Source organism: Streptomyces sp. NPDC004561 (assembly GCF_053602155.1).
Map to the genome: position 1 here is coordinate 1 of NZ_JBSGDB010000001.1, position 56,718 is coordinate 56,718.

52 protein-coding genes (1 of these 52 only partly in view) are annotated in these 56,718 nt (G+C 71.1%); 33 read left to right on the top strand and 19 right to left on the bottom strand.

Annotated elements, in window-relative coordinates; translation table 11 throughout:
• Nucleotides 1–272 precede the first annotated feature (272 nt).
• Nucleotides 273–2,435 (top strand): SpoIIE family protein phosphatase, encoded by a 2,163-nt coding sequence (locus ACWEN3_RS00005; RefSeq protein ID WP_452963645.1) that lies wholly within the window; start codon nt 273–275, stop codon nt 2,433–2,435.
• Between the two features lie 150 nt (nt 2,436–2,585).
• Here ACWEN3_RS00005 and ACWEN3_RS00010 read toward each other — a convergent pair whose 3' ends face one another.
• Complete coding sequence (locus ACWEN3_RS00010) at nt 2,586–3,770, bottom strand: type III polyketide synthase (RefSeq protein ID WP_452963647.1); 1,185 nt, start codon at nt 3,768–3,770, stop codon at nt 2,586–2,588.
• Nucleotides 3,771–4,603: 833 nt separating this feature from the next.
• On the opposite strand from ACWEN3_RS00010, the gene ACWEN3_RS00015 reads away from it, so the two are divergent.
• From ACWEN3_RS00015 to ACWEN3_RS00025, 3 genes are all read left to right on the top strand, one after another.
• Nucleotides 4,604–7,633, top strand: coding sequence for a SpoIIE family protein phosphatase (locus ACWEN3_RS00015; protein ID WP_452963649.1), 3,030 nt, complete (start codon nt 4,604–4,606; stop codon nt 7,631–7,633).
• Nucleotides 7,634–8,561: 928 nt separating this feature from the next.
• On the top strand, nt 8,562–9,992 hold the full coding sequence (locus ACWEN3_RS00020; RefSeq protein ID WP_452963651.1) for a selenium-binding protein SBP56-related protein: 1,431 nt from the start codon (nt 8,562–8,564) through the stop codon (nt 9,990–9,992).
• Between the two features lie 58 nt (nt 9,993–10,050).
• Nucleotides 10,051–10,818 carry a hypothetical protein gene (locus tag ACWEN3_RS00025; protein ID WP_452963653.1) on the top strand — a complete coding sequence of 256 codons (768 nt, stop codon included), beginning with the start codon at nt 10,051–10,053 and terminating at the stop codon, nt 10,816–10,818.
• 144 nt (nt 10,819–10,962) lie between these two features.
• Here ACWEN3_RS00025 and ACWEN3_RS00030 read toward each other — a convergent pair whose 3' ends face one another.
• Nucleotides 10,963–11,736, bottom strand: coding sequence for a class I SAM-dependent methyltransferase (locus ACWEN3_RS00030; RefSeq protein ID WP_452963654.1), 774 nt, complete (start codon nt 11,734–11,736; stop codon nt 10,963–10,965).
• 240 nt (nt 11,737–11,976) lie between these two features.
• Between ACWEN3_RS00030 and ACWEN3_RS00035 the strand changes: the two genes are divergently transcribed.
• Complete coding sequence (locus ACWEN3_RS00035; RefSeq protein ID WP_452963656.1) at nt 11,977–13,671, top strand: GAF domain-containing protein; 1,695 nt, start codon at nt 11,977–11,979, stop codon at nt 13,669–13,671.
• A 135-nt stretch (nt 13,672–13,806) separates the two neighbouring features.
• Here ACWEN3_RS00035 and ACWEN3_RS00040 read toward each other — a convergent pair whose 3' ends face one another.
• The gene (locus tag ACWEN3_RS00040) at nt 13,807–14,283 is read right to left on the bottom strand and encodes a hemerythrin domain-containing protein (protein ID WP_452963658.1); all 477 of its coding nucleotides are present in this window, start codon (nt 14,281–14,283) and stop codon (nt 13,807–13,809) included.
• Between the two features lie 72 nt (nt 14,284–14,355).
• Nucleotides 14,356–15,567, bottom strand: coding sequence for a nitrate/nitrite transporter (locus tag ACWEN3_RS00045; RefSeq protein ID WP_452963767.1), 1,212 nt, complete (start codon nt 15,565–15,567; stop codon nt 14,356–14,358).
• A 480-nt stretch (nt 15,568–16,047) separates the two neighbouring features.
• Between ACWEN3_RS00045 and ACWEN3_RS00050 the strand changes: the two genes are divergently transcribed.
• Nucleotides 16,048–16,470: a pyridoxamine 5'-phosphate oxidase family protein gene (locus ACWEN3_RS00050; protein ID WP_452963660.1), complete on the top strand. Its 423-nt coding sequence runs from the start codon at nt 16,048–16,050 to the stop codon at nt 16,468–16,470.
• 111 nt (nt 16,471–16,581) lie between these two features.
• On the opposite strand, the gene ACWEN3_RS00055 is transcribed toward ACWEN3_RS00050, so the two are convergent.
• The 4 genes from ACWEN3_RS00055 to ACWEN3_RS00070 all read right to left on the bottom strand — a co-directional run bounded on the left by ACWEN3_RS00055 (nt 16,582) and on the right by ACWEN3_RS00070 (nt 22,075).
• A complete protein-coding gene (locus ACWEN3_RS00055; protein WP_452963662.1) occupies nt 16,582–17,562 on the bottom strand; it encodes an Acg family FMN-binding oxidoreductase in 981 nt (326 codons plus the stop codon).
• Nucleotides 17,563–17,769: 207 nt separating this feature from the next.
• Nucleotides 17,770–18,216 carry a hypothetical protein gene (locus ACWEN3_RS00060; protein ID WP_452963664.1) on the bottom strand — a complete coding sequence of 149 codons (447 nt, stop codon included), beginning with the start codon at nt 18,214–18,216 and terminating at the stop codon, nt 17,770–17,772.
• Nucleotides 18,216–20,822, bottom strand: a complete 2,607-nt coding sequence (locus ACWEN3_RS00065) for a multicopper oxidase domain-containing protein (RefSeq protein WP_452963666.1) — start codon at nt 20,820–20,822, stop codon at nt 18,216–18,218. The genes ACWEN3_RS00060 and ACWEN3_RS00065 overlap by 1 nt, the downstream gene beginning before the upstream one ends.
• Nucleotides 20,819–22,075, bottom strand: coding sequence for a TIGR04053 family radical SAM/SPASM domain-containing protein (locus tag ACWEN3_RS00070; RefSeq protein ID WP_452963668.1), 1,257 nt, complete (start codon nt 22,073–22,075; stop codon nt 20,819–20,821). Before ACWEN3_RS00070 ends, ACWEN3_RS00065 begins: the two co-directional genes overlap by 4 nt.
• Before the next feature lie 409 nt (nt 22,076–22,484).
• On the opposite strand from ACWEN3_RS00070, the gene ACWEN3_RS00075 reads away from it, so the two are divergent.
• From ACWEN3_RS00075 to ACWEN3_RS00095, 5 genes are read left to right on the top strand one after another with little or no spacing between them, the layout of a single operon-like run.
• Nucleotides 22,485–26,183 (top strand): nitrate reductase subunit alpha, encoded by a 3,699-nt coding sequence (locus ACWEN3_RS00075; RefSeq protein WP_452963670.1) that lies wholly within the window; start codon nt 22,485–22,487, stop codon nt 26,181–26,183.
• A 1-nt stretch (nt 26,184) separates the two neighbouring features.
• On the top strand, nt 26,185–27,753 hold the full coding sequence (narH, locus tag ACWEN3_RS00080; protein WP_452963671.1) for a nitrate reductase subunit beta: 1,569 nt from the start codon (nt 26,185–26,187) through the stop codon (nt 27,751–27,753).
• On the top strand, nt 27,750–28,526 hold the full coding sequence (gene narJ / locus ACWEN3_RS00085) for a nitrate reductase molybdenum cofactor assembly chaperone (protein ID WP_452963673.1): 777 nt from the start codon (nt 27,750–27,752) through the stop codon (nt 28,524–28,526). Before narH ends, narJ begins: the two co-directional genes overlap by 4 nt.
• Nucleotides 28,523–29,296, top strand: a complete 774-nt coding sequence (gene narI / locus ACWEN3_RS00090) for a respiratory nitrate reductase subunit gamma (protein WP_452963675.1) — start codon at nt 28,523–28,525, stop codon at nt 29,294–29,296. Before narJ ends, narI begins: the two co-directional genes overlap by 4 nt.
• Nucleotides 29,293–29,928 carry a vitamin K epoxide reductase family protein gene (locus tag ACWEN3_RS00095; protein WP_452963676.1) on the top strand — a complete coding sequence of 212 codons (636 nt, stop codon included), beginning with the start codon at nt 29,293–29,295 and terminating at the stop codon, nt 29,926–29,928. Before narI ends, ACWEN3_RS00095 begins: the two co-directional genes overlap by 4 nt.
• A 57-nt stretch (nt 29,929–29,985) precedes the next feature.
• On the opposite strand, the gene ACWEN3_RS00100 is transcribed toward ACWEN3_RS00095, so the two are convergent.
• Together ACWEN3_RS00100 and fdxA are read right to left on the bottom strand one after the other, a co-directional pair.
• Nucleotides 29,986–30,354: a cupin domain-containing protein gene (locus tag ACWEN3_RS00100; RefSeq protein WP_452963678.1), complete on the bottom strand. Its 369-nt coding sequence runs from the start codon at nt 30,352–30,354 to the stop codon at nt 29,986–29,988.
• A 59-nt stretch (nt 30,355–30,413) separates the two neighbouring features.
• Nucleotides 30,414–30,734 carry a ferredoxin gene (gene fdxA, locus ACWEN3_RS00105; RefSeq protein WP_452963680.1) on the bottom strand — a complete coding sequence of 107 codons (321 nt, stop codon included), beginning with the start codon at nt 30,732–30,734 and terminating at the stop codon, nt 30,414–30,416.
• A gap of 168 nt (nt 30,735–30,902) precedes the next feature.
• On the opposite strand from fdxA, the gene ACWEN3_RS00110 reads away from it, so the two are divergent.
• From ACWEN3_RS00110 to ACWEN3_RS00125, 4 genes are all read left to right on the top strand, one after another.
• Nucleotides 30,903–31,268, top strand: coding sequence for a hypothetical protein (locus tag ACWEN3_RS00110; protein ID WP_452963682.1), 366 nt, complete (start codon nt 30,903–30,905; stop codon nt 31,266–31,268).
• Nucleotides 31,269–31,378: 110 nt separating this feature from the next.
• The gene (locus ACWEN3_RS00115) at nt 31,379–32,086 is read left to right on the top strand and encodes a DUF2249 domain-containing protein (RefSeq protein ID WP_452963683.1); all 708 of its coding nucleotides are present in this window, start codon (nt 31,379–31,381) and stop codon (nt 32,084–32,086) included.
• On the top strand, nt 32,079–32,558 hold the full coding sequence (locus ACWEN3_RS00120; RefSeq protein WP_452963685.1) for a hypothetical protein: 480 nt from the start codon (nt 32,079–32,081) through the stop codon (nt 32,556–32,558). The genes ACWEN3_RS00115 and ACWEN3_RS00120 overlap by 8 nt, the downstream gene beginning before the upstream one ends.
• A 60-nt stretch (nt 32,559–32,618) precedes the next feature.
• Nucleotides 32,619–33,326, top strand: a complete 708-nt coding sequence (locus ACWEN3_RS00125; protein ID WP_452963687.1) for a helix-turn-helix transcriptional regulator — start codon at nt 32,619–32,621, stop codon at nt 33,324–33,326.
• Between the two features lie 84 nt (nt 33,327–33,410).
• Here ACWEN3_RS00125 and ACWEN3_RS00130 read toward each other — a convergent pair whose 3' ends face one another.
• The 4 genes from ACWEN3_RS00130 to ACWEN3_RS00145 form a co-directional block, all read right to left on the bottom strand.
• Nucleotides 33,411–34,616 (bottom strand): globin domain-containing protein, encoded by a 1,206-nt coding sequence (locus ACWEN3_RS00130; protein WP_452963689.1) that lies wholly within the window; start codon nt 34,614–34,616, stop codon nt 33,411–33,413.
• 264 nt (nt 34,617–34,880) lie between these two features.
• The gene (locus ACWEN3_RS00135; protein WP_452963691.1) at nt 34,881–35,441 is read right to left on the bottom strand and encodes a hypothetical protein; all 561 of its coding nucleotides are present in this window, start codon (nt 35,439–35,441) and stop codon (nt 34,881–34,883) included.
• Nucleotides 35,442–35,443: 2 nt separating this feature from the next.
• A complete protein-coding gene (ctaD, locus tag ACWEN3_RS00140; protein WP_452963769.1) occupies nt 35,444–37,084 on the bottom strand; it encodes an aa3-type cytochrome oxidase subunit I in 1,641 nt (546 codons plus the stop codon).
• A 289-nt stretch (nt 37,085–37,373) separates the two neighbouring features.
• A complete protein-coding gene (locus ACWEN3_RS00145; protein ID WP_452963693.1) occupies nt 37,374–38,387 on the bottom strand; it encodes a 2-hydroxyacid dehydrogenase in 1,014 nt (337 codons plus the stop codon).
• 335 nt (nt 38,388–38,722) lie between these two features.
• Between ACWEN3_RS00145 and ACWEN3_RS00150 the strand changes: the two genes are divergently transcribed.
• Both ACWEN3_RS00150 and ACWEN3_RS00155 read left to right on the top strand, forming a co-directional pair.
• Entirely contained in the window at nt 38,723–39,298 is a 576-nt protein-coding gene (locus ACWEN3_RS00150; protein ID WP_452963695.1) for a hypothetical protein, read from the top strand.
• Nucleotides 39,299–39,515: 217 nt separating this feature from the next.
• On the top strand, nt 39,516–39,971 hold the full coding sequence (locus ACWEN3_RS00155) for a cyclic nucleotide-binding domain-containing protein (RefSeq protein WP_452963697.1): 456 nt from the start codon (nt 39,516–39,518) through the stop codon (nt 39,969–39,971).
• Between the two features lie 192 nt (nt 39,972–40,163).
• Here ACWEN3_RS00155 and ACWEN3_RS00160 read toward each other — a convergent pair whose 3' ends face one another.
• Nucleotides 40,164–40,856, bottom strand: a complete 693-nt coding sequence (locus ACWEN3_RS00160; protein WP_452963699.1) for a response regulator — start codon at nt 40,854–40,856, stop codon at nt 40,164–40,166.
• Between the two features lie 379 nt (nt 40,857–41,235).
• Here ACWEN3_RS00160 and ACWEN3_RS00165 point away from each other — a divergent pair, with 379 nt between their 5' ends.
• Nucleotides 41,236–41,490 carry a hypothetical protein gene (locus tag ACWEN3_RS00165; protein WP_452963701.1) on the top strand — a complete coding sequence of 85 codons (255 nt, stop codon included), beginning with the start codon at nt 41,236–41,238 and terminating at the stop codon, nt 41,488–41,490.
• Nucleotides 41,491–41,892: 402 nt separating this feature from the next.
• Nucleotides 41,893–42,360, top strand: coding sequence for a pyridoxamine 5'-phosphate oxidase family protein (locus ACWEN3_RS00170; protein ID WP_452963702.1), 468 nt, complete (start codon nt 41,893–41,895; stop codon nt 42,358–42,360).
• Nucleotides 42,361–42,422: 62 nt separating this feature from the next.
• Here ACWEN3_RS00170 and ACWEN3_RS00175 read toward each other — a convergent pair whose 3' ends face one another.
• On the bottom strand, nt 42,423–43,406 hold the full coding sequence (locus ACWEN3_RS00175; RefSeq protein ID WP_452963704.1) for a helix-turn-helix domain-containing protein: 984 nt from the start codon (nt 43,404–43,406) through the stop codon (nt 42,423–42,425).
• 112 nt (nt 43,407–43,518) lie between these two features.
• Between ACWEN3_RS00175 and ACWEN3_RS00180 the strand changes: the two genes are divergently transcribed.
• The 5 genes from ACWEN3_RS00180 to ACWEN3_RS00200 all read left to right on the top strand — a co-directional run bounded on the left by ACWEN3_RS00180 (nt 43,519) and on the right by ACWEN3_RS00200 (nt 47,179).
• Nucleotides 43,519–44,550: a saccharopine dehydrogenase family protein gene (locus ACWEN3_RS00180; RefSeq protein WP_452963706.1), complete on the top strand. Its 1,032-nt coding sequence runs from the start codon at nt 43,519–43,521 to the stop codon at nt 44,548–44,550.
• Nucleotides 44,551–44,741: 191 nt separating this feature from the next.
• On the top strand, nt 44,742–45,269 hold the full coding sequence (locus ACWEN3_RS00185) for a hypothetical protein (RefSeq protein ID WP_452963708.1): 528 nt from the start codon (nt 44,742–44,744) through the stop codon (nt 45,267–45,269).
• Between the two features lie 106 nt (nt 45,270–45,375).
• Nucleotides 45,376–46,068, top strand: coding sequence for a hypothetical protein (locus ACWEN3_RS00190; RefSeq protein WP_452963710.1), 693 nt, complete (start codon nt 45,376–45,378; stop codon nt 46,066–46,068).
• Nucleotides 46,069–46,229: 161 nt separating this feature from the next.
• Complete coding sequence (locus ACWEN3_RS00195; protein WP_452963712.1) at nt 46,230–46,733, top strand: RNA polymerase sigma factor; 504 nt, start codon at nt 46,230–46,232, stop codon at nt 46,731–46,733.
• Nucleotides 46,730–47,179: a hypothetical protein gene (locus ACWEN3_RS00200; protein ID WP_452963714.1), complete on the top strand. Its 450-nt coding sequence runs from the start codon at nt 46,730–46,732 to the stop codon at nt 47,177–47,179. The genes ACWEN3_RS00195 and ACWEN3_RS00200 overlap by 4 nt, the downstream gene beginning before the upstream one ends.
• Nucleotides 47,180–47,183: 4 nt before the next feature.
• Here ACWEN3_RS00200 and ACWEN3_RS00205 read toward each other — a convergent pair whose 3' ends face one another.
• On the bottom strand, nt 47,184–48,089 hold the full coding sequence (locus ACWEN3_RS00205) for an alpha/beta fold hydrolase (RefSeq protein WP_452963716.1): 906 nt from the start codon (nt 48,087–48,089) through the stop codon (nt 47,184–47,186).
• Nucleotides 48,090–48,222: 133 nt separating this feature from the next.
• Nucleotides 48,223–49,029: a transglutaminase domain-containing protein gene (locus ACWEN3_RS00210; RefSeq protein WP_452963718.1), complete on the bottom strand. Its 807-nt coding sequence runs from the start codon at nt 49,027–49,029 to the stop codon at nt 48,223–48,225.
• Nucleotides 49,030–49,217: 188 nt separating this feature from the next.
• Between ACWEN3_RS00210 and ACWEN3_RS00215 the strand changes: the two genes are divergently transcribed.
• Both ACWEN3_RS00215 and ACWEN3_RS00220 read left to right on the top strand, forming a co-directional pair.
• On the top strand, nt 49,218–50,450 hold the full coding sequence (locus tag ACWEN3_RS00215; RefSeq protein ID WP_452963720.1) for a GNAT family N-acetyltransferase: 1,233 nt from the start codon (nt 49,218–49,220) through the stop codon (nt 50,448–50,450).
• A gap of 200 nt (nt 50,451–50,650) precedes the next feature.
• Nucleotides 50,651–51,100 (top strand): N-acetyltransferase family protein, encoded by a 450-nt coding sequence (locus ACWEN3_RS00220; protein ID WP_452963722.1) that lies wholly within the window; start codon nt 50,651–50,653, stop codon nt 51,098–51,100.
• Between the two features lie 66 nt (nt 51,101–51,166).
• On the opposite strand, the gene ACWEN3_RS00225 is transcribed toward ACWEN3_RS00220, so the two are convergent.
• Nucleotides 51,167–51,583, bottom strand: coding sequence for an Lrp/AsnC family transcriptional regulator (locus tag ACWEN3_RS00225; protein WP_452963771.1), 417 nt, complete (start codon nt 51,581–51,583; stop codon nt 51,167–51,169).
• 209 nt (nt 51,584–51,792) lie between these two features.
• Here ACWEN3_RS00225 and ACWEN3_RS00230 point away from each other — a divergent pair, with 209 nt between their 5' ends.
• The 7 genes from ACWEN3_RS00230 to ACWEN3_RS00260 all read left to right on the top strand — a co-directional run.
• A complete protein-coding gene (locus ACWEN3_RS00230; protein WP_452963724.1) occupies nt 51,793–52,449 on the top strand; it encodes an AzlC family ABC transporter permease in 657 nt (218 codons plus the stop codon).
• Nucleotides 52,442–52,771 (top strand): branched-chain amino acid transporter permease, encoded by a 330-nt coding sequence (locus tag ACWEN3_RS00235; protein ID WP_452963726.1) that lies wholly within the window; start codon nt 52,442–52,444, stop codon nt 52,769–52,771. The genes ACWEN3_RS00230 and ACWEN3_RS00235 overlap by 8 nt, the downstream gene beginning before the upstream one ends.
• 196 nt (nt 52,772–52,967) lie before the next feature.
• Complete coding sequence (locus tag ACWEN3_RS00240; protein ID WP_452963728.1) at nt 52,968–53,942, top strand: alpha/beta hydrolase; 975 nt, start codon at nt 52,968–52,970, stop codon at nt 53,940–53,942.
• Nucleotides 53,943–54,312: 370 nt separating this feature from the next.
• Nucleotides 54,313–54,717 (top strand): nuclear transport factor 2 family protein, encoded by a 405-nt coding sequence (locus ACWEN3_RS00245; protein WP_452963730.1) that lies wholly within the window; start codon nt 54,313–54,315, stop codon nt 54,715–54,717.
• A gap of 127 nt (nt 54,718–54,844) precedes the next feature.
• Nucleotides 54,845–55,798, top strand: a complete 954-nt coding sequence (locus tag ACWEN3_RS00250) for an NAD(P)H-binding protein (protein WP_452963732.1) — start codon at nt 54,845–54,847, stop codon at nt 55,796–55,798.
• A gap of 129 nt (nt 55,799–55,927) precedes the next feature.
• The gene (locus ACWEN3_RS00255; RefSeq protein ID WP_452963734.1) at nt 55,928–56,434 is read left to right on the top strand and encodes an SRPBCC family protein; all 507 of its coding nucleotides are present in this window, start codon (nt 55,928–55,930) and stop codon (nt 56,432–56,434) included.
• On the top strand, nt 56,434–56,718 hold the 5' end (the start) of the coding sequence (locus ACWEN3_RS00260) for an LLM class flavin-dependent oxidoreductase (RefSeq protein ID WP_452963736.1). 774 nt of this gene lie beyond the right edge of the window; 285 of the gene's 1,059 nt are visible here — the first part of the coding sequence; the start codon lies at nt 56,434–56,436; its stop codon lies off the right edge, out of view. Before ACWEN3_RS00255 ends, ACWEN3_RS00260 begins: the two co-directional genes overlap by 1 nt.

Consider the following 56,718-nt stretch of genomic DNA (forward strand, 5'->3'; position numbering starts at 1 on the left):
TGGTGTGGCGCGTCTGATCGGTGGCCACCAGGCCCTGCTGTTCTTCCCGTTGCTGACCCTGGAAGGCTTCAACCTGCACGTCGCGAGCCTGTGGGCGCGGCCCCACCGGCCGCGAAACTCCTCACTGTCCGCGTTCATCGCGTGATCCGCTGATGTGGGCGAAGCGACTCCCGGTGTTATTCAATGAGGTGTGCGGCCAGGGATCTCGGGGCCCCGTCGCACGGGTCCGAGTACGGCCCCGGCGCCGCGCCGGGGATTGCCGAGAGAGCCGCATGGACTCCACACCCTCCCCCTCGTCCTCCTCTCCGTTCGACCTGGTCAGCAGTGCCCTCGGGCGCTACATCCCGCGAAGCGGAGCGGCAGCGGCCGCCGGTCCTGCCGACGCGCAGGGTGACCGCCCCACCAGCCAACGCGTTCCCGACAACGGGGCAGCCGGCCGTCAGGACCAGATTCTCGGCGCGGTCAACCTGGACAGGGATCTGAGAATCACCCGCTGCAATCTGGACGCCCCCGTGTTCGCGGGCCTGGACGCCGTGGCCGGGAGTCCTTTCGTCGATCTCCTGCCCGCCGGGGACGTACCGACGGTCACACGGCGGTTGCGCCAGGTCCTGGAAACCGGTGAGGCGCACGTCGCCCGGATCCAGCGCCTGCGGCGGGCCGACGGATCGGAGCTGGTGGTCTCGCTGAGCATCCTGCCCGCCGCGATGCCTCAGGAAGGCCTGACCGTCTCCGTGATCGCCATGGCCAGGAGGCTGCACCTGTACGCCGCCGAGACCGCGATCGGCACCTCGCTGGACATCGGCGAGACCGCGCAGTCGCTGGCGGAGTCCCTGCTGGCCTGGGGAGACGTGGCCGCCATCGACCTCGACTTCGCCGTGTGGACGGGCGAGGGAGTCACCGAGCGGGCGCAGGGCCGCATCCGGCTGCGGCGGGCGGCCCTGGTGCCGGACCGTGCGTGGCCCGAGGGCTATGTGACTCCGGGCGACGATCTTCCCGGCGACGCGAGTCGCCTGCTGGCGCAGGCGGTACGGCGGGACGACGCCCCGCAGGCCATCGTCATACCCGACCGGGAGGCGGTCGAACGGGTGCTCGGCGGTCCGCGAGTGATGCGTGCCCTGGTGCCCGGTGACCGGTCGGCGGGTGTGGCGTGCATACCCCTGGTCCTGGACGGCGTGCCGCCTGTCGTGCTGGGCGTGGCGGAGGTCTGGCGGCGGGCGGACTCCCCCTTCCGCGACAGCGAGCTGTTCGAACTGCAGGAACTGGTGGCCAGGACCGCCCATCACGTCGACCTGGCCCGTCAGCACCAGCGCGAGCACACGCAGGTGCTGGCGTTGCAGCGCCGGCTGCTGCCCCGGACGGGCGGCGACACCATCGAGATCGCCAGCGTCTACCAGCCCGCCACCCCCGACAGCGCGGGTGTCGGCGGCGACTGGGTGAACAGCTTTCCGCTGCCGGACGGCCGTACCGCGCTGGTGGTCGGTGACGTCGTCGGACACGGCCTGGGAGCCGCGGCGACCATGGGCCAACTCAGCATGGAGGCCCGCGCGCTGCTGTCCGCGGGGCTGGCGCCCGACGAGGTGCTGGAACACCTGGACGAGACCGTGTCACTGCTGGACGACGCGGAGTCCGGGCTGGCGGCGGGCTACAGCGCCCTCGGGTCGACCTGCTGCATCGCCCTCTACGACCCGGTCAGCCACCGCCTGGCGCTGTCCAGCGCCGGCCACCTCCCCCCGGTCCTGGTGTCCCCCGACGGGCACGCGGGCCCGCTCACGGTCCGCCCTCATCCCGGCCTGGGCGCCGAGTTCGCGCTGCGGGAGCCGTTCGACGTGCACATGTTCAGCGTGCCCCCGGGCTCCCTGCTCGCCCTCTACACCGACGGCCTGGTGGAGGATCCGGCCCTGTCGATCGACGAGGGCATCGGCAGGCTGGCGGACGCCGTGTCCACGGTGCACCCCTGGGACGCCCTGCAGCGGGCCGCACGGCGCGTCGTCTCGGCGCTGGCGCCCGTGCGTCAGCGCGACGACGTGACCCTGCTGCTCGCGCGCATGATCGGCTACCGCAAGGAGGACAGCGCGACCTGGCGGCTGCCCGCCCGCGACGACGCGCCCGCCCGCGCCCGCGCGCTGGTCTCCGCGCTGCTGCGCCAGTGGCGCACCAGGGACGACACCCTGGACAACGTGTCGCTGCTGGTGAGCGAGCTGGTCACGAACGCGGTGCGCTTCGCCACCGGCCCCATCACGGTACGGCTGATCAGGGCCGGTCACGGCCTGCTGTGCGAGGTGGGTGACACCGGCAACGGCAGGCCGCGTCTGCGCCGGGGCGGCCTCCTCGACGACGGTGGTCGTGGCCTGAACATCGTGCACAAGCTCACCACCCGGTGGGGGGTGCGGTGGACGGACACGGGCAAGGTGGTCTGGGCGGAGGTCACGAGGTGACGCGACTTCGGATGCGAGCGCGGCGGGGGTACGGGCGACGTGCCCGTCAGCCGGCGCCACCGAGGGTGCGGACGGCACCCTCAGCGGTTCCGGTGTCGTGACCGGTGATGGGGACGGTCCGTCCGCCCGTACGGGTGGCGCGGGCTCGTACTACAGCCACTCCCCCTCCAGGGCGGTGGCGCTGAGGCCCGGTGCCGCCGCGTACAGGACGGCTCGACTGCCCGGCTTCTGCCCGGCGTCGTACGCCCGCCGCATGATGTCGAACACGGCGGCGCCTCCGCGGTTGCCGGTGGTGTAGCTGTCCCGGCTGTAGTCCAGCAGCCCCGACGGCCACGCGTCGGGCATCGTCTGCTCCATGTACTCCAGCACCCGCGTCCCGCCGGGGTGCGCGAGCAGCACGTCGGGGTGCCAGGAGTCGGGGTCGTCCTGGTAACGGCCGTTCAGCCACTCCCACATCGCGGTGACCGTCTCCTGTACGGCGCGCGGCCCACGTCGGTCCATCACGAAGTGGGTGCCGTCCGACCGCGTTTCCAGGCGGTGCAGGTCCTGGGTGCCGGGCAGGGTGTGGTGCCAGGCGGCGTCCAGCCGCAGCACCGACTCGCGCCTCTGGCGGCCCGTGACCACCATGGCGACCGCCGTGTCCGCGAACAGCAACCGGACGATCAGGGACTCGAGGGTGTCGTCCGCGGGCTGGTAGGTCGTGCTCAGCGCCTCAGAGATCACGACCAGGACCACTCGGTCGGGGTCCGCGGCCACGAGTTCCGCCGCCAGCGCCAGGGAGCGGGTGCCCGCGATGCAGGCCCACTGCGTGGCCGGCAGCAGCATCACGTCGTCGCGGAGCGAGAGCTTGTTGGCCAGGGCGATGTCCAGACCCGGCAGCGCGGGTGTGGTGGAGTGACTGGTGATCAGGCAGTCGACGTCCGCGACGTCCAGTCCGGCGATCTGCAGGGCCCCGCGCGCCGCGCGCTCCCCGTAGGACTGCACGGCCTCCCAGGCCGGCGCGGTGCGCTCCTGGACGGTCTGCGGCGCGGGTATCGCCTCAAGGGCGGCTATCACGCGGTCCACGTCCTCCTGGGTGAACCCGTCGCGTGCCAGCGCCTCTTGGGCCGGACCGACGCCGACAGACCCCAGAGCGCTGCCGTTGCCCGGCGCGACGGCGGTCTCCAGCGGCAGCATCCACCCGCGGGTCTCGATGCCGGTACTGGCCGCGATGCCGTCGATCCGCGGCGCCCACGCCGCGTGCGGGTGCCGGTCGCGGACCTCCGCCACGATCTGGCTGGTCTCCACGGCGTGCTCGCCGTGTATCACGGCAGGAGGACAGAGGTAAGCAGCCATGATGGCACCTTTCTTAGAGGGAACGAGGGGGAACGTCACGAGTGATGTGTCTTGGACCACTTTGGGAGTTCGTGCCCAAGAGCATGCCGATAGGCCCCACTTCGGAAATCGGTGGCCGTTTCGAGCATGGACGCTAATGGGACATTTGCGCTGTGACACAGACAACTCGGACAGCCATTTGAGGGCGTGACACGGCACACACCGCTGGAGCAGGGGGCCTTCAGAGAGGTTTCACAGGTCCCGACCTGACCGCCCGTCAGCCGGGGAGAGTGCCTGGTCATCGCGGAAAGGTCCGCCCCGGCAGCTGGACGCCGAACAACCCACCGCCGAACGGAACGCGCGACGACTACGCGCCAACGCCTGCGGAACTCGGCACCCGCTCGCCGTACCACAACGGCCGCACCGGCCCGAAGCGGCATGAGAGCAGTGCGGTCGCGCCTCCATACGGAAGGACCGGAACGAGGTCGCGCACCGCGACATCGGCATCAAGCTCATTCCGCAGATGCGACGGCCCGAGAAGGACGGATAAAGGGGGCGACCCAAAGCTGACGGCCCGTCCGAGAGTGATAAACGTCCTAGCCGAAGACGGTCGAGCCAACCTTCGGCCTGCGTGCGACTCCAAGCCGCCGCACAAGGCCTCAGCACAAGACCACGACGATAACTCAGGGTCATTTAGCGCTACATATAGTGTTTGATTGCAGCTATTCCTTGCCCGAGGTGAAATCGCTTAAAGTGAGCCGGATTAGGATGGATTCGGCGGATGTAGATCACTGCGGATACAGATCCGAAACGCATGCGGTCCAGCGGGCGAGCGGAGGCGACAGTCGACAGTGGTGAACACCAGAAACGGCGATGCGCACGACACCGACCCGTCCATGCCCTGCTTTCCCCATCCGCTGCGGCGGCCGCACGGCCTGGGGACCGTACAGGCCGTACGGACATCGGAGCGGCACCGTATGCGGATGCGGCTGCTCGACGCCGTGGACGAGGACCGGCGCGATGCCGAGGTGCTGCTGACCGCGCTCCAGCAGGCGGTGGCCGAGGCGCACGGCCTGGGCGGCATGGTGCATCTCCCGGGCGGCGGCATGAGCGGCATCCTCTACCTGGTCGCCGACAGCGGCCTGCCGGAGTCGATGGTCCGCCCCTGGTTGATCATCCCTGCGCGGGGCGCGGCGCCGCCCAGCAGGGCCGCCCGCGAGGACACCACCGCCTGGCAGCCCCACCTGGCCCCGCCCGACCCGGTGCCAGGCCGGGACCCCGCCGCTCTGTGGCCCTCCCGGCTCCCCACCGACATCGGTCACCTGGCCGTCCCCATCCCGGGCGGCGGCCGACGACGCGGCGCGCTCTCCGTCCTCTTCTCCCCGGGCGCCGAGCCCGGCCCGGCGGAGCGCGCATTCCTGAACGACGTGGCGGCCTGGATGTCCGGGAGGCTCAGGTCGTCCGGGATCCTCAACCCGTCCCCCACCCTGCTGCGCGCCCTGGAGAACGGCCCAGGACCGCTGGAGGCTCCCCCGCTGGACGCGGAAGGGGCGCTCTCCATCACGTACACCTGGGACCTGCGCACCGGTGAGCTGACCGCCGACCGACCCGTCGAGGAGGTGCTGGCCGGCATCGATCCGGACGTGATGGCCGGCGGCATCGAGGCGTGGGCGGCGCTGATCCATCCGGACGACCTGCCAGGTGCGGTGACCGGCTTCGACATGGGCATCCAGCACCGCGGCGGTTTCCAGGACGAGTACCGGATCCGGCGACAGGACGGCACATACCTCTGGATCGAGGCTCGCGCCCGGACGCTCACGGACGAAGCGGGGGCGCCGGTGAAGGTGATCGGCACCCTCCAGGACAGCAGCGAGACGCACACCGCAGCCGAGTCGGTGGGGCGGGCGCTGCGGCACATGAGCGACGGCTTCGTCTCCGTGGACAGGGACTGGCGCATCGGATTCCTCAATCAGGCCGCCGAACGGCTCCTCGGCACCGCCGGGGATGTCGCCGGAGCCCTGCTCTGGGACATTTCCGCGCTGCATGCGGTGCCGGAGCTGGAGCAACAGTGCCGCGCCACGGTGGCCGAGGGCCGCCCGGCCGGCTTCGACGTACCGGGGCCGGACGGGACGTCCTGGTACCACCTGCGGCTGGTGCCGGTGCCGGAGGGCCTCACGCTCTACATCACCGACACCACCGAGCGGCATCTGCGGGAGGCTGAGCGGGCCGCCGCGGAGCAGGCGGCCGCTGATCGCGCGGCCCTGGTCCAGCGGACCACGCGGGAGCTGGCCGAGGCGGTCACGGCGCAGGATGTGATGGCGGCGGTGGCCGACGGCGTGATGGCACCCCTCGGAGCCACCGGGCTCATCATGCTCGACGTGGTCGGCGACCGGCTGACCGTGGTCGGCTCCCGGGGATACTCGGAGCGCTTCATCCGGCTGCTGGACGGGCACTGGGCGGTGAAGGACGCCGCCGGCCCGGTGGGGGACGCACTGCGTACCCGCACCCCCCTCTTCATCTCCTCCCCGGAGGAGTGTCTGGAGCGATACCCGACGACCGAGACCCTGCTCCGGGAAGGCGGCAAGCAGGCGTGGGCCTTTCTGCCGCTGGCGGTGTCGGGGCGCGAGATCGGCGCGGCGGTGATCTCCTTCGGCCGGCCGCGGGAGATGGACGACGTCGAGCGAACGCTGTTGACCGCGCTCAGCGGACTGATCGCTCAGGCCCTGGAGCGGGCCGGGCTCTATGACGAGGCGACGACCCGGGCCCGTACTCTCCAGCGCAGCCTGCTGCCGCAGGCACTGCCCGAGGTGCCTGAGGTGACGACGGCAGCGCGCTACCAGCCGGCCAAGCAGGGGGCCGACGTCGGCGGTGACTGGTACGACGTGATCCCGCTCTCCGCGGCTCGGGTGGCGCTCGTGATCGGCGACGTCATGGGCCACGGCATGGCCGAGGCCGCCACCATGGGCCGGCTCCGCACGGCCGTCCGCACCCTCTCGGAGCTGGAGCTGCCACCCGACGAAATCCTCGGGCACCTGAACGACATCGTCGGCGACCTGGGCAACGACGTCTTCGCGACCTGCCTGTACGGCATCTACGACCCGGTGACCCGGCGTCTGTCGTACGCAAGCGCCGGTCATCCGCCCCCGGCGGTGGCCCACCCCGAGGGCCCCGTCACCTTCCTGCCCATGACCCCGGACCCGCCGCTGGGGGTGGCGGCTCCACCGTTCGAAACCCTCGAGACCCTGCTGCCCGCCGGCAGCCTGCTCGCCCTCTACAGCGACGGCCTGGTCGAGAGCAAGGACAGGGACGTCACCACGGGCATGAGCCGCCTCGCCGAGCTGCTCCTCGAGTCCGTGAACGCCACGCCGACCTCATCGGCGGACGCGTCCGACCTGGACGCCCTCTGCGCCACCCTCACCTCGGCTCTCCTCCCCGCCCACGGCGCGCTGGCGGACGACGCCGCGCTGCTGCTGGCCCGCACCCACCCGATGGACGCGGAGAACGTCGCGGAGTGGCCGTTGCCGGAGGATCCGATGGCGGCGGGCCAGGCCCGTGAGCTGGTCCGCGCCCAGCTCACCGACTGGAACCTGGCCGATGAGGACCTGATCATGACCACCGAACTCCTGGTCAGCGAGCTGGTCGGAAACGTCGTCCGGCACGCCTGCGGCCCCGTTCGGCTGCGGATGCTCCGCAGCCGCACACTGATCTGCGAGGTGTCCGACGCCAGCCTGACCACGCCGCACATCCGCCACACCTCCGCCACCGACGAGGGTGGCCGAGGCCTGCAGCTCATCTCCGCACTGTGCCAGCGCTGGGGCACGCGCCACACCCGAACCGGCAAGTCCATCTGGACCGAACAGCCCTTGCCTCCGGCCCCGGATTGACCTTCGGCTCGGAGGCACGGTGCTCTGACACTCGGCAAGTGCTGAGGGCCTCATTGTGCCGGTCCTGCTCGTGGCACTGGCCGGCCGACCACGACGACCAGGCGGAGTCTGCGTCGATTCAGTACGCGCGGGCCGGTCTGTCCGACTCGCCACACAAGGACCTTGGCGTACCGGTGATCCGCCCTGCCATGGCCTTCATATGGCGGGGTCTCCTCGTATCCGCACCGCGTGTACAAGGCCCGCGCCTCGGTGAGTTGGGTGTCGGTCTCGCACACGACTGAAGCATTACCTCGGCCACAGCTGTGCCAATGACGGGCTCCGGCTTGATAGTCCAGGTAGGCATGCAGGCCTTGGTCCCGGACCGACCGCAAGCCGCCCACCGTTCTGTCGCCAGGCACAACCGACTGCCGGCCACAGCCAGAGTTCAATGAGGGAGAGTTGGCGATTAGACGTGTGCGCCACCTCGCGAGACAGGTGGCCGGCTGCCGAACTCCCCTGCCGGCCGCCGTACATGACCGCAAGACTCGACTCGCCGGCCTCTCCGTGGCGCAGACCTGTCGCAGGGTAGGGGTCCCCGACAGTTCACCAGCTCTCCGGCCCCGGCCCGCTGGCGAACGCCACGCTGCGTATGGCGTTCTCCGACGCCGGCCTCCACCGCATCGACGCTTTGTTCCGGCGCGAGACGAGAACCGGCCCGCCGCCGTCGTACCAGCGCTCCCTCCCGCCCTCGGGCCCGCACCCGCTCCGCACTTCCCTTCCGGCGTTCGCGCCGTCGTGCTGGCTCGTTGGCGGGGCCCTCAGGGCTGTGAAACGCTCGATTTGTGGCGAATCCACCCCTCGTCTGCACGTCGATCTCGAGCGAGTGAGCCGGCCCGTCTGCCGGGATTCCACCCGAATCCGGGCTCCCGTTCGGGAGTAAGGAACAGCCATGACGACGACCGAGCACATTCACGACCGCGACGGCCAGAGTGATCCCACCTTGTACCGCACCCCGGCGGATGCCGTCGCCGCACCCCCGGAGAAGCTCGCCTATGTCGTCGGGTTCGACCCGACCGCACAGCGCGCGGACGCGTTGTTCACCGTCGACACCGACCCCGGATCCCCGGCATACGGCCGCGTGGCCTCCCACGCCGAGCTGCCCGATCTGGGCAACGAACTGCACCACTTCGGCTGGAACGCCTGCTCCAGCGCGCTGGCGCACGCGGGCCACCACCACGCTGCGCGTCGGTACCTCATCGTCCCGGGACTGCGCTCGTCCCGGCTGCACGTCCTGGACACCACCCCCGATCCCGCCCGTCCCCGCCTGGTCAAGGTGATCGAGCCCGAGGAGCTGGCCGCCAAGGCCGGATATTCGCGCCCGCACACACTGCACTGTGGCCCCGACGGAGTCTTCCTGTCCTGTCTGGGCGGCGCGGACGGTGCCGACGGACCTGGCGGCATCGCGCTCCTGGACCACGAAAGATTCGAAGTGCTGCGCGCCTGGGAGACCGACCGCGCCACGCAGCGGCTCGCGTACGACGTCTGGTGGCATCTGCGCCAGAACATCGCTGTGACCAGCGAGTGGGGGGCGCCCTCGATGATCGAGGACGGTCTTGTCCCCGAACTGCTGCTGGATCGCCAGTACGGCCACTCACTGCACTTCTGGGAGCTCGACTCGGGCCGGCACCTGCAGCGCGTCGACCTGGGGGACGAGAACCAGATGGTGCTGGAACTGCGCCCGTCGCACGACCCCGAGGCGACGTGGGGGTTCACCAACACCGTGATCTGCGTGGAGGACCTGTCGGCATCGGTGTGGCTGTGGAACCGGGAGGGCGATGACTTCATGGTCCGCAAGGTGATCACCGTCCCGGCCGAGCCCGCGCAGCCGGAGGACCTGCCCCCGGCGCTGAAGCCGTTCGGCGCCGTGCCGCCGTTGATCACCGACATCGACCTGTCGGTGGATGACCAATGGCTGTACGTATCCGCATGGGGAACCGGCGACCTGCTCCAGTACGACGTGAGCGACCCGTTCCATCCGAAGCGGACCGCGGCCGTGCGTCTCGGCGGCATCGTCGGCCCGCAACCGCACCCCGCCGAGCCGGACGTGCCGCTGACGGGCGGGGCGCAGATGGTCGAGCTCAGCCGCGACGGGCGGCGCGTGTACCTGACGAACTCCCTGTACGCCGCCTGGGACGAACAGTTGTATCCCGCGGGCATCGATCCGTGGATGATCAAACTCGACGCCGACACCTCGCACGGAGGACTCGCGGTCGACAGCCGCTTCTTCCCGCACGGCGCGGACTTCCTCGGCTTGCGCGTGCACCAGGCGCGGCTGCAAGGCGGCGACGCCTCCTCGGACTCGTACTGCTACCGCAGCTGACGGAGCCGGTGCGCCCGGCTGCCGCACACGTAAGCCCGCCGCCCTCGCGGGAGGGAACATGCTCTCCGTGGCCTGCGCAGTTGGCGCGCCCACCGCCGACGGAACCGGATGGCAGTTGCCCTCCACCGAAACGCTGGTGGCCGTGGTCCTGGTGGCCCTGGCCACGGTGGTGGGCGCCTGGACGGCGCGGCGGGGATCGGGCCGGTCGGGGCTCCTGCTGGCCGCCGCGTCGGGGATACTGCTGATCATCGCGGTCCTCGATCTACTGCCCGACGCGTGGGACGAGGCCCATGAGGCCGGCGTGCCGCCCTGGGCCGTGCCGCTCACCGCGCTCGCGTCGTACGGGGTGATGGGTGCCGTGATCCGTATCGGCTGCCCGTGCGCGCTGGGGCGTGCGGGTGGCATCGGTGCCGGATCGGCGCTCGCACTGCACCGCTTCCTGGAGGGGGCGACCCTTGCCCTGACCGCCTCGTTCGTCGTGGTGGCGGCTCTCCTCGTGCACGCGGCCGGCGAAGGCCTGGCGCTGGCCGCTCTGCTTCGAGCGCCGCCGAGGCGGCGCGTGGCTCCATGGATCGGGCTTGCCTGCTTGAGCCCGGTCGCGGGAGCCTTCGCGGCGAGCGCGCTGCCCATTCCGGACGGCCTCATGCCGTTGCTGCTCGCTTTCGTCGCCGGCGTGCTCGCGCAGGCGGCGTGGGTGGCGCTCAGACTCGCCCACAAGCAGCGGCCCACGGACCGGCAAGCCTTCCCGATCCCGGCTACGGCGGCCATGACTGTCGCGGCCGTCCTCACCGCGGTGGTCCTCCTGGTCGGGGCGACCCGCCGCTGAATCCTCGGCCGCCGCTGGTAGGGATGGGCGGTCTTCTGGCCGGGTGTGAGCTTGTGGCGCGGGTGACGGTGAAACCGGTGACGATCACGGCCGGCCGGCTTTTCCGGTGCGGCGCTGGATGGGGATGAGGGTGGCGTCGATCATCTAGTCGTTCGGGCCGGTAGCCGACGGTGGTACCTCGACGACGAAGAAGAGGAAGCACGCTTTGGTCGAAAGGTCATGGAAGTCGTCGGGGAACAACTCGCGGGCGGCAGGGTCGGGCTGCGGCTCGCTGATGGTGGAAAGACGGAAGCCGGCGGTGGTGAAGGCATCGGTCATCGCGTGCAGTGGTTTGCGCCAGAACCTCATCGGGGTGGACTGCCCGTTGAGCGTCCAGTCGAAGGAATAGCTGGTGGTGGCAAAGTAGTCGGGCCGAGGATCCTGGATCGTGTAGGCCACGAAAGGGTGGTCCACCGACGCGATGAGCCGGCCGCCGGGCCTGAGCACTCGCCGCAACTCGGCCAGCGTCGGCCCCCAGTCCTCCAGATAGTGCAGCACCAGCGAGGCGACCACGTCGTCGAACGCACCGTCGGCGAACGGCAGGCGGTCGCTCAGGTCGACGACGTGCAGGGCCACCTCGTCACCCAGCCGCCGCCTGGCCAACTCCAGCATCCCTGCGCTGGCGTCGATTCCGGTGACGACCGCACCCCGGTCGCGCAGTGCGGCCGACAGGGGGCCCGAGCCGCAACCGGCGTCCAGGATCCGGCGACCGGACACGTCCCCGGCCAGGGCCAGCGTCGCGGGCCGCGCGTAGTACGCGTTCACGAGGTTGTTCTCGGTTTCCGCCGAGTACGCCTCGGCGAAACTGTCGTAGTCATTCACCCGGGCCGGATCTGCCGACTGGGCGGGACTCTCGGGCACATCGGAGACTCGTTCCATCGTCGCAGCCTAGTAGTCACATGATCCGCCGGGCGGGCTTCGGGCAGGCAGCCTGCACCACGCGGAATCCTCTCCGAACCGAACAGAACCTGATCAGCTGGGGTGTCCGACGGCAGTGCCGGCGGGGTGCCGTCGAACGGCTCGGACGCGTCGGGCATCCTGGGGTGGGGCAACGCGATGGTGAGGGGAGCTTTGGTGGGCGAGCACGCACGTGGTTCGCGTGACGGGGAGGCATCCGGGATGTCTCCGCAGCTGCGGCTGGACGTCCTGCTGGAGGACCTGCAGCAGCAGGTGGCCCAGGTACGGACGGCTCGGGACCGGGTCCACACGTTGCTCGACGCCGTACTGGCCGTGGGCTCCGACCTCGACCTCGAGGTGGTGCTGCACCGAATCGTGGAGTCGGCGGTCACTCTGGTCGACGCCCAGTACGGAGCGCTCGGTGTGGTGGGCGAGGAAGGCGCGATCAAGCAGTTCATCACGGTCGGCATCGACGAGGAGACCATCGCCCGGATCGGGCACTATCCGCATGGCGCGGGCATCCTCGGCCTGCTGATCCGGCACCCGGAGCCGCTGCGCCTGGCGAACCTGGCGGACCATCCGGCGTCCGCGGGCTTCCCGGCCGGGCACCCGCCGATGACCGGTTTCCTCGGTGCTCCGATCCGGGTGCGCGACCAGGTGTTCGGCAACCTGTACCTGACCAACAAGAGGAGCGGCGCGGAGTTCGACTCCGACGACGAGGCGGTGCTGCGGACCCTGGCGGCGGCCGCCGGCGTGGCGATCGACAACGCCCGGCTGTACGACGAGGCGCATCGCCGGCAGCGGTGGCTGGCGGCCAGCAACGAGCTGACCCGCAGCCTGCTGTCCGGTGCCGAGCCCGCCGTGGTGCTGGAGTCCGTCGCCGCCACCGTGCGGGAGATGGCCGGCGCGGACCTGGTCACTCTGGCGGTGCCGGTGGGCGACACCGGGGAGTTGGTCATCGAGGCCGCGTCGGGCACGTCGGCCGACGCGGTCCGCGGGTTGGTGCTGCCCGCGACGGCACTGGCCGCGAAGGTCTACGCGTCCGGGGAGACGATCACCAGCGAGGCCGTGAGCGCGGACCCGCGCGCCGAGGGCGGCAGCGCGTCGGTGGTGGAGCTCGGACCGGCGTTCTTCGTCCCGCTCGGCACCCGGGAGCACGTCCGCGGCGTTCTTCAGGTGGCGAACCTGCCGAGCGGCTCCTTCTTCACCGATGCCGTGGCGGACATGGTGACCGGGTTCGGCAACCAGGCCGCGCTGGCGCTGGACGTCGCCGAGCACCGGCAGGACTCCGAGCGCATGGTCGTCCTCAACGACCGCGACAGGATCGCCCGTGACCTGCACGACCTGGTGATCCAGCGGCTCTTCGCCGGTGCGCTGACACTGCAGTCCACGCTGGGACGGGTTTCGGACCGGCCGGAGGCGAGCGAGCGGATCCAGCGGGTCGTGGACGACCTGGACGACACCATCAAGATCATCCGTTCCACCATCTACGGCCTGCGTGAACACGATCGGGCCCGTGGCGGCAGCGGACTGCGAGCCCAGCTCGTGGCGGCCACCGAGCGGGCCACCGAGGCGCTCGGCTTCGCCCCGGCGCTGCGGATGACCGGGCTGCTGGACACGACCGTCTCGGCCGAGCAGGCCGAGCAGTTGCTGGCCGTGCTCGGCGAAGCACTGTCGAACGCGGCCCGGCACGCGCACGCCACCGGCATCGACATCAGCGTCGAGGTCACGGACATGGCCCTGAAGCTCCGCGTCGCCGACAACGGCCGAGGGATCGACCCGTCGGTGACACGGCGCAGCGGCCTGGCGAACCTTCGCCAACGCGCCGAGGAGATGGGTGGCACGTTCGCCCTCTCCGCGAACCACCCGAGCGGCACCGCCGTCGAGTGGGCGGTGCCGCTCTCCGACACGGTCTGACGCCAGCCCGCCCATGGGGCACCCCGCGCACCCTCGCTTCTCGGGATGCGGCGTGCGTACCGGCCGGCGCAGGCCTGGCGCGCGAGCGCGCCGGACCGGGTCGTAAGGGGCTCCCTGCGGAAGCCCGGCGGTGTTTCAGGTGGCCGGCCGGAGCAGGGTGCTGCCCGCCTCGGCGCGCGCGGCATCGACCGCGTCCCACTCCTCGGTGCCGAGGTTGGCGAGTGCGGCGGGGAAGACGCCGTCCTGTTCCTTGAGGATGTGGTCGCGCAGCACGGCCATCGCGTCCATCAGCCGGTCCGGCCAGGTCGGGTCCGAGGGCGTCGCCCCTGCGCCGGCCTCGGCCAGCACCGCCTCGACGTGACGGTGCTCGGCCTCCAGCGCGGCGATCTGGTCGGGGAAGTCCCCGGCCAGGGCGGGGAACAGGCCGTGTTCCTCGACCTGGGTGTGGGGTTCGAGCACCCTCGTGATCTCCCGTGCGAGCTCCGCCATCCGGACCACACCGCCCGCCTGGTGGGCGAGGCGGAGGTGGCTGATGAGGCGGATGACCTCGTCGTGCTCCCGGGTCAGTTCATCGATGGCCGTCAGCGACTGGCAGCCGCAGTACTCGCACACGGGACTTCTCCTTCTCCCTGAAACGGTGGTTGTTCCTCGACTCGCCGGAACCTTGTTCCTGTCGACTCGCCCTCACACGGTGGTGTGTGCGGTGCGGTGAGGGCGCCGGCGTCCGGGGCGCTCCTTCTCCTCGTGGCCTTCGACCGCGGCGCGCACACCGGTGAGGGTGTAGGCCAGCGCGGCGGCGGCCACGACCGCGAGCAGGGCGAGCCCGGCCGCGTACGTCCCGTACTCGCCGTACAGCGAGCCCATCACCAGCGGGGGCAGGAAGCCCCCGAGTCCGCCGGCGGCACCGACCACGCCGGTGACCGAGCCGACCTGGTCGGCCGGCGTCAGCAGGGCCACCAGGGCGAACGTCGCTCCGCTGCCGGCGCCGAGTGCGGCGGCCATGGCCAGGAAGGCGATGGTGCCCATCGGCGCGAGGGCCGGGGTGAACGACTGCACGACGGCTCCTGCCACCATCACCGACAGCGCCCCGGCGAGCACCCGGGTCGGGCCCAGCCGGTCGGCCAGCCAGCCGCCGACCGGGCGCATCGCGACGGCGAGGAGTACGAATCCGGCCATGCGGTTCGCGGCGTCGGCCTGGGTGAGGCCGTAGCCGGTCTTGAGGTAGGTGGGCAGGTAGACGGAGAAGGCCACGTACCCGCCGAACGCGACCGCGTACAGCGCGGACGCCTGCCAGGTGATGCCCAGCCGGGCGGTGGCGGCCAGCCGGCGTGCCAGCGGCTCGGTCGGCACGGTGCGGCCGGGCGCGTCGCGCAGCAGCAGCGCGGCGGTCACGGCGTAGGCGCCCAGCACCGCGGCAGTGATCAGGAACGGGGTGGACATGCCGTGCGCGTTGACCAGCTTGACCGTGGTCAGGGCACTGATGGCGGTGCCGCCCATGCCGGCGCCGAAGACGCCGATGGCCAGACCGCGCCGCTCCGGCGGGAACCAGGCATTCACGAAGGGCACGCCGACGGCGAAGGCGGTGCCGCCGATGCCGAGGAAGAATCCGCCGGCCAGCAGGGCGGCGAGGGAGGAGTGGGCGGCCAGGCCGAAGTAGAGCACCGGCACGATGGTGGCCGCCGACACGAGCGGGAACATCACCCGCCCGCCGAACCGGTCGGTCAGGGCGCCGACCGGAATACGGCCCAGCGAGCCGACCACGACGGGCACCGCCACCAGCAACGACTGCTGGAACGAGCTCAGGTCCAGGCTGTCCTTGAACCGCGGGCCGAGCGGGCTGAGCAGCGCCCACGCCCAGAAGTTGACGGCGAAGCCGACCGTGGCGAGCGCCAGCATCAGCCAGGCGCGGCCCGGCACCGGCTGGTGCGCCCCCGGTGTTCCGTCGTTTCTCTCAGACCGTCGAAGCACCATCGTGTCCCTCCCGATCACAGTGATCCGGCCGTTCCGCGCTCCAACGGCTCGGCGGCCCGAGTCAAGGCTTCGTGATTCCGGGCTGTCACGCAGGGGGCCGTCGGTGCCTCGTGCCGGTCCGGCCGGTCCTCGCGCGGGGACCGTATGGGCCGCCCACCGGGCGGCCCATCAGGGCCGATGGGCCCTATCCGCATACCGACGGCCTCCCGCGCGGTCCCGGGTGTGACGGTCCTGAGCGTCCACGGTCGTGCCGCCCGCGCGAACGGGCCGGACGCCACCATCACGCATGACCGCACGGCTCCTCGGGCACTCACGCCGTGCGTTCGCTTCGCGGCCGGGCAGAGGGCGGCCATGAGGGCCGTCCGGCCCTGGCCGGGCCCCGGCCGCGTGAGAGGGTAGGGAGCGATGTCCCACAACGACGGCTTCCGCGCACTCGATCGGCGTGACTGCCTGCGCCTGCTGGCCAAGGCGCCGGTCGGCCGCATCGTCTACACCCGGGAGGCACTGCCCGCCGTCCTCCCGGTCAACTTCGGGCTGGACACGGACTCCTCGGTCCTGGTGCGCACCTCGGCCTCCTCCGAGCTGGTCCGCGCGGTCGACGGAGTCGTGGTGGCCTTCGAGGCGGACGAGTTCAACGCCGCCGAGCGGTCGGGCTGGAGCGTGGTCGTCACCGGCCGGGCGACCGCCGTGTCCGATCCCGCCGAACACGAACGCCTCTCCCAGACCGGTCCGCGTTCCTGGGTGGTCACCCAGGACTGGATCTTCCTGCGCATCGAGGCCGAGATGGTCACCGGGCGGGAGATCAACGGCACGCCCGGCACAGACTGATCCCGCCGCGTTCCGGCTCCTCCCTGTCCACAGCAGCCGTCCGGACCCTTGGCACGACCCGAGCCGGCTCAGGTCACCGGTGCCGGACCGCTGCCTGTGGGGCGGGCCCGCTCAGCTCAGGTGAGGCGGGACCGCCTGCGCGCAGGCGCGCGGTGTGCGGTCACCGTCCGGGCCGTAACCGAACCGGATCAGCACCTGCGGGCAGCACCGCCGCTGCGGCAGGCAGGCCGCCGCCCGCAGGTCGGGCCATTCCATCGCCTGGTGCAGCATCGAGGTGCGCACCCCGCGCGCGGTCGCGGTCAACAGCACGCGCTCCAGGGCCTGGCCCGCCCGTAGCCAGTCCTCCCGCCTGTCGCGGGCCGTCCACAGCAAGGCCACCTGGGCATGGCGCTCGAAGTGCCGGGCCGGGCGCCGCGGTACGGGCAGTCGGCCCGTGAAGTCGCGCATCGGCATCCGCCCGTCCGCGTCCTGCGGGCCGACAGCGGTGAGCGGGATGCCATAGGGGACGTGCGCCCCGGGGGCGGTGATCCAGGCGCGGGACTCGGCGATGCGCGCCGGGTCCGCCTGGTTGCGTGCCTCGGCCGCAGCGGTGAGTCCGAGCAGCAGCCGTGTTCCGGCGAAGTCCGGCACGTAGAGTCTTGCCCCCTCGGCCTGGGCGGCCTGGGCCATCTCCGTCACGACCGCCTCGGGCACCGGGCGGCCGGTGAACGGCATCCGGCTGGTGTGGCGCCGCTCGACAGCCGGGTACAGCAGCCGGCAGTCCGACAACTCCTCAGCTGGCAGGGTGAGTTGTACGGTGGCCAGCAGGCCGGGATCGCCGGGGTCGGGCAGGAGCCGAACGGCTGGGGCCCAGCCCAGGTGTGCGACGGCCACCCTGAGGTTGAAGACCGCGGCGCCCACGGACAGGTGCTGGGCGCGCCGCTGCGGATCGGCGAGCGGCAGCGCTCGCCGGTCGTCGGCGCGGACCTCGACGGACCGGGTGGCCGCCTGCATCCCGAAGCTCCACGGCTGGGTGTTGTGGATCGACGGTGCCGCCACCGCCGCGGTCATCAGGGTCTCCAGCGCGGAGGCGTCGATCTCCCGGGTCTGCATGGTTGGCTCCTCAACTCCGGGGCGGAGCCGCAGGGTGAAATGAGGCTCCCCGTGTGTCATCGATTCTCGGTCGCCGCGGGAGGCATGCCGAGGGCCGTCGGTCCCGAGCCGCGGACCGGACGGCCCCGGCTCAACTCCTTGTTCTTCGCCGGCCGTTCCGCGGGGTCACCTCTGCCCATCGGGCGGGGCGACGGCTGCGCACCGGGGTCACGTGGCGGGCAGGGCGGTGGCGAGCAGGACGACGCCCAGCGAGCCGACCAGCGACGCGACGGCCAGGGCACGGGCGAGTTCGGCGCGACCCTTGGCGTACGCGATGCCGTGCCCGGCCGCGAGGAACATCACCAGGACGAACAGCCCGAGTTTCGTCGCCAGAGTGCGTCCGTAGCCGGGATCGGCGAGCGATCCCCATGTGACACCCTTGTGCCAGGCCATGGCCCACCCGGTGCCCAGTTGCAGGGGCAGGAACACCGTCCCCGTCAGGAGCCCGAACCGGCGGCCCGCCGCGGCTGCGAACCGGTCCCTGGCCTCCGCGGACAGCATCCGGCGGCCGAGCGGCAGCACGACCAGGGTCAGGGCCAGCTGTCCACCGACCCACAGGACGGCGCCCGTCACATGCAGGAAGCGCAGCAGGGACCACAGGCTGACGGTGCCCACTACTTGCTCACCTCCACCATGCCCGTCGCCCCGGCCTCTGCGTGGCGCATGTCGTGGTCGACGAAGGAGTAGTGGCCGGCCGCGGGGAACGTCGTTTCGACGAAGCCGCCCTCGGCCACCTCCAGGTCCAGGACCTGTGCGCCGCCCGGTCGCCCGGGCGTGAGCAGATAAGCGCCCTCCTTGTACAAGGTGTCGAAGACGGTGCCGACGATGTGGAAGGAGACGCCGTCGCTCGGTCCGGCGGCCACCACCCAGAAGCGGGCGCGCTCGCCGGCCTTCACCTTCAGCGGTGCCTTGGCGTACTGGGCGGCGATGCCGTCGAACACCCAGAGGTCCGGCGTGTCCTGACGCATCTTCGACAGCTGGGCCGCGCTGCCGGGGGTGCCGAGGTAGAGCTCGGAGGAGACCAGCACGTACTCGTGGTCCACCTTCGCCAGGCCGGGCGGGTCGACGATGACGGCGCCGTACATGCCGTTCCCCATGTGTTGCAGCATGGGCGCCGTACTGCAGTGGTACAGCCACGCACCGGCCCGGTCGGCGCGGAACCGGTAGTGCAGGCGCTGACCGGGCTGGACGGAGCGCATCGCCTGGTCGGGGGCTAGGGAACCGGCGTGGAAGTCGATGCCGTGCCCCATGGTGGGATCGTCATTCACGAGCGTGACCTCGAAGACGTCGCCGACCCTTCCGTGCAGGGTGGGTCCGGGCGCGGTGCCGCCGAAGGTCCACATCTGCTGCCTGACGCCCGGGGCGACCTCGACGGTGCGACGCACTGCATGCAGCTCGACATGGTGCACCGTCGCGCCTGTCACCGGAGCCAGGGCGGCATCGCGAGGCCGCCACCCGTGGGAGAAGTCGGCGGCGAGGTCCGGGCCGCCGCCGGTACCGGCCATGGACATGGGGCCGCCGTGCCCCGAAGTGGCCTCTCCTGTAGCCGAGTTCACGACGATGTCGAGGGTCATGCCGGCGGCACGGTGTCCGGGCAGGGTGCACCATGCGGTGCGGTTCTTGGTGACCTGCCCGAGATACAGCATGCGGCTTTCGCCCGGGGACAGGAGTGGAGTGGCGGGGCCGCCGTCGACCTTCAGGTCGTGGCGCTGGGCGTCCTTGTTGGTGACCTTCAGGTTCAGCACGGTTCCCCTGGTGACCTCGATCCGGCTGGGCCGGATGCGCAGGTCGGCCAGGGTGACGTCCACGGTACGGGTGGCGGTGACGGCGCCGCTCCCCGTTCCGGCGGCGACGGCCGGCCCGTCCGTCCCGGCGCCGCTGTCGGCCACCATCACGGCCAGCACGATCAGCACGGCGCCCGCCGCGGTGCCCAGCAGGGCCGGGCGTCGCGACGGTCCGCCCTCTCCCGCACGTCGGGCGCCCCTGGCGAGGACGCGGGCCGTCGGCACGAGGAACGCGGCTCCGGCCACCGCGGCCAGCAGCATGCCGGTGGTGCCGAGCACGTCGGGCAGCGGGAGTGCCAGCAGCGCGACACCAGTGTTGAGGGTCGCCAGGCGGACCGTCCAGCCGCGCTCCAGCACCGCCCGGAGCACGGCGCGTTCCCCGGGTCCGGTGCCGAGCACGATCGGCAGCAGATAGGTCAGCGCGCCGATGAGGACCTGTGCGACGAATCCGGCGAGCCACACCGGGACCAGGGCGGAGACACCGTCCGGGGCCTCGGCCGGGCCCCGGGCGGCCAGGATCCCGGCGTCCGCGACGACGCTCGCGAGCAGCCATCCGGTGGCCGCACCCAGCGTCCAGGCCGCCGCGGCCGAGACGGGACGGCGTCGGCGCACCGTGCGGACGAACACCTCGACCGCGACGCCCGCCCCGGCCGCGTACATCACGACGCCGGTCACGGCGGCCCAGCGCCAGCCGGCCGCCAGTGCGGCGGCCGCGGTGACGAGGCCGCCCCCGGTCAAGGCCAGCGCCCGGCGCGCCGCCTTGGTGGTGCGCTCGGCCATGCGCACGCCCAGCACGGTGGGCCACAGCATGAACAGGGTGCCCAGCACCGGCAGTCCGATCCAGCCCAGCAGCATCACATGGATGTGGGCGAGCCGCAGCCCGGCGTAGTGCCGGGGCCCGGCGTGACCGGTGGCCAGCAGCCAGCCCGGAACCGCGCCCAGGATCAGTGCGGCCGCGGCCGCCCGGTAGAAGCCGACGACCGGAGCGAGTCGTCCGCCCAGCGCGCCCCGGCCCATGCGCACCAGCACGACCAGATGGGCGGTGATCGCGGCGGCCAGCAGTGCGCAGGCGATCCCGGTGAGGACGGGGAGATCCGCCCACACGCCGGTCAGCACGCCCGCCACGGCGAGGTTCACCGCGGCGAGCCGGGCATCGCTCCAGCGCTGGTCGGGGAGCTTCGCGTGCAGCAGGGCGACGGCGAAGTGCTCGCTCCAGACCACGATGGCGGTGGTGGCGGCGCCCAGCAGGAACAGGTGGACAACCAGCCAGCGGGCGACGGGCAGCGTCTGTTGGACGGTGGCCGCCAGGAGCGTCAGGGCGAGCCACACCACGACGACGATGTGGGCGCGCAGGTGCCGGGCTTTCAGGCCGGACTGCCTGAACCTGCTGGGGTACCGGCCGCCGGTGACTCGGGGGCCGTCGTGCTCGCCGTTCACGATGCTCCTTGCCCCTGTGCTCCGTGTTCGACGGGAGGTCGATCCGCAGGGGGGCCGCCGGGGTGGTCGGCCATCAGGGCCGCCAGTTCCCGCTGGTAGGGGAAGGATCCGGGCCGATAGCCGCACCAGGGCTCCTCGGCGTACGGATCGCCGGTGACGCCGTAGGCGCGCGAGCGTGAGCCGCCGCAGACGCGGCGGAACTCGCAGGCCCCGCACCGGCCGCCCAGCCGGTCGGCGTCCCGCAGGCCGGTGAACAGCTCGGAGGTGCGGTAGATCTCGGCCAACGGGCGGGTGCGCACGCTGCCGGCGCCCAGGGGCAGGAAGCCGCTGGGGTGCACGGTGCCGGTGTGGGACACGAAGACGAAGCCGCGGCCGGCGTTGACGTCCAGCGGTGGCCGGCGGGCGCGCCGGCCTCCGGCGTCCAGGCCCAGTTCGGCGACGCGGTCGCGCAACTCCCGGTAGAGCGGCCCGAGTTCCAGAACGGCCATGTGGTCGTCGCCGGTGTCCGCGAGCACCTTGCGCTGGAGTGCGATCCGGCGGAAGTGGTGGGCCTCGGTGGTCTTGGCGGGCACGGACATGCCCACGTCGTACACGAAGTTCAGCACGTCCTCGGTCTCGGCGGGGGTGAGCACGCCGAGTTGCCGGCCGCGTCCGGTGGGCACCAGGAAGAAGGCGCTCCACAGCATCGCTCCGTGCTCGTGGACGAGTCGTACGACATCCGGCAGGTCGTGCAGGTTGTGCCGGGCGACCGTGGTGTTGATCTGTACTTTCATGCCGAGCTCGCGGGCGGTGTCCCAGGCGTCCAGCGTCCACCGGTACACCCCGGGCACACCGCGGAATCCGTCGTGCAGGCCGGCGGTGGAGCCGTCGAGGCTGAGCGACAGCCCTACGGCACCGGCCGTGTGCACCTCCCGCAGCCGCTCGGGTGTGAGCGTGGGGGTGCCCGAGGGGGACACGGCCACGCGCACTCCCGTCTCTCCCCCGTACTCGATCAGCTCCAGCAGGTCGGGGCGCTGGAACGGGTCCCCGCCGGTGATCACGAACAGGGGCGCGGGCTGTCCGAACGCGGCGATCTGCCGGATCAGGTCCTTGGCGGCGGTGGTGTCCAGCTCGCGCGGGTCGCGGTCGGGCACGGCCTCGGCACGGCAGTGCAGGCAGGCCAGCGGGCAGGCGCGGGTCGACTCCCAGATCACGATGAACGGCTTGTCCCCGACGTCCTGGTGCTGTCGGCGGATCGCCCGGGCGCCGCTCACCGGGTCCTCCGTCCCATGCCGGTGCGCGTCGTGCGTCCGGCCGCCCGGGAGTCAGGGCAGACGTGTCGGGCGGCCGGACGGCGACCGGGCCGGCCCGTGCGCAGCATCCGTGACGGGGGATGACGGGGGAGACAACGGCACGGATGCTGGTTGCAGTGGTACACGGGTTACCTCCGGATCGGTCGGTGATCAGCATCCGGCGTCGGTGCGGTCCGACGCAGCGGCCGACCAGCCCTTCGTGATGGGCCGACAGTCCCTCGATGCGGAGCCACGACCGGAACCACTCCCGAACCCGAACGAAACGGGCCTCATTCCGCAGAGGCGGGCGGCGTACAGGGCCGGTGGGACGGGCAGCGAGGGCCGTTAGGCCCAAGGTGCCGGCCGTGACCAGAACCTAACGTTCACGACCATGGAGAACGACCAGGAGGTACGGCCGGCCCGCTCGCACGTCGAGCGAAGCTGGCCGCTGGCCACGCGCAGACTGCTGAGCCGCCGTGAAGTCTCGGCCGACGGACGTGCCGTGTTCGGCCAAGCCGACCCCAAGTGGGAGGGCTTCTACCGGAACCGGTGGGCGCACGACAAGGTGGTGCGCTCCACGCACGGCGTGAACTGCACCGGTTCGTGTTCGTGGATGGTGTACGTCAAGGACGGCATCATCACCTGGGAGCACCAGGCCACCGACTACCCGTCGATCGGCACCGACTGTCCCGAGTACGAGCCCCGCGGTTGCCCGCGCGGTGCGTCGTTCTCCTGGTACACCTACTCCCCCAGCCGGGTCCGCTACCCCTATGTGCGGGGCGCGTTGCTGAAGCTGTGGCGTGAGGCGCGGCGCAGGCTCGGGGACCCGGTGGCCGCATGGGCGGAGATCACATCCGATCCGGCGAAGGCCCGCGCCTACAAACGGGCCCGCGGCAAGGGCGGTCTGGTGCGCGCCGAATGGGAGGAGGTCGCCGAGCTGGTGGCCGCGGCCCATGTGCACACGATCAAGACGTACGGGCCCGACCGCGTCGCCGGCTTCTCCCCGATCCCCGCGATGTCCATGGCCTCGTTCGCGGCCGGCTCCCGCTTCATGTCACTGATCGGTGGCACGCTCCTGTCGTTCTACGACTGGTACGCCGATCTGCCCGTCGCCTCCCCGCAGGTCTTCGGCGACCAGACCGACGTCCCGGAGGCGGCGGACTGGTGGAACGCGGGCTATCTGGTCATGTGGGGGTCCAACATCCCCGTCACCCGCACCCCGGACGCGCACTTCCTGACCGAGACCCGCTACAACGGCACCAAGGTCGTCGCCGTCAGCCCGGACTACGCCGACAACGTCAAGTTCGCCGACGAGTGGCTCGCCCCGCACCCCGGCACCGACGGAGCGCTCGCCATGGCCATGGGGCATGTGATCCTGCGGGAGTTCCTGGTCGACCGTGAGGTGCCGTACTTCCGGAAGTATCTGCGGAGTTTCACCGACGCCCCCTTCCTTGTGACGCTGCGCGAGCATGACCAGGGTCTCGTCCCGGACGGGTTCCTGACCGCCGCCGATCTCGGGCACGACACGGAGAACGCCCGGTCCAAGACCGTTTTCCTCGACGCGGTCACCGGCGAGTACGTCGTGCCGAACGGCTCGCTCGGCTTCCGGTGGGGGGAAGCCGAGCGGGGCCGCTGGAACCTCGATCTGGGCGATGCCGTACCCGAGTTGACCCTGCTCGAATGCGCGGACGAGACCGTGGCCGTGTCGCTGCCCCGGTTCGACGAGGGCAGCACGGAGGGCGGCTCGGTCATGGTGCGCGGGGTGCCCGTGCGGCGGATCGGCGGGCGTCTCGTCACCACGGTCTTCGACCTGATGCTGGCGCAGTACGGGGTAGAGCGGCCCGGCCTGCCGGGCAACTGGCCGTCCTCGTACGACGACGCGGCCGAGCCCTGCACCCCGGCCTGGCAGGAGACCATCACCTCGGTCCCCGCGGAGCAGGCGGCCCGGATCGCCCGGGAGTTCGCCCGCAACGCCGAGCGCACCGAGGGTCGTTCGATGATCGCGATGGGTGCGGGCACGAACCACTGGTTCCACTCCGACACCATCTACCGCGCGTTCCTCGCGCTGACCACGATGACCGGCTGCCAGGGCGTCAACGGCGGCGGCTGGGCGCACTACGTCGGCCAGGAGAAGGTGCGTCCGCTGACCGGCTTCCAGCACCTCGCCTTCGCCTTCGACTGGCAGCGGCCCACGCGGCACATGGCCGGCACCTCCTACTGGTACCTGAACTCCGACCAGTGGCGCTACGAGGCGTTCGGGCCCGACGAACTGGCGTCCCCGCTCGGGCAGGGACGGTTCCGGGGCAAGGGGTTCGCCGACTGCCTGGCGCAGGCCGTAAGGCTGGGGTGGACACCCGGCCACCCCGGCTTCGACCGCAACCCGCTCGATCTGACGGACGAAGCGGCGCGAGCGGGCCGGCCGGTCGCCGAGCACGTCGTCGACGAACTGAAGTCGGGCCGGCTGCGGTTCGCCGTCGAGGACCCCGACGACCCCGCGAACTTCCCCCGCGTGCTCACGGTGTGGCGGGCGAACCTGCTCGGCTCCTCCGGCAAGGGCAGCGAGTACTTCCTGCGCCACCTGCTGGGCACCGACGCGGCCGTCCGCTCGCAGGAGACGCCGCCCGAGGACCGCCCGAAGGACGTGGTGTGGCGGGAGGAGGCTCCGGAGGGCAAGCTCGATCTGCTGGTGTGCATGGACTTCCGGATGACGTCCACCGGGCTCATGGCCGACGTGGTCCTGCCGGCGGCGACCTGGTACGAGAAGGACGACCTGTCGTCCACCGACATGCACCCCTTCGTGCACGCCTTCACCCCGGCCATCGCCCCGCCCTGGCAGGCCCGCACGGACTACGACACCTTCCTGACCATCGCCGACAGGTTCAGCGAGCTGGCCGAGGAGCACCTGGGGACGCGCACGGACGTACTGGCCGTGCCGCTCCAGCACGACACCCCCGACGAACTCGCCCAGCCCGGCGGTGCCGTACGGGACTGGAAGACCGGCGAGTGCGAGCCCGTCCCCGGCCGCACGATGCCCAGGCTGGTCACCGTCGAGCGCGACTACACGGCCGTGGCACAGAAGATGCGCGCCGTCGGCCCGCTCCTCGACAAGCTCGGGACGACCACGAAGGGCGTCACCGTCCACCCGGGCCGGGAGATCGAGGAGCTGCGGCACCGCTGCGGAACCGTCCGTGACGGGATCGCCGAGGGCCGGCCCTCGTTGGCGACCGCCTCCGACATGTGCGAGGCGATCCTCGCCCTGTCCGGAACCACCAACGGACGTCTGGCGACCGAGGGTTTCCGGGAACTGGAGCGGCAGACCGGCAGCGAGGGCCTGGTGGAACTCGCCGCCGAGCGCGAGGCCGAGCGGATCACCTTCGCCGACGCCCGCACCCAGCCTCGGGCCGTGATGACGTCGTACGAATGGTCGGGCTCGGAGACCGGAGGCCGCCGGTACTCGCCCTTCGTCATCAACGTCGAGCACAAGAAGCCCTGGCACACCCTCACCGGCCGGCAGCACTTCTTCATGCAGCACGACTGGATGAGCGAACTCGGCGAGCAACTGCCCGTCTACCGGCCGCCGTTGAACACACCACGGCACTACGGCGACGAGCACCTTCATGAAGACGGGCGGGCGGAGGTCACCGTCCGCTACCTCACCCCGCACTCGAAGTGGTCCATCCACTCGAACTACCAGGACAACAAGTACATGCTCGACCTGTCCCGCGGCGGCCCGGTCATCTGGATGTCCACCGCCGACGCCGAGAGGATCGGCGTCGAGGACAACGAGTGGGTCGAGGCGTACAACCGCAACGGCGTCGTGGCCGCCCGGGCGGTGGTCACACACCGGATGCCCGAGGGCACGGTGTACATGTACCACGCGCAGGACCGCACTGTGAACGTGCCGAAGACCGAGGTGAGCGGCAGGCGCGGCGGCATCCACAACTCCCTGACCAGGCTCCTGCTCAAGCCCACCCATCTGGCCGGCGGCTACGCGCAGTTCACGTACGCCTTCAACTACTACGGCCCGACGGGCAACCAGCGCGACGAGGTCACCGTCATCCGCCGTCGCTCGCAGGAAGTGGAGTACTGAGATGCCCCGTGGCGAAGCCACCATCGGACGCGTCATGGCCCAGGTGGCCATGGTGATGAATCTCGACAAGTGCATCGGCTGCCACACCTGCTCGGTCACCTGCAAGCAGACATGGACCAACCGCACCGGCGTCGAGTACGCCTGGTTCAACAACGTCGAGACCAAACCGGGCGTCGGCTACCCCCGCCGCTACGAGGACCAGGAGCAGTGGAAGGGCGGCTGGACGCTGGACAGGCGCGGGCGGCTGGTCCTGCGCTCCGGCGGCCGGGTGAAGCGCCTGCTGTCCCTGTTCTCCAACCCGGACCTGCCGTCCATCGAGGACTACTACGAGCCGGTCACCTACGACTACGACAACCTCGTCAGCGCCCCGGCCGGCCAGGACGTCCCGGTCGCCCGCCCCCGCTCGGTCCTCACCGGGAAGCCCACCGCCATCACCTGGGGCGCCAACTGGGAGGACGGCCTGGGCGGCGCGCCCGAGCACGCGGGCGGCGACCCGAACCTGACCGGAGCGTGGGCCGAGAAGGTGAAGTTCGAGTTCGAGCAGACCTTCCTGTTCCACCTGCCGCGCCTGTGCGAGCACTGCCTCAACCCCGCATGTGTCTCCGCGTGCCCGTCCGGTGCGATGTACAAGCGGGTGGAGGACGGCATCGTCCTGGTCGACCAGAACCGCTGCCGGGGCTGGCGGATGTGCGTGACGGCCTGCCCGTACAAGAAGGTGTACGTCAACCACGCCACCGGCAAGGCCGAGAAGTGCACCTTCTGCTTCCCGCGCATCGAGGCCGGACAGCCCACCGTCTGCTCCGAGACGTGCGTCGGCCGGCTGCGCTACCTCGGCCTGCTGCTGTACGACGCCGACCGCGTCGGAGAGGCCGCGGCCACCCCGGACGAGCGGGACCTGCTGGACGCCCAGCGTGGTGTGTTCCTCGACCCCACGGCCCCCGATGTCATCGCCGCGGCACGGGAGTCCGGCATACCCGAGGACTGGCTGGAGGCCGCCCGCCGCTCCCCCGTGTACGACCTGGTCACGCGGTACAAGGTGGCGCTGCCGCTGCACCCGGAGTACCGCACGCTGCCCATGGTCTGGTACGTCCCCCCGCTCTCCCCCGTCCTGGACGCGGTGAGCTCCGCGGGCGGGAACCAGGACGACCCGGACCACGTGTTCGCCGCCGTCACCCGCCTGCGCATCCCGCTCGAGTACCTGGCCAGTCTGTTCACCGCCGGGGACACCGACGTCGTCGCCGGGGTGCTGATGAAGCTCACCGCGCTGCGCTCGTACATGCGTGAGCGCATTCTCGGTGAGCCGGGCGACGAGACCGCGCTGAAGGCCGTGGGCCTGACCCCCCGCGAGGCCGAGGACATGCACCGGCTGCTCGCCGTCGCCAAGTACCAGGACCGGTACGTCGTTCCCGCCGCGCACAAGGAGGACGCCGCCGCCCTCAGTGCCATGGAGAACCGCTGCCCGGTGGAGTCCTCCGGGGACCCTCAGCCCATGGACGGCCGCCGCGTCATGCTCGGCATCCCCACCCTGCGCCGCCGTACGCCCGAAGCCCCCGCCGGAGGCCACTCGTGAGCCCGCTGCCCGCCACCGTGCCCGCCATCGTCCGCACCCGTCTGCGAGCGGCCGTCCGCCGCCCCGCCCGGCCCACGCCCGAACAGGCCGAGGCCCGTGTCCTGCTGCTGCGGCTGTGCTCGCTGCTGCTGCAGTACCCCGACGCCGAACTCGCCGCCGCCCGGCCGACGCTCGCCACCACTGTCCAAGCGCTGCCGCCGTCGCCGGCCGGCGCCGAACTCGGCGCCTTCACCGCCTGGTTCACCGCGCGGGAGGCCGACGAGCTGGAGCGGCACTACGTCGAGATGTTCGACCTGCGCCGCAAGAGCAGCCTCTACCTCACCTACTACCTGCACGGCGACACCCGCCGCCGCGGCATGGCCCTGCTCACCCTGGCCAGCCGGTACAAGGCCGCCGGCTGGGACATCGGCGGCGGAGAACTGCCCGACCACCTCCCGGTCGTCCTGGAGTTCGCGGCCCTCGCCGGTCCCGGAACCGGCGAGGCACCGCTGCGGCAGCACCGCCGCGGACTGGAACTCATCCACCGGGCCCTGACCGACGCGGACTCCCCCTACCGGCACGTCCTGGCCGCCCTGCTCAGCCTCCTGCCCCCGGCGACCGCGGCCGACCTCCGGGCCGTGGCGGAACTTGCCGCCCAGGGGCCGCCCAACGAGGACGTCGGCCTCGACCCGTACGGGAGCGGGGAGTTCGCCCCGCCCGGCACCTTCCTCCCGCCCGAGCAGGCCCCGCCGACCCTCGTCCCGCCCCCGTACTCCCCGGAAGGCCTCCGATGAGCACCGCCGCCTCCCTCGTCACCACCAGCGGACCGGACCTGCTGCTGTGGGTGGCGATCCCCTACATCTGCCTGGCCGTGTTCGTCGTCGGGCACGTGTGGCGCTACCGGCACGACCAGTTCGGCTGGACCTCCCACACCAGCCAGCTGCTGGAGAACCGCTGGCTGCGCTGGGGCAGCCCGCTGTTCCACCTCGGCGCGTTCATGGTGATCGCCGGACACGTGGTGGGGCTCGCCGTGCCCGCCTCGTGGACCGAGGCGGCCGGCATCAGCGAGCACACGTACCACACCACGGCCGTCTGGGCGGGTTCGGTGGCAGGCGTGGCCATGGTCACCGGGCTCGGCATGCTGTGCGCGCGGCGGCTGCTGACCCGCCGGATCCGGCTCGGTACCGACCGCAGCGACAAGCTCCTCTTCCCGCTGCTGTCCGCCACCGTCCTGCTGGGCATCACGGCCACCGGCGCGCACAACGTCTTCGGACCCGGCTACGACTACCGGCAGACCGTCTCCGTCTGGTTCCGCGGCGTCTTCACCCTGCAACCGGACCCGGGGGCGATCAGCGGCGCCCCGCTGCTGTTCCAGCTCCATGCGCTGACCGCGTGCCTGCTCTTCGCGGCCTGGCCGTTCACGCGCCTCGTGCATGTGTGGAGCGTCCCGATCGGCTACCTCGCCCGCCCCTACCTGGTCTACCGGAGCCGAGCCCTGCCGACGGCCGGTTCGGCCGCCCGGGCCCGCACCCGGCCGGGCCGTTCCGGGCAGCGCGCCGCGTGATCCAGGGACCGGCCCTCACGCCGGACGCCACGACCGCACGGCACGGCCGGGGGCCGGGCGCGAGCCGCGGCACCGGCCTGGTGATGTTGCTGACGGGCGTCGTCGGCTGGTTCGCCTCCTTCCAACTCGCAGTGGACGACTGGCGGATGCTCAAGGACCCCGCCTACCGGCCGCCGTGCAACATCAGCCCGGTCATCAGCTGCGGCAGCGTCATGTCCAGTCCCGAGGGGAGCGCGTTCGGCTTCCCGAACATGCTCCTCGGCCTGGGCGCGTTCGCCGCCGTGGCCGTTCTGGGGGCAGCCCTGCTCACCGGGACACGCCTGCACCGCAGGCTGTGGCTCGCCCTGGGCGCCGGGACGCTGGCCGGGGTCGTGTTCGTGCACTGGCTGATCGTGCAGTCGCTGTACGAGCTGAACAGGATCTGCCCCTACTGCGCGGTCGTCTGGGTGGTCACCATCGCCCTCTTCTGGTGCGTGGCCCTGCAGTGCGTGCACCACGGGATCGTCCCGGTCCCGCACGGCGCCCTCCGGCTCCTCCGCGACACGCACTGGCTGCTGCTCGGCGGCTGGTACGGCGTGCTCGCGCTGCTCGTACTCACCCGGTTCTGGCCCTACTGGAGCAGCCTGTTGTGACTGCGTCGCGTGCGTTGCCTCTCTGCCGGCGGGAAGCCGGCTGGTGGGGTCGGTGGGTCAGGCGAGGGGCCAGGACTTCACCCGATCCGCGAACTCCGGCGGCGAGGCCAGGACCATGATCGAGGCCGGTTCCGTACCGGGGTTGGCGAGACTGACGCGCTCACCGGTGGCGATGTGAGCCGTCGTACCCGCCGTCAGCGTCCGGGCCTCGCCGGCGTGGCGCACCTCGACGGATCCGGACAGCGGGATCAGCACGATCTGCGAGGCGCCGTGGTCGTGTTCGGGCATGGCAGCGCCCACGGGCAGTTCCACGTGGAGGACGGCGACCTGGTCGGAGGTTTCCGCCGTCGTCAGCAGCGCCGCGGTCGGGCCGTTGGGAAGAGGCGCGCGGCGGCGGGGTGTGGTGGCGATCTCAGCGATGTGCATGATGGTCCTTCCTCGGTGGTTCGCAGACGGAAGCGGTACGGGGTTCAGGGCAGCGCCCCTCAGTCCCCCTGGGCCGGCAGAGCGGCGATCAGCGGATGGTCGCGTTCGATCAGCCCCAGCTTGGCGGCGCCGCCGGGCGAGCCGAGCGGGTCGAAGAACTCGACGTTCGCCCGGGTGTACTCCTGCCACTCGGCCGGCACGTCCTCCTCGTAGAAGATCGCCTCGACCGGGCAGACCGGCTCACAGGCCCCGCAGTCCACGCATTCGTCCGGGTGGATGTACAGCGACCGCTGCCCCTCGTAGATGCAGTCCACCGGGCATTCCTCGACGCACGCCTTGTCCTTCACGTCCACGCAGGGCTGCGCGATCACGTAGGTCATCGGTGGCACCTCCTCTTGTCGCCAGACTCCCTCGTTCGGTTTTTACTAATACTACATGTAAGAATGGTGTTACCAGCTTGGTCGGAGTGAGAGAAGGGGCTGGAGGCATGACGTCGACTTGCGAGATCCGCGTCCGCATCAGGGCCCGGTGCACCGCGGTGACCACCGATGACTGACGCCCGGACCGACACACCCGGCACCAGGGAACTGTGGAGGCTCGCCGAGCCCGGACGCGGTCTCGACGCCGGCATCATCCATCTGTCGCCAGGGCAACCCCTGAACGCCCGCACCGAAGCGGATCCCGACGTCCTTCTGCTGGTCCTCACCGGGGACGCCACCGTCGCCACCGCGCGCGGACCACGACACCTGACCGAGGGAACACTGCTGTGGGTGCCGTCCGGGTCCTCAGCCCACCTCACGGCGGGCGAAAACGGCCTGTCCTGCCTCATGGTCCACCGACGCCTCCCCGATCGGCCTCCGGAACCGGCCGCCGCCGACCCGGCGGGGCACGGCTGGCCCAAGTGGCTGTGCTGACGGGGCACGGGCCGCGCCCACCCGGCGGCATTTTCACGAATCACGATGTAATAATTACGGCGGTATCCGCCGACATACCCGCCCCAAGCCAGCACGAAGGGGAAGCACAGATGTCATCCGCTACCGAGATCTACATCCAGGCGACCGGCACCGACCCGAACGTCCAGGCGCAGACCACCATCGAGGAAGCCCACCAGCGGCTCCTGGAACGCCTGGCCGCGCTCACCGGGCCCGGGGCCACCGAGGAACTGTCCACCAGCTGCGCCGAGCAGGCGCGCCTTCTCCTGGCGGCCACCGATCAGACGCTGTACGCCGCCGCGTCCGGCGCGGCCGACACCCGGCTGCTGGTCCGGGCGCTGCGCGCCGCCGCCGGCATCATCGGCCGGCACACCGACGCCCTGGCCGCCGTGACCGACGATGCCGGACGCGCTGATGCCGCCCGCGTCCTCGCGGCCATGCTCACCGTCCACCTCGGCGCGGAGCGCGCCGTGCTGCTGCCCGCCGTGACCACGCTGCCGGGCGCCGACCTCCCCGCCCTGACCGCGGACTTCGTCACCCTGCTGGAAGGAGGCGGGCTGGAGGAGCCCACGGTGGTCGACGTCCGCGAGATCCCGCACGGCCGACGCCACCCGCGCATCTTCACCCGCTTCGCCCGCCTCGCGCCCGGGGAGTCCTTCGTCCTGGTCAACAACCACGACCCCAAGCCGCTGCGCCGCGAGTTCGAGGCCACCCATCCCGGACGCTTCACCTGGGAATACGTCGAGTCCGGGCCGGAACAGTGGCAGGTCCGCATCACGCGGGTGGCCGACGATGCCTGAGCCCGGGACGGCCGGACCGCGGGAGGAGGCGGCGACGGCCCGCATGCTGTGCGATGTGCGGGCCCTGACCGGCAAGGCGCCCGAACCCGCCGGCGTTCTGTGGAAGCTGGCCGAGTCCGGCCGTCAGCTCGACGCCAACGTGATCCGGCTTCCCGCCGACGGGCACATCGGCACGCACGCCGAGCCCGACCTGGACGTACTGGTCCTCGTCGTCGACGGCGACGGCGTGATGAGCACTCCCGAAGGAGAGCTGCCGCTCGCCGAAGGGGCCCTCCTGTGGCTGCCGCACGGCTCGACGCGCTGCATCCAAGCGGGGCCCCACGGCCTGGCTTATGTGACGGTGCACCGCCGCCGCCCCGGCATGCAGATCCGCCGCCGCACCGATCCGACCCCGGTCACGGCGGACCCGGCGCCGACCGCCACGCGGCCTGACCGGCCCGGCTCGACGACGCCCAGCGGGCCATGGCGCTGAACGCGCAGGTCGCCGGATTGTCCCTCGTTTATACGAGGGGCGCCGGGTAAAATGGTTGAAATGAGCGAGGAGACGTTGCGCGATCCGTCCGGCGGCGCCGCCGCCCTCGGCGAGAGCCGCGCCCGGGTGCTCGAGGTCCTGCGCGCGGCCTCCGCCGCCGTGGGAGTGCGGGAGATCGCCGAGCAGACGGGTCTGCATCCCAACACCGCCCGGTTCCACCTCGACACGCTGGTCAAGGACGGGCTCGCCGAGGGCCGCGCCGAAGGGGCCGGCCGCCCCGGCCGGCCCCGCACCGTCTACCTCGCCGCGGCCTCCGGGGTACCGGCGGGTCTGCGCAGCTACCACCTGCTCGCCCAGATGCTCACCGGCCTCGTCACCGAGTCACTGCCCCAGCCGGCGCAGGCCGCCGTGCGCGCCGGGGAGGCCTGGGGCCGCTACCTCGCGGAGACCCCGGCGCCCTCCCGGCGCATCGACATCGAGGAGGCGATCCGGCGGCTGACCGAGGTCCTCACGGACGTCGGCTTCGCCCCCGGCCCCGTCCGGAACCAGCCGGATCCGGTCGTCCCGCTCCACCACTGCCCGTTCCGGGAGATCGCCGAGCAGCACCGGGAAGTGGTGTGCTCCCTGCATCTCGGCCTCATGCGCGGCGCGTTGCAGGAGGTACGCGCCCCGGTGGGCGTCGACCGCCTGGAGCCCTTCGTCGAGCCCTCCCTGTGCCTGGCCCACCTCACACCCGAAACGGACCTGCGACCGAGCCTGCCCGCGTAACCGTGGTGAGGCGACGGCGACGCCCCTCTGCCTCGGGGCGCCGCCGCGCTCGTCACTGCCTTCCGCCCGCACCGCGGGGGTACTTCAGCCCTCGGCGTGGGCCAGCCACAGGTCGGGGCCGAAGACCTCGTAGCGGATGCTGCGTGCGGGGACGCCGGCCTGGAGGAGCTGGGTGCGGACGGCGCGCATGAAGGGGAGCGAGCCGCACAGATAGACGTCGGCGTCGGTGGGCAGGTCCAAACCGGCGAGGTCCATCAGGCCCGTGCGGCGGCCGGGTTCCTCGGCTGCCTCCTCCTCGTACCAGAACTCGGCCCTCGCTTCCGGCAGTTGCCCCACCAGGCGGCAGGTGTCGGCGCACAGGGCGTGGTCTTCCGGGGTGCGGTCGGCGTGCAGGACCCACACCGGCCGGACCGAGCCGGTGGCGGCGAGGTGTTCGAGCATGCCGACCATCGGGGTGCAGCCGATGCCGGCGGAGACCAGCACGAGCGGGGTGTCCGCGTCGTCGAGCACCACGTCCCCGAACGGGGAGGACAGGGTGAGTTCGTCGCCGACCCCCACGGTGCGGTGCAACTGACCGGAGACCTCGCCCTCCGGGGCAGCGGCGACGCTCGCCACCCGCTTGACGGTGATGCGCCGCAGACGGTCGCCGGGAGCGTTGGACAGGCTGTACTGGCGGGTCTGGTGGATTCCGTCCGGCATGAGCGCCCGCACGCTCACGTACTGACCGGCGCGCGCCTCGGGCAGCGGCCCGTCGTCGGCCGGGCGCAGCAGGAAGGAGACCACGTCCGGGGTCTCCTCGCGGCGCTCCACCACGGTCCACTGACGCCACGGCTTCCGCGGGTCGACCTGTGCTTCCTGGTAGAGGCGGGCCTCCTGGGCTATGAGGGCGCCGGCCATCAGCCAGTACACCTCGTCCCAGGCGCCCGCGACCTCCGGTGTGACCGCTTCCCCCAGCACGTCGCCGATGGCGCCGAAGAGGTACTTGTGGACGATCGTGTACTGGTCCTCGGTGACGCCCAGTGCGGCGTGCTTGTGGGCGATGCGCGCGAGGAGTGCGTCCGGGCGGGCGTCGGGATCGGCCAGCAGGGCCTGGGCGAACCCGGCGATGGATCCGGCCAGGGCCCGGCGCTGTTCGCCGCTGGCCTGGTTGCCGCGGTTGAACAGGCCGTCCAGCAGCTCGGGCTGCTCGGCGAACATGGTGCCGTAGAAGCGCGCGGTGATCTCGTCCAGGGCACCGCCGACGGCGGGCAGGGTGGCGCGAACGACAGCGGCCGACTCGGGCGAAAGCATGGAACTCCCCTGAGATGTAGAAAGGTAGAGGGACGGCGTTCACCGTCACAGCCGGGATCCGTTGTGCGGGTCCGACCGGCACATCGATCATTTCGGTGGAACCGTCATCGGGAATAGGGCCGAACCGCCCTGACCACAGGGCCCGTTGGTCCGGTCAGGGTGCAGGGTGTGGTGCAGGTATCAGGCACCGGGACAGGACCGGAGGGCCAACGGCCTTGGTTTCCGGTCGGTCACCAGCACAGGCCCCCGACATGGACCGCACGGTCACTGACGGCGACCGCTTGCGTCGGCGCTACGGCGGCGCATCCGACCGGACACGGTCGCGGCGGTGAGGAGCAGGGCGGCGGCGGTGGTCGGCACGGCGGCCACCACCAGCCTGCCGAAGGTCTTCCCGGGCTCCGCGACCGCCCAGGCGGCCTCCGCCGCCAGGGCGAGAGCCGGCCCGGCGGCGAGGAGCAGGGCGACCAGGATCGTTCGGGCGCGTGCGTCGTGGGGCGATCGGTGATCCGCACGCAACTCCGCCCAGTGGCGTGCGGTCTCGCGCGCCTGGCGGCGGCGCTGCACGACCGCGCGAGCCTGGAGGCTCACCGTCACGGCTGCCCCGACGACGGCAGCGGAGGAGGGCATCCACCACCCTTCCGAGACGAGCAGCAGCACGGCGACCACGGCGGCCGTGGACCAGCCGCTGAGGCATGCCGCGGCGGCCCGGCGGTGGGAGGCGGGCCGGTCGGCGCCCGCGCGCAGGGTGGAGAGCGCGGGCAGGTACCAGACGCAGCCCGCCGCGGTCACCGTGGCGGGCCCGAGAGCGAGGACGGCCTGGGCCACGGCTACTGCGCCGCCTCGAGCGCGGCGATCTCCGGGTGGTGCAGGTCGAACGCCGGGGACTCGCTGCGAATGCGCGGAAGGGAGACGAAGTTGTGGCGGGGCGGCGGGCAGGAGGTCGCCCACTCCAGCGAACGGCCGTAGCCCCAGGGGTCGTCGACCTCGACCGGTTTGCCGTACTTCGCCGTCTTCCAGACGTTGTAGAAGAAGGGCAGGATCGACAGGCCGAGCAGGAACGACCCGATCGTCGAGACCGTGTTCAGCGCGGTGAAACCGTCCGCTGCCAGGTAGTCGGCGTAGCGGCGGGGCATCCCCTCGGTACCCAGCCAGTGCTGGACCAGGAACGTGGTGTGGAAGCCGACCGTGAGCGTCCAGAACGTGATCTTGCCGAGGCGTTCGTCGAGCATCTTGCCGGTGAACTTGGGCCACCAGAAGTGGAATCCGGCGAACATCGCGTACACGACCGTGCCGAAGACCGTGTAGTGGAAGTGCGCGACGACGAAGTACGAGTCGGACAGGTGGAAGTCCATCGGCGGGGACGCGAGGATCACACCGGTCAGACCGCCGAAGAGGAAGGTGACCAGGAAGCCGGTGGTCCACAGCATCGGCGTCTCGAAGGACAACGAGCCCTTCCACATGGTGCCGATCCAGTTGAAGAACTTCACACCGGTCGGCACGGCGATCAGGAAGGTCATGAAGGAGAAGAACGGAAGGAGCACGCCCCCGGTGACGTACATGTGGTGCGCCCACACCGTCACGCTCAGGCCGGCGATGGAGATGGTCGCGGCGATCAGGCCCATGTAGCCGAACATCGGCTTGCGGGCGAAGACCGGGATGACCTCGGAGACGATGCCGAAGAACGGCAGCGCCAGGATGTACACCTCTGGATGGCCGAAGAACCAGAACAGGTGCTGCCAGAGCAGCGCTCCGCCGTTGGCCGCGTCGAAGACGTGGGCGCCGAACTTCCGGTCCAGTTCCAGCGCGAACAGCGCCGCGGCCAGCACCGGGAACACGATCAGGACCAGCAGAGCGGTCAGCAGCACGTTCCACGTGAAGATCGGCATCCGGAACATGGTCATGCCCGGCGCCCGCATGCAGACGATCGTGGTGATGAAGTTGACCGCACCCAGGATCGAGCCGAAGCCGGACAGCGCCACACCCATGATCCACAGGTCGGCGCCGAGGCCCGGCGAGTGGACGGCGTCCGACAGCGGGGCGTAGAGGAACCAGCCGAAGTCGGCTGCGCCTCCGGGCGTCAGGAATCCGAAGGCCGCGATCGACGAACCGAACAGGAAGAGCCAGTAGGCCAGCATGTTCAGCCGCGGGAACGCCACGTCCGGCGCACCGATCTGCAACGGCATGATCCAGTTGGCGAACCCGGTGAACAGCGGCATCGCGAACATCAGCAGCATGATCGAGCCGTGCATGGTGAACGCCTGGTTGAACTGCTCCTGAGACATGATCTGCAGGCCGGGCCGGGCCAGTTCCGCGCGCATCAACAGGGCCATCACACCGCCGACGATGAAGAAGGCGAACGCGGTGACCAGGTACATCGTCCCGATCCTCTTGTGGTCGGTGGTCGTCAGCCACTCCGCCCACGACGGCCGTCCGCCCACCGCCTGTTCCGTACTGCCGGATGTGCCCACGGTCGAGGCCACCGCCGTGCCCTCCGGCCGCAAGGCCCTCACCTGCTGTTCCTGCGTGTCGTCCACCGGACGATGACCTTCCTTTCTGCCATGAAGACGGCGAGCCGGGAAGTGCCGTGGTACGGGTATGGACCTGGTCCTCCCGGCCGCCGCCTCATGATCGTCGGAGGGACACCCGGGGCGGATAGGGCCGATCAGCCCCGGACGGACCGTGCGGCGGGGCCGATGGTCCCTCCTCGCACGGTGCCGGGAACATGTGCCGGAGCGGCACGGCGCGTGCCGGCGGAGATCAGGCGGTCTCGGGACGGACGAGGGTGTTGTCGCCCGAGCGGCCGGCGAAGTAGTCCTCGATGTTGGCCACGGTGGTCTTCGCGATCCGGCCGACGGCGTCCCGGGTGAAGTACGCCTGATGTGAGGTGACCAGGACGTTGCTGAAGGTCGCGAGTCTCGCGAGGCGTTCGTCGGTCATCACCTCCAGCGACTTGTCCAGGAAGAACACACCGGCCTCTTCCTCGTAGACGTCGAGCCCGACACCGCTCAACCGCCCCGCGCGCAGCGCCTCCAGCAGGGCGTCGGTGTGCACCAGGCCGCCACGGCTGGTGTTGACCAGGATCGCGTCGTCCTTCATCAGCGCCAGGGCCTTGGCGTCGACGAGGTGATGGGTCTCCGGAAGCAGCGGCACATGCAGGCTGACCAGGTCCGCCTCGGCGAACAGCCGCTCACGCGGAACGTACTCCATACCGAGGGCGAGACAGTCGGGGTTCTCCGCGACGTCCGAGCCCAGCAGCCGCATCCCGAACCCGTGCGCGATCCGGGCGAACGCGGCCCCGATCTTCCCGGTGCCCACCACGCCGGCCGTCCTGCCGCGCAGGTCCCGCCCCATCAGCCCGTCGAGCCGGAAGTCGAACTCCCGGGTGCGCTGCGCGGCCCGGACGATCCGGCGGTCGACCGCCAGCGCCAGCGTCCACGCGAACTCGGCGACCGCGTGCGGCGAGTAGTACGAGACCCGGGCCACCGTGAGCCCGAGCTCCCGGGCGGCCTCAAGGTCGATGTTGTTGTGACCGGTGGACCGTTGCGCGAGCAGCCGGGTGCCGCCCTCGGCCAGCGAGCGCAGCACGCCTGCGTCCAGGACGTCATTCACACTGCTCAGCACGACCTCGTGGCCCGCGGCGGTCGGGACGGTGTCCCGGTCCAGGAACAGGCTCAGACAGCGCAGTTCGTGCCGGCCCGCGAACGCCTTCTCGAACGCTCCCCTCAGAAGCGGCTCCTCGTCCGCGAGGACGCCGTACGCCACGATCTCCACGTGTTCTCCCTCCGCCGCGCCGTGCGATCACCTCGCCACCGTAGGTCGAGACCACTTCTGTGAAGAGGGCCGATGGGCTCAGGAGACGAGTCCCATGGCCCCAGCCGGGTCGTGGCCGCGACGCGCACCGGATCGACGGTCGTCGATGAGCCCGCGGACCGCGACGCGACGGTGAGGCGCACGCACCTGCGACAGGGCCGATCGGCCCGGTTGGCGGCCCGTCCGGCCCATGGCCCGCTTCCCGCCCGGGCAGGGACGATCAACTGCCCGATTCAGGCTTCATTCAGGCTTCATTCAGGCTTCTTCGATTCGGCGCGGAGAAAGGACTGCCAGAGTTGATCGCTGTTGTGGGACACCGTGACCTCACCGCCCTCACGTTGGAGCTGCTGGAAGAGGAACTGCGCCGGCGTCTGGTCGACTTCGCGCGGGCGGGCAGAACAGGGCTGGTGCGTGCCGGGCAGGGGCTGCCGGTCGCCTTCGGACGGGCCGCTCGCTCCGCGGGGCTGGCGCTGGTCACCGTCCTGCCCACCAGGAACGGCCTGCCCGGAGCTCTCGATGCGGGCGATCGCAAGGCGGCCGGGGAACTGCTCCTGCTGTCGGAGCAGGTGCGGCTGTTGGAGTACGACCCGTGCGATCGTGGTGCCTGCGTGGGCGCGGACGAGAGCCTGCTGCGTTCGTGCACGCGCCTGCTCGCGGTGTGGGACGGCTCTCCGTCCAACGGCCGGGATGCCACAGCCCATCTCGTGGCCTTCGCCCGCAGCAGCGGTGTCGACGTCGAGATCCTGTGGCCCGACGGAGCCGGCCGCTTGCCGTCGGCCGGGACGTCCTCGTCCCGGCCGGAGCTCGGTGGTACGTGGAGCGGCGACGAAGCCGAACCGGCAGCCGCCGCAGCCGATGCCTGCTGCAGGTAAGGGGCCCGACCCCAGGAGCCGCGAGGGATTCAGCGTGAGTTCCATGCCGGGGCAGGCACGATTCCCGCGCCCCGGATGCCGCGGCGGCGGCCGTCCTCTCCGCGTTCTGCCTCCGGGCCGGACGGCCCCGCTTCGGACCGGTCGGCCCCTCGCCCGTTCCCCATGGGCGCCGCACGCTGGACATGTCAGCCCGAACACACCGACCGGGAGGCCGGCCATGAACACCCCGAGCATGCTGCGCGCACTGCCCACCGAGCACCGGCATCGGCTGATGCGCCTCGCCCGAGAGGTGTCCTTCCCGCCCGGGACGCGCGTGTTCAACGAAGTCGGGCGGGCGGACCGGTTCTGGATCATCCGCACCGGCTCGATCGAGCTCGACACACACGTGCCTGGCCGGCGCAGCGCTGTCATCGAGACGCTCGGTCCCAACGAACTCGTCGGTCTTTCCTGGTTGTTCGCGCCGCATGTGTGGCACCTGGGCGCCACGGCGGCGACCCCGGTGCGGGCCTACGAGTTCGACGCCACGGCCGTCCGCTCCCTCTGCCAGGACGACCCCGCACTCGGCCTTGCCGTCACCCAGTGGGCCGGAGACGTACTGGCGCACCGCCTCCGCACCACCAGGACCCGGCTGCTGGACCTCTATGCCCCCTACGGCGCCGGAAGCACTGCGTGAGCGGGCCGACGCGCGGCACGGGAGTGACCACGGCGTTCAAGGAGTTCGTACGGCAGATGCGGGACCGGGAGGCCACCACCCTGCCTGTCCTCAAGGGCGAGGCCCCGCGTGGTCGGCGTCGCGTCCGGGGCCGACCCGCGGCCCGAGGAGTCGCGCAGGCCGACGTGACAGCTGTCGGTCCGCAGAATGGTCTCAGCGGCCCTGCTGCCTCTGCCGGTCCTGCACCTGAGTGGCGATGACGGCGGCCTGGATACGGCGCTCCACGCCGAGTTTGGCCAGCAGGCGCGAGATGTGGTTCTTCACCGTCTTCTCGGCCAGGTAGAGCCGCTGGCCGATCTGGCGGTTGGTCAGGCCCTCACCGATCAGGGCAAGGATCTCCCGCTCGCGCTCGGTCAGGCCCTGCAGTCCGTCCGGCTCCTGCTCCTCCTGCTGACCCCCACGCAGCCGGGCCATCAGCTTCGTGGTGGCGCTGGGATCGAGCAGGGACTGCCCGGCGGCCACGGTGCGCACGGCGGACACCAGGTCCGAGCCCTGGATCTGCTTGAGAACGTAACCGGAGGCGCCCGCCATGATCGAGTCCAGCAGGGCCTCCTCGTCGTCGAAGGAGGTCAGCATCAGGCAGGCCAGCTCGGGCATGCGCGACCGAAGTTCCCGGCACACCGTCACACCGTCGCCGTCGGGCAGGCGGACGTCGAGCACCGCCACCTGCGGGCGCAGCGCGGGTACGCGCACCAACGCCTGCTCCACCGTGCCGGCCTCACCGATCACCTCGATGTCCGGCTCGTCGTTCAGCAGGTCCCGCACTCCGCGCCGTACCACCTCGTGGTCGTCCAGCAGGAACACCCGGATCGGGCTGCCGACGCCGGGCTGCTCGCTGTCCGCCATCAAACCGCTCCCCATTTCCACGTTCCACACCGAGCTCCGCCCGTGAACGGAGTCGGCCTTCCGAACCGAGATCCTTCCCGCATCGGGGCCGAAGGGCCAGGGCCGACCGGCCCTGTTCTCCACACACAGTCTCCCGCGGCCGGACCCTGCCACCGCCACCGGGGGGAAGTGGCCCCGTGTTCCCCTCCTCGGCCAAGCACCGTGCCGTGTGACGGATCCCACGATCCGGACGCGTGCCGCACTGCCGGACACCGAGTACGGGCGTCCCACGGGGGGAGGTCGTACGGCCCCGCACCTCGGGCCGGACAGCCCTGGGTCCGGCCCGCTCCCCGCAGAAGGCTGGACCCGCTGCGAACCGATCCCAGAAGGAGGGGAGCACATGGCTCACAAGGACACCGGCACCCACGGCACCACCACCGTGGCCGTCCAGGTGCGCGTGGCAGGCGATGCGGACGAGGAAGCCGTCGCGTACATCCGGGAGAAGATCGACGCGGTCCTCGGCCGGCCCGGGGTGCCGGCCGTGAGCGGTGGGGTGAGGGTCACCAAGGCGGTGGCGCACCACACCGAGCAGCAGTGCCGGGCAGCCCCCGGAAAGGTCCATCGGCACATGGGATCGAACCGCGGGACCGGGTGAGAGTGAAGGCGCGGACGGCACCGATCGCTCACGGCAGCGTTCCCGTCCGCGCCCCGCCGGTCACCGCCGACGGCTCTCGCCAACGGAGGCGCTCCCCATGCCCGCCACGACACCGGAGCCCAGGCAGCGGCAACCGCCGGACGCACCGTCCGGAGGCCGGACGCAGAGAAGGGCCGAACGGCCCTGGTGCGAAGAGCTCCGGTGCCGTTCCAATGACCTGATCGGAGCGGTCCGTGGCCCCGACCGGGCGCTGCGGACAGGCAACCGCCCACGTGTCGAAGGGACGTCGCACATGCCACACCGGCGCACGGGCCGCCACCACGGCGACAGGCCACGCGACGGCCTCGCCTCGCCGGCCGGAGACACACAGCAGTGAGCAACGAAACCGCACGGAAGCCTCCCATGACCATCGACATCTCTCAGGCCCCTCCCGCAGGACCGCGCCGGAGCATCGAGCTGGACAGCGACGAAGCGTTGTGGCTGCTGGGCAGCGTGTCCTTCGGCAGGATCGTCTTCACCCGCCACGCGCTGCCGACGATCCGCCCGGTCAACCACGTCCTGGACAACGGCGACATCATCATCCGCACCCACGAGGGCGCGGCACTGACCGCGCGCGCCGGGCAAGCCGACGGCCAGGGCGTCGTGGTGGCGTACGAGGCCGACTCCATCGACCCCGACACCCACCTCGGCTGGAGCGTCGTGGTCACGGGCTACGCCCACCTCGTGACCGGCTCGGAAGAACTGGCCCGCTATCAGGGGCTGCTCAGTCCCTGGGTGAACCAGACCATGGACTACGCGGTACGCATCCGGCCCGACCTGATCACCGGCGTCCGGCTCACCGAGGACGGCAACCGGACGGTGCCTGATTGAAGTACGCGGAGGGGTTTGCTCCAGAACGTCACCGAGGTCCCGGCCAGTCGTGACCAGGCGGCTCAGAGGCGTTGGCGATGTTGCCCGCTGTCGCTCGGGCCAGGGCGGGTCCGGGAGCGGAAGGTCCGCCGGTAGGTGTCGGGAGGCACGCCGACCGTGCGGTTGAAGTGCCGGCGCAGTGTCGTGGCCGTGCCCATGCCGGTGGCCGCAGCGATGGCGTCGACGCTGTCGTCGGTGGTCTCCAGCAACTCCTGGGCGTGGCGGATCCGCTGGGTCAACAGCCATTGCAGCGGCGTGGTTCCGGTGACCGACTTGAAGTGACGGCCCAGGTTGCGTGAGCTCATCCGTGCTTGGCGGGCCAGGTCCTCCACGGTCAGCGGCTGGTCCAGACGCTTGATCGCCCAGGGGAACAGCACGGCGAGCGGGTGGTTGTCCGGGGCGGGCACCGGAGTGGTGACGAACTGGGCCTGACCGCCGTCCCGGTGAGGCGGCACGACCAGGCGCCGGGCGACGGTGTTGGCGATCGACGCACCGCGGTCGAGGCGGACGAGGTGCAGGCACAGGTCCATGGCGGCGGCTTTGCCGGCAGAGGTGAGGACGCTCCCGTTGTCCACGTAGAGGACGTCGGGGTCCACCGTGACCTGGGGGTAGCGGGCGGCCAGTGCTCGGGTGTGCGCCCAGTGCGTGGTCGCGCGCCACCCGTCGAGCAGGCCCGCGGCGGCCAGCACGAACGCGCCCGTGCAGAGGGAGGCCACGCGTGCGCCGGCATCGTGGGCCGCGCGCACCGCGTCGACCAGTTCTGCGGGCGGGTCCTCATCGATGTCGGCCCAGCCCGGGACGATCACGGTGTCGGCGCCCGGGAGCCAGTCGAGGCCGCGGTCGGGCTCCAGCGCGAATCGGCCGGCCCGCACGGTGCCCGGCCCGCAGACGACGAGGTCGTACCAGGGGCCTGGCACGTCGGCGGGGGCGGAGCCGAAGACCTCGTAGGCGAGGGACAGTTCGAAGTGCAGCATCCCGTCGGTGACGGCCAGCGCGACAGTGGTCATGTCCGGAATTGTATGGGCCATGTCGTTCCAGACACTCGCGCCGGGCGCTCGTTCTCGACAGGATGTTCCCCAGACAGGTCGTCGCAGATCATTCGAGTACGGGGGAAGACCCATGGGATCGGGACTCAAGGTGGCGGTGTTCGGCGCGTACGGGCACACCGGGCGCTTCGTGGTGGCGGAGCTGCTGGACCGGGGATTCGTCCCGGTCCTCTCCGGGCGCGACGCCGAGAAGCTGAAGGCGCTGGCGTCGTCCGAACCGGGACTGGACGCCCGCCCGGCCTCGGTCGATGACCCGGCCTCACTCGACCGCGCGCTGGCCGGTACGGCAGCCGTGATCAACTGCGCGGGGCCCTTCGCCACGACGGCCGCCCCCGTGATCGAGGCAGCGCTGCGCGCCGGAATCCCGTATGTGGATGTGGCGGCCGAGATCGAGGCCAACATCGACACCTTCGCCCACTTCACCGACCGTGCCCGTGCGGCAGGAGTGGTGATCGTCCCTGCGATGGCCTTCTACGGCGGCCTCGGCGACCTGCTGACCACCGCGGCGATGGGCGACTGGACGACGGCCGACGAAGCGCACATCGCGTACGGGCTGAACAGTTGGCACCCCACCGCCGGGACACGTGCCGCGGGCGCGGTCTCCCGGGAGCGGCGGGGCGGCCGGCGTGTCCGTTACACGAACGGACAGCTTGAGTACCGTCATGACGAGGCCCCGACCCTGCAGTGGCCGTTTCCCGACCCGATGGGCCCCCGGACCGTCATCGGGGAATTCACGATGGCTGACGTCGTCACCGTTCCCAGCCACCTGTCCATCCCGGAAGTACGCACCTACATGACGGTCGAGGCGGCCAGGGACCTCTCGGCCCCGGACACACCGACACCGGCCGCGGTCGACGAGAACGGGCGGTCCGCGCAGACCTTCCTCATCGACGTCGTCGTGCGCTCCGACGGCAGCGAACGGCGCACCGTGGCGAAGGGCCAGGACATCTACGCCGTCACCGCGCCGCTCGTCGTGGAAGCCGTGGACCGCATCCTCACGGGACGGACCACGAGGGTCGGTGTCGCCTCCGCCGGCGAACTCTTCGACGCGCCCGACTTCCTGCGCGCACTGTCCCCGCACATCTCCCTGGAAGTGCACGCCTGACAGTCAGCCGCGGCTCTCAGCGGATCCTGGGAACTGTGACTACGAGGACTGATCAGGGGCACTCGAAGCTCAGGCCCCGCCGCGTCCCCCCGTCGCGGCGGGGCCGCCTTCCCCGCAGCGACTTCGAACGCTTTGTCACAAAAGGGACACATCACCCTCATGGTGGCCGCCGGCCGTCCACCATCAACCACATGCGACGCACCATCACCACCACCGCGGCTGCCGCCGTCCTCCTGACCCTCGCCGCATGCGGCAGCAACGCCAAGTCGGTGTCCTCCACGGACAACGCGGGGAAGTCCGCCGAGCCCGCCACGGCGGCCGGCAGCGAGCTCGCCGCCCACGACGCGTTCACGAAGCTCTCCGGCCAGGTCACGACCGCGAAACTGTCCGGCACCGTCACGGCGGAGAACGACCCGAACCACCTCCTCGGCCGCCCCGGTCAGTACACCTCGAAAATCACGTTCGAAGACACGCGGATCCCGGCCGGCAAGGTCACCGGCACCCACAAAGGCGACGTCGAACGGGGCGGCTCCATCGAAGCGTTCGCCACGTCCACCGATGCGCAGACCCGTGCGAAGTACGTCGAGGCCGTCACGGAGAGCATGCCCGCGCTCGCCGAGTACGACTACGTCCACGGCAACGTGCTCGTCCGGGTCTCGCACGACCTCACGCCCAGGCAGGCAGCCGGGTACAGGACCGCTGCCGACGGTCTGAGCTGAGGCCGATTCAGACCGGGCAGCGCCACGCGCATCGGGACAGGGCCGCGCGAATCGTCGGCGGATCGGACGGAAGCACCGCCCGCACGGTCAGGCAGAATGCGGTCGCATGACACACCACGCAGTCGACTGGTCGCGGCTCAGGCACGCGTACGGCCCGGCGGACGACATACCTGGCCTCTTCGCCCGCCTTACCGGCGGCCAGGAGGACGAGCCGGTCTGGCGCGACCTCTGGTCGTCGCTGTGTCATCAGGGCACCGTGTACGACGCGGGCTATGCCGCCCTGCCGGTCCTCGCGGACATCGCGACCGGACGTGCGCCGGGCGAGCGGAAGCAAGCGGTGCTCATGGCGGGTCTCATCGTCGCCGAGGCCGACACGGCGCAGCGCGCCCTGTACGACTCCCAGATCGCCGCATTGGCGCCCGCAGCCCGCGCCTGCCTGGCCGAGGTCCCCGTCGAGGAGCCGGAGACCTTTGTGTACCTGGCACAGAGCCTGCTCGCGTTCGACGACGTTCCGGTCTGGTCTCAGCGGCTTGAACTGCTCATCGACGAACTCGAGGCCGAATGCCCGGAGTGCGAGGCCCTCACCTGCGTTCAGCTTGGCGAACTCGCGGACGAGTGTGATGCCGAACTGCACCCGGCAACCCCGGACGAGCTGACCGGCACCGGCGCTGGGATCTACGCCATGGCGCATGACGCCGGTCAGGAGCAGGTCGCCGTCTGGGTGACACGCCTCTTCGGACGTGCGACGTGCTCGGAGTGCGAGACCAGGTTCGTGATCGCCGAGAGCGTCACCGACTAGCGCCTGTCAGGCACCCCGAATGGCCGAGCGCGTGCAGGATTTCCAGATCGTTCGTCACGAACCGATCACGGCCAACCCCGCACCACGCGCCACGCGTTGAGGCTGTAGTGTCCGCCACGATGGACGGTTCGGCAGGAGAACCTCAGCCACCCTGGGATGCCGTGGCCCCGCTGGCGCGGGCGGCGCGGACCGGCGACGCGCTGGCGATGGACGAGGTGCTGACCGTGGTGACGCCGTATGTGACCCGGCTGTGCCGGCCGATCGCCCTGTCGGACTGCGAGGACGCCGTCCAGGAGGCCCTGACCGCGGTCTTCGTCGGGATACGGGGGCTGCGCGATCCGCAGGCGTTCTACGGCTGGGTGCGCACCGTCACCGTGCGCGAGGCGGTGCGGGTGGCGCGGCGAACCGCCGTCGAGCGGGCCGCCGATCCCGACGAAGTCGCCCGCCTGCGCGGCCTCGTCGGCGTCGGGGACGGCGAGTTGTCGGCACAGGTACGGGACGTGCTCGCGCGGATGCCCGTGCATCATCGCGCCGTACTCGTCCTGCGCGAGCTTGAGGAGCTTGATGAACGAAGTGCGGCCCAGATACTGGACATCGCGCCGGGTACGGTCAAGTCCCGCCTGCACCGGGCCCGTTCGGCGTTCCGGAAGGCATGGCAGCAATGAGCGTTGATGCCGTGACCCGGCTGCGGCTGCTGGCCGCGGGCCTGCACACCACGTTGTACGCGGAGGAGCGCCTGGAGCTGCCGTACGACAGGGTGTGGGCGGTCGCCTCGGACCTGGCGGACGAGCTGCCTCACCTTGTGCCCCTGTTGCGCGAGTTCCGCGTGCCGCCCGGCGACGCCGATCGCCAGCGCGCCTTGGCGGTGGGCCCGTTGGGCTTCCGCAGCGCCTTCGAGGTGCGGCTGGCTCCCGGCTGGTGTCTGATGCAGTCGAGTCTTGTGGTGGGGGGTATGGCCGCCGTACCGGAGGGCGACGGCACGCGCTTCGCCATGCTCGGCGCGGCGCGTCCCGCCGCCCTGCGGCCGATTCAGTGGGCGTACGCCCTCGGGTCCCGCCGCAGCCGTGCCTTCATCCGGAAGGTCGCACTGCGGGCGGCCCTGCGCCCGTAGTCGTTCAACGACCCGTCGCGAACAGCTCGTTCATCGCCCCGGCAACCGCATGGGGATCCTCCCGGGGCAGAAAGTGGCCGACGCCTGGCACGATCCGTACGGTGAGATCGTCCGCGTGGCTCTCGCCCCCGGCCAGCATGGACGGCGGGAACACGTTGTCCCGCTCACCCCCGAGCAGCACGGTCGGGACGGTCAGCCGCTGCCTGCGCCACTTGCCGCTCAGCAGCGCCGGGATCTCCCGGACCACGAACTGCCAGAACATGGCCTGCCCGGCATGCGCGCCGGCCCGGGCCGCGGCACTGTACTCCGCGAGTTCGTCGGCTTGCCAGACCGACCGGTCGGCGACCTGGTGGCGCAGCAGGAAGCGGGCGAAGGCCGGCCAGTGGCGCAGCACGGCCCGGCCGATCACCGGATACTCGATGAAGGCGGTGTACCACTGCCGCCACAGGTTCGGCAGGACGGCCCGCTGCCGGGCCCACGGGTGCGCCGCGTTGAGCGCCAGGTGACCACTGAACCGTTCCGGTGCCCGCAGACACAGCCGGAAGCCCACGTGAGCACCCCAGTCGTGGCCGACCAGATCCACGCGATCGAGCCCGAGTGCGTCCAGCAGTGCGAGCATGTCGTCGCACAAGCCGTCGATGTCATAGCCGCGCCGGCTCTGCTCCGACCAACCGAAGCCCCGCAGATCCGGGCAGATCAGCCGTCGCCCCGCGGCCGACAGGGCGGCGACGCGGTGCCAGGCGAACCAGTGCTGCGGAAAGCCGTGCAGCAGCAGGACCGGTGCCCCGGTCCCGTACTCGGCGACATGCATCCGGATGCCGCGCACCTCCAGCCAACTGTGCTTCGCCCCTTCGGCGTTCGGGAGCGGTCTGTCGACGCCGGCCGTGATCGAGGTTGTGCTCGATGTCATGGGAATCACCTCTCGCCTTCGGCGGGCCCGCTGAGGGCCCACGTCGGCATGCCAGGAGGTGGGACCGAGCCAAAACGTTCCCTTCCCTGGGCTGAAACCTTCTGGGCTTCGCGTATGAAGGGGCGGACCTGGCCTACGCCCCCGCCGAACGGCGGCTCAGGACCGGCTCGGCCAGTAGTCGCGCCATCCCGCAGAGGGTCTGGCCGTGTTGGGCGAAGAGTTCGTCACGCGAGTCGAAGTGGCCGAGGTCCGCCAGGACGTAGGCCGAGAGGTCGCACGCGGCGCCGGAGGACGGGCAGACCGTCGCGCCGTCCCAGTCGATCGCCGTCCTGGACAACGCCTCGAAGAGCGTCTCGGGGCCGACGTTGGTGAAACCACCACCGCCGCCTTCGCTCAACTCGTCCAGATCGCCGAAGAGTTCCGAGACCCTCAGCCAAGGCGCGGTGAGGTGGTCGGCCGGTGACAGCCCCTCAAGGCGGAACTCCGGCCAGGCGAGCACGACTTGGTGCGGGACGATTCGCTGGAACCGGGGGAAGCGCGGATACCAGAACCGCCCGTCCACGACCAGGCCACGCACCCGGGTGGCCACCCCGGATGCACGCGCTACGGACTCCAGTACCGCCAGTCGCTGGCTGCACGAGCCGCGGCGACGGCGAAGCACCTCCGACACGGGGCGCTCGTCCTGAACGGAGTACACCGGCTGCACAAGTGAGGCGATCCGGCGGTGAGCCCGGCGCAGGGTGGCTATTCGGTGAGCGGTACCTGAGGGGCCCTCCGAGTCCGTCGGGATGTCGATCCGTCGGAGCAGTGAGACAACACTCGGGTGCTGCCAGTCGAGAATCCGTGTGGGGACCGTGCTGCCCGCAGCCTCTCCCCCGCCGGTCGTGCGCGTGCGGACACGGCCTCGCGGCGTGAGAAGCGAACTCGTCATGATCGTCATCCTCTCGCCCGGCACCTTCAGGTGGCAGACGTATCGTGCCAGGAAAATTGAACACGTTCAACTATGGGGTGCCATAACTCCCGCACGGGCCCGGCCGCAATTCGCTTGACACGGCCACCGATCAACGCAGCATTGTGGCGGGACACCACGCGTCGTGGTGTCGTCATCGCAGGGAGGCAGCGGCAACAATGGAGATTCGCCCCACGTCCGACCAGGACCTCGACGTCTTCGTCGACACACTCCATGCCGCATTCGGACGCTTCCCGGAGACCCCGGCCGCGGGCGGAGGGGGATGGTGGTCGGCGTTCGAAATGGACCGCAACCTGCTCGCCATGACGGCGGACGGGCGGCCTGTCGGCACCGCCGGTGCGTACTCCTTCGAGCTCACCCTGCCCGGTGAGATCCTCGTCCCGACCGGCGGGGTGACGGCCGTCGGCGTCCTGCCCTCGCACCGGCGTCAGGGCGTGCTCAGCGCGATGATGCGTCGTCAGCTCACCGAACTGCGGGACCGGGGGGACTCCCTCTCCGTGCTGCTTGCCTCCGAGGCCCTGATCTACCGCAGGTTCGGCTACGGGCCGGCGACCTACACGCAGCGCCTGACGGTGCCGCGCCACAAGTCCGCCCTCGCCCTCCCCCGGGCACACGGAACGGCCGACGCCTCAGCGACCGGCACGGACACCGGCACGATCGAGGTGCTGCGGCGTGCCGAGTGCGGCGAGGTCCTGGAGGAGGTCTACGACCGCTACCGCCGCGCGCAGCCCGGCGCGGTGTCCCGGCCGCACCGATGGTGGTCCTCGGGTGCGGGGCAGCCCCCGGTCTCTCCGGCGCCGCGCTACGTCGCCGTCCACCGTGACGCCGACGGGGTCCCGGACGGGTACGCCAGCTACTGCGTCGGCGAGCCGTCCACCCTGACGGTCGACGAGACCATAGCCACCGACGACGCCGTCTTCACGGCACTGGCCCGGTTCGTGCTCGGACACGACCTGGTCACTCAGGTCGTGTTCAAGCACTTCCCGCCCGAGCATCCGCTGCGCTGGCAGCTTGCGGACTTCCGCGCCGGCGAGGTGAGCGGCCACACCGACTGGCTCTGGGTGCGGCTGCTGGACGTCCCGCGTGCGCTGACCACGCGCGGCTGGTTCACGGACGGCGAGCTCGTCCTCGACGTCGACGACCCGTTCCTCGGCGAGCACGGCCGCTGCTTGCTGACCGTCCGGGACGGCAAGGCCGAGTGCGTCCCGACGGACCGGGAGCCCGACCTGTCCCTGGACGTGAGCGACCTGGGTTCGGTCTATCTCGGCGGCACCGCCCCGAGCACGCTCGTGCGTGCCGGACACATCCGGGCCCACCGCCCGGGCGCGGCCACCCTCGCGGACGCACTCTTCCGCGCCGAGCGCACTCCGCACTGCCTGCACTGGTTCTGACCACACGCCCGCCCACGCCGCCCAGGTCTCGTCGCGCGCCGTTCTCTTCGGCAGGCCGTCGCCCGCCCGGGCCTCGCGCAGGGAGGAAGATGGACACCTGCTGAGATACTCCGGCCATGGATGCTGGGCTGGTGGGGAGCAGTACGCGCTCGGACCTGGGGGCGCGTGCGCAGAGGGTGTCGGCGGGGGGTTCGGGCTGGATGCTGCGTTCCGCGGTCGCGGCGGACATCGAGGTGATCGCGGAGTTGCGGGCCACGGTGATGCGTGCGGATCTGGAACGCCTCGGGCGCTACGACGAGCACCGGGTGCGGCAGCGGTTGAGGGATTCGTTCTCCTCGCGGCACACGTCGGTCATCGTGGTCGACGGCGGACTCGGAGGTTGCGTCACGGTCCGGCCTGCCGGAGACGGGCAGTGGCTGGAGCACTTCTACCTCGCTCCGGAGTGCCAGGGCCGAGGGCTCGGATCCGCCGTCCTCGGCGCCGTGTTGGAACGCGCGGACGCGCAGGGGACGGCGGTGCGGTTGAACGTCCTGCAGGGCAGCGCCGCCCGCCGGCTCTACGAGCGCCACGGATTCGTCGTGGAGAGCCAAGACCCCGTCGACGTCTTCATGGTGCGCCGGCCGGGGGCGAGCCGCGCAGGGAGCGGCTGACCGAAATGCTGCGAGGGGACAGGCCCTTCGACGGACCCCCTGCGGCCGACGACTCTCCAGTGACGGTCAGTCGTCCGTTTTGATCTTCTTCATCGTGAGGTGGGACTCGACGCGCAGGATGCCGGGGAGACCGGTGAGCTTGCCGGTGAGGAAGGCGTTGTAGGCGGCGTGGTCGGCGACGGCGACGCGGAGGAAGTAGTCGGGGCGGCCGAACATCCTGCGGAACTCGATGACCTCTTCGTAGGAGGCCAGCGTCTCCTCCAGCGTCTCGATGGTCTTCAGGTCGTTGGCATAGACCTCGATGTCGATCATGACGTCCAGGCCGCGGCCGACGGCTTCCGGGTTGATGACGGCGCGATAGCCGGTGATGACTCCGGCGTCTTCCAGGCGTTTGAGACGGCGCAGGCACGGCGGCGGGGTCAGGCCCACCCGCTTGGCCAGTTCGACGTTGGTCAGCCGTCCGTCCTGGCGCAGATGGAACAAAATTTCTCTGTCGATCGCATCCAGGGTGATTTGATTGCTCACAGAATCAGGATAGAGGAATTACAGGAAACCATATGTGGTGGAAATCCTACTAAAATTTCAGCATGCGAACGCCTTCGGTCGCTGTGACCGATTCTCCTCGTCCTGCCCCCGCCTCTCCGCCTCGTCAGCGGTCCGAGGCGCCGGCGGCCCTGACGGACTCCGCCTCCGTGGGTCTGGGCCTGCTGCCGCTCGGACTCGCCTTCGGGGTCCTCATCACCCATGCGGGCCTGCCCTGGTGGTGCGCGAGCCTGTTCACGGCCGTCGTCTACGCCGGTTCGTTCGAGTTCCTCCTCGTGAACCTGGCCCTCGCGGCCACGCCGCTCGCGACGGTCGCGCTGACCGCTTTCCTGGTCAACGTCCGGCACGTGTTCTACGCGCTGTCCTTCCCGCTCGACCGTGTACGGGGGCGTCTCGCGAGGACCTACAGCACCTTCGCCCTGACCGACGAGGCGTACGCCCTGACCACCGGCGAGCAGGCCCGGTCCTGGTCCGGCGCGCGCATCGTGTGGCTGCAGATGTTCATGCAGCTGTACTGGGTCGGCGGCGCCACCGCGGGCGCCCTGCTCGGCTCGGTGGTACCCGCCGGCGTCACCGGCCTGGACTTCGCGATGACCGCCCTCTTCGCCGTCCTGGCCCTGGACGCCGTCCGGGAACGGCGTGGCGACCTGCCCACCCCCGTCCTCGCGCTGCTCAGCGCCCTGGCCGCGCGCCTGCTCCTTCCCGGTCAGATGCTCCTGGCCGCCTTCACCCTGTTCACCGCCGTGCTCCTGGCCCGGCACTTCGCCGCCGACAGGCGAGCCGGTGAGAGGTCGTCCCATGCCTGACACCCGCTACCTGCTCCTGGCCGTCGCCGTCTCGGCCGCCGTCACCTGGGCGCTGCGTGCCCTGCCCTTCACCGTCCTGGCCTCGCTGCGCGCCAGCAAGACCGTCCAGTACCTCGGCGCCCGCATGCCGGCCGGTGTCATGGTGATCCTCTTCGTCTACTGCCTGCGCGACCTCCCGCTGCCCCAGCCGCGCGCCGCCGCGCCCCTGGCCGCCCTGGCCGTCACCGTCGGGCTGCACCTGTGGCGCCGTAACGCCGTGCTGAGCATCGTCGGCGGCACCGCCGTCAGCGTGGCCCTCGCCAGCACCGTCTTCGCCAACTGACCCGCGCTTCGTGCGTCACAGCGGCCCCGGGACGGACCACGCCGCGAAAGCAATCACCGGGCGGTGGCCGGACGCGTCCACCGCCCGCCGCCCGTGATGCGCGCAACGGGCCAACGCACGAGTCTGGAAGGCGATGCCCGAAGCTCGGTCGAGCGGCTGACCGGAGCCGGCGATCGACAACCCGTGGAGGTTCGCCATGAAGGATCTGCCCCCGCCGCCCAACCCGACGCTGGAGCCCGCGGCCAGGGAACTCTCCGACGCCACCGCCGCCCATCCCCGCATCTACGAGGTTCCGCCCGAGCAGGGGCGTGACATCCTCTCCGGCCTGCAGACCGGAGAGGGCGTGGCCAAGCCGGAGATCGACGAGGAATGGATCACCGTCGACGCCGGCGAATGGGGCACCGTACGGGCCCGCGTCGTCAAGCCCAAGAACGCCGACGGCCCGTTGCCCGTGATCTTCTACATCCACGGTGCCGGCTGGGTCTTCGGCGACGAGAACACCCACGACCGTCTCGTGCGCGAACTGGCCGTCGGCGCGGGGGCGACCGCCGTGTTCCCCGTCTACGACCGGGCTCCCGAGGCCCGCTACCCCAGCCAGATCGAGCAGAACTACGCCGTCGCCCGGTGGGTCGTCGAGCAGGGCGCCGGGCACGGGCTCGACGCCTCCCGCATGGTGGTCTGCGGCGACTCCGTCGGCGGCAACATGGCCGCCGTCCTCGCACAGATGGCCAAGGACCGCGGCGGCCTGAGCCTCGCCGCGCAGGTGCTGCTCTACCCGGTCACCGACGCGAACTTCGACAGCGCCTCCTATCTGCAGTTCGCCGAGGGCTACTACCTCACCCGGGACGCCATGCTCTGGTTCTGGGACCAGTACACGACCGACGACGTCCAGCGCAAGGAGAGCTACGCGGCCCCGTTGCGCGCCTCGCTCGACGACCTCAAGGGTCTGCCGCCGGCCGTCGTGATCACGGACGAGGCCGACGTACTGCGCGACGAGGGCGAGGCCTACGCCGCCCGTCTGCGGGAGGCCGAAGTCCCGGTCACCGCCGTACGCGTCCTCGGCATGGTGCACGACTTCCTGATGCTCGACAGTCTCCGCGACTGCCACGCCACCAACGTGGCCCGCCGGATCGCCATCGCCGCCATCAAGGACGCCCTGCACGGAAACTGACGGCGCCTCTCCGACGACCCGGGGCGCCGAGCCGGCCGAGCGGCACAGCGGCCCCTGTGCCTCCGGCCTGGCTGCCTGTGGCGCGCCCGGGCCCCGGAGTCGCGACTCCTCCGGGGTGCCGTCGCTGCCGGGCCGGTCGGCGGCCCCTGCGCGCCGAGCTTCGGAGCGCCGCCGATCATCGCCGGACTCCTGATCGGGCCGGTCGGTCTGCGGGGCACCGTCCTCGGCTGCGGCGTCGCCGTCCTCCTGGCCGCGGCCGTGGGACTCGTCGCGCAGTGCCGCGTCGGGTGCGGCAGTCGCTGCGCAGTCGCCGCCCGGAGAGGGCGTGTGCGCCCGTCTCCGCCGGCGTCAGACAGAAGGTGAGGACCCCATGACCACCGTCGAGGACAGGAACAAGGCCATCGTCCGCGAGGCTTTCGACGCTCTGTTCAACGAGCGCGACTACGCCGCCGCCGAGCGGTTCTGGTCCCCCGACTACATCCAGCACAGCGCCCACATCGCGCCCGGCCGGGAGGGCCTCTTCGACCTGGTCAGGAGCCTCCCGCCGGAACTGAGGCACGAAAGCGAACTGATCATGGCGGAAGGCGACATGGTCATGGTGCGGGGCCGCTTCTCGGGGCAGGGTCGGACGGCTCCGTGGATCGCCGTCGACTTCCTCCGCCTCGAGGACGGCGTCCTGGCGGAGCACTGGGACGTGATCGAGGCGGAGGCCTCCCGGGCCCAGTCCCTGAGCGGGCTGCCGATGTACGGCGAGGTGTTCCCCGAGGAGCGCTGAGGCCGAGCGTCCGGAGGGGGTCCCATGGCGCCCCCACCGCGATGCCGCTGTGGCGGCGTGGGCGACCCGTTGGGCAGCCCCTTGACCTAGTTGATCCCGAGTGTGCGGAACGTAGGAGGCGATCGTCGTGTCCGTCCATCCTGTGCTGGTGACCGGCGTCGGAGTCGATGGCGTCGGACGAGCAGTCGTCGAGCGGTTGCACGCGGAAGGTGTGCCGGTCCGGGCGCTGGTGCACCACGACGACGAACGGGCCTCGGCGTTGCGGGCCATGGACGGCGTGGAGGTGATGGCCGGCGACCTCACACGGGGCGGCGACGTGCTGAGGGCCCTGGCGGGCTGCCGCCGGGCCTACTTCGGGATGAGTGTGTCGCCCGTGTATCTGGAGGCCGCGACGACGGTCGCGGCGGCCGCCCGGGAGGGCGGCGGCCTGGATCTGCTGGTGAGCATCTCGCAGATGACGGTTTCGCAGATGGATCTCACCAGTGACACGGAGTCCCGGCAGCAGCGAAGCCACTGGCTGGCCGAGCACGTCCTCGACTGGTCGGGCGTGCCGGCCGCCCATGTCCGGCCCACGGTCTTCATGGAGAACCCGCTCTTCGCCCGTGCCGCCGTCGCCTCGATCCTGCGCGACGGCACGATCCGCCTCCCCTTCGGCTCCGCCCGGACCTCGCCGGTCGCGGCGGCGGATGTGGCCGAGGTCATCGCCACACTCCTGCTAGGCCCGGCTCCGCCGTCCGGACGGATCCACGAACTCACCGGGGCACGCTCCCGCGACATGACCGCCATCGCGGCCGAGTTCGCCGCCGCCCTGGACCGCCCGGTGACCTACGTCGACGTGCCGTACGAGGAGTGGCTGGAAGGCGACCTCAAGAAGCTGGGTCTGCCGCCCCACGTCCACGAGCACATCGCCACAGTGGCGCGGCTGCATCGGGAGAACCGGTACGACCGCGCCACGAACGACATCGCCGAGCTGCTCGGGCGCCCTCCGCTCGGGTTGGACAGCTTCGTCAGGAACACGCCCGCGCTGTGGCCCCAGCCCGAGCCTGTTCCGCCCGAGGGCGGAGGGAGAGACGGGGGCTGACCCCGTAGGGCCTGATCCGCTCACGGAGACCCCGGCGCCTCGGCCACCTCGGGCCATCACCCTTGACAGGCGAGTCTCATAAAGCAACTCTGGAGGTCAGACCCGTCAACGGCAAGGAGGCCGACGGCCTTGGAATGGACAGGCGCGCGCTACGCGGACACACCCACGGTCGAGGTGCGCACGTGGATCGATGCCTCACCGGAGAAGGTGTGGGCCGTGGTCAGCGACATCGAGCTGATGCCGGGTATGAGTGCCGAACTGCGGTCCGTCGAATGGCTCGACGGTGCCGCCGGCCCGGCGGTGGGGGCCAGGTTCGTCGGCCGCAGTGAGCACGAGGCGTTCGGGAAGTGGGAGACCACGTCCCATGTGGTCGAGTGCGAACCGGAGTCGACCCTCGCCTGGGCGGTGGAGGATCCGTCCGACCCCTCCGCGGTCTGGCGCTTCCGGTTGCTGCCCGAGGGCGGCGGGACCGAACTCTCGCAGTGGATGCAACTGGGCCCGGGGCACTCCGGGTTGTCCGTGGCGATCGACCGGATGCCGGAGAAGGAACAGAAGATCGTCTTCGTGCGGATGCGCGAGTTCGAGCGTGGCATGACGCACACGCTGGCGCAGATCAAGAAGCTGGCGGAGGCGTGATGCGCACGGCCACCACGATCGAGGCCTCGGGCGGCGAACACTGGTCCCGGCAGGCGGACTTCGTCGTCGAGTCCGAGAAGCTGGGCCTGGACGTCTGCTGGGTCGCCGAGGCCTGGGGCTCCGACGCGCCCTCCGCTCTCGGCTACTTCGCGGCACTCACCGACCGACTGCTGCTGGGCTCCGGTGTGATGCAACTGGGCACACGGACCCCGACGGCGATCGCACAGACCGCCGTCACCCTGTCCAATCTGTCGGGCGGACGCTTCCTGCTCGGCCTCGGCGCG

Excerpts from the sequence above, each read along its gene's own strand:
- ACWEN3_RS00005 (WP_452963645.1), top strand. The coding sequence starts at position 273 with ATGGACTCCACACCCTCCCCCTCGTCCTCCTCTCCGTTCGACCTGGTC.
- ACWEN3_RS00010 (WP_452963647.1), bottom strand. The coding sequence starts at position 3,770 with ATGGCTGCTTACCTCTGTCCTCCTGCCGTGATACACGGCGAGCACGCC.
- ACWEN3_RS00020 (WP_452963651.1), top strand. The coding sequence starts at position 8,562 with ATGACGACGACCGAGCACATTCACGACCGCGACGGCCAGAGTGATCCC.
- ACWEN3_RS00025 (WP_452963653.1), top strand. The coding sequence starts at position 10,051 with ATGCTCTCCGTGGCCTGCGCAGTTGGCGCGCCCACCGCCGACGGAACC.
- ACWEN3_RS00030 (WP_452963654.1), bottom strand. The coding sequence starts at position 11,736 with ATGGAACGAGTCTCCGATGTGCCCGAGAGTCCCGCCCAGTCGGCAGAT.
- ACWEN3_RS00035 (WP_452963656.1), top strand. The coding sequence starts at position 11,977 with ATGTCTCCGCAGCTGCGGCTGGACGTCCTGCTGGAGGACCTGCAGCAG.
- ACWEN3_RS00045 (WP_452963767.1), bottom strand. The coding sequence starts at position 15,567 with ATGCTGGCGCTCGCCACGGTCGGCTTCGCCGTCAACTTCTGGGCGTGG.
- ACWEN3_RS00050 (WP_452963660.1), top strand. The coding sequence starts at position 16,048 with ATGTCCCACAACGACGGCTTCCGCGCACTCGATCGGCGTGACTGCCTG.
- ACWEN3_RS00055 (WP_452963662.1), bottom strand. The coding sequence starts at position 17,562 with ATGCAGACCCGGGAGATCGACGCCTCCGCGCTGGAGACCCTGATGACC.
- ACWEN3_RS00075 (WP_452963670.1), top strand. The coding sequence starts at position 22,485 with ATGGAGAACGACCAGGAGGTACGGCCGGCCCGCTCGCACGTCGAGCGA.
- narH (WP_452963671.1), top strand. The coding sequence starts at position 26,185 with ATGCCCCGTGGCGAAGCCACCATCGGACGCGTCATGGCCCAGGTGGCC.
- narI (WP_452963675.1), top strand. The coding sequence starts at position 28,523 with ATGAGCACCGCCGCCTCCCTCGTCACCACCAGCGGACCGGACCTGCTG.
- ACWEN3_RS00100 (WP_452963678.1), bottom strand. The coding sequence starts at position 30,354 with ATGCACATCGCTGAGATCGCCACCACACCCCGCCGCCGCGCGCCTCTT.
- fdxA (WP_452963680.1), bottom strand. The coding sequence starts at position 30,734 with ATGACCTACGTGATCGCGCAGCCCTGCGTGGACGTGAAGGACAAGGCG.
- ACWEN3_RS00110 (WP_452963682.1), top strand. The coding sequence starts at position 30,903 with ATGACTGACGCCCGGACCGACACACCCGGCACCAGGGAACTGTGGAGG.
- ACWEN3_RS00115 (WP_452963683.1), top strand. The coding sequence starts at position 31,379 with ATGTCATCCGCTACCGAGATCTACATCCAGGCGACCGGCACCGACCCG.
- ACWEN3_RS00120 (WP_452963685.1), top strand. The coding sequence starts at position 32,079 with ATGCCTGAGCCCGGGACGGCCGGACCGCGGGAGGAGGCGGCGACGGCC.
- ACWEN3_RS00125 (WP_452963687.1), top strand. The coding sequence starts at position 32,619 with ATGAGCGAGGAGACGTTGCGCGATCCGTCCGGCGGCGCCGCCGCCCTC.
- ACWEN3_RS00130 (WP_452963689.1), bottom strand. The coding sequence starts at position 34,616 with ATGCTTTCGCCCGAGTCGGCCGCTGTCGTTCGCGCCACCCTGCCCGCC.
- ACWEN3_RS00155 (WP_452963697.1), top strand. The coding sequence starts at position 39,516 with ATGAACACCCCGAGCATGCTGCGCGCACTGCCCACCGAGCACCGGCAT.
- ACWEN3_RS00160 (WP_452963699.1), bottom strand. The coding sequence starts at position 40,856 with ATGGCGGACAGCGAGCAGCCCGGCGTCGGCAGCCCGATCCGGGTGTTC.
- ACWEN3_RS00165 (WP_452963701.1), top strand. The coding sequence starts at position 41,236 with ATGGCTCACAAGGACACCGGCACCCACGGCACCACCACCGTGGCCGTC.
- ACWEN3_RS00170 (WP_452963702.1), top strand. The coding sequence starts at position 41,893 with ATGACCATCGACATCTCTCAGGCCCCTCCCGCAGGACCGCGCCGGAGC.
- ACWEN3_RS00175 (WP_452963704.1), bottom strand. The coding sequence starts at position 43,406 with ATGACCACTGTCGCGCTGGCCGTCACCGACGGGATGCTGCACTTCGAA.
- ACWEN3_RS00180 (WP_452963706.1), top strand. The coding sequence starts at position 43,519 with ATGGGATCGGGACTCAAGGTGGCGGTGTTCGGCGCGTACGGGCACACC.
- ACWEN3_RS00185 (WP_452963708.1), top strand. The coding sequence starts at position 44,742 with ATGCGACGCACCATCACCACCACCGCGGCTGCCGCCGTCCTCCTGACC.
- ACWEN3_RS00190 (WP_452963710.1), top strand. The coding sequence starts at position 45,376 with ATGACACACCACGCAGTCGACTGGTCGCGGCTCAGGCACGCGTACGGC.
- ACWEN3_RS00200 (WP_452963714.1), top strand. The coding sequence starts at position 46,730 with ATGAGCGTTGATGCCGTGACCCGGCTGCGGCTGCTGGCCGCGGGCCTG.
- ACWEN3_RS00205 (WP_452963716.1), bottom strand. The coding sequence starts at position 48,089 with ATGACATCGAGCACAACCTCGATCACGGCCGGCGTCGACAGACCGCTC.
- ACWEN3_RS00210 (WP_452963718.1), bottom strand. The coding sequence starts at position 49,029 with ATGACGATCATGACGAGTTCGCTTCTCACGCCGCGAGGCCGTGTCCGC.
- ACWEN3_RS00215 (WP_452963720.1), top strand. The coding sequence starts at position 49,218 with ATGGAGATTCGCCCCACGTCCGACCAGGACCTCGACGTCTTCGTCGAC.
- ACWEN3_RS00220 (WP_452963722.1), top strand. The coding sequence starts at position 50,651 with ATGCTGCGTTCCGCGGTCGCGGCGGACATCGAGGTGATCGCGGAGTTG.
- ACWEN3_RS00235 (WP_452963726.1), top strand. The coding sequence starts at position 52,442 with ATGCCTGACACCCGCTACCTGCTCCTGGCCGTCGCCGTCTCGGCCGCC.
- ACWEN3_RS00240 (WP_452963728.1), top strand. The coding sequence starts at position 52,968 with ATGAAGGATCTGCCCCCGCCGCCCAACCCGACGCTGGAGCCCGCGGCC.
- ACWEN3_RS00245 (WP_452963730.1), top strand. The coding sequence starts at position 54,313 with ATGACCACCGTCGAGGACAGGAACAAGGCCATCGTCCGCGAGGCTTTC.